Raw genomic sequence first — 55,236 nt, forward strand, 5'->3', positions numbered from 1 at the left:
TGTTCACCTCGATGAAGGTGGCTGTCGCCGCCAGCCTGGTCGGCGCCATTGTCGGCGAGCTGCCGACCGGCGCCGTCGCCGGCATCGGCGCCAAATTGCTCGCCGGCGCCTACTACAGCCAGACGATCGACATCTGGTCGGCGCTGGTCGCCGGCTCGGTGGTGGCGGCCTTGCTGGTTATGCTGGTCGGCATTGCTGGGCGCCTTGTCGACCGCGCCATGGGCGGGAGGCCGGCATGAGCTCGCTCCTGAGCCTTTCCTCAATCACCCCCCGATCCTGGCAAGGATATGCCGCGCTTATCCTTCTTGTCGGCGCGCTGCTTCTTTGGCCGCTCGTCAGTGCTACGCCCGGTTACGGCATGGCGACTACGGTTTTGATTTTCATTTTGCTGCTCATGGCAATCGAGGCCGACAACTTTCCACCGATGATCGGGGTGGTGTTGCTGTTCCTTGGCGCGCACGGCGCGGCGTGGATGTTGCTCGCCGGCATAACCGGCAATGAGGGCAGCGCTCGTGGCTCCTTCTATCTGCTGCTCGTCGCGGCGTGGTTTTTGGCCTGGCGCTGCGTAACGGTCTTGTCGTCGGTTCGCCCGACGTCGCGCTGGGCGTCAACCGCCTTGCGCCTGATCATTCCAGCCATCTTCGGCGCTTGGATCCTGATCATCTGGGAGGCGGTGACGCGTGGCGCCGGCATTCCCTTCATCCTGTTGCCGCCGCCAAGCGCCATCGGTGCACGCATCGTCGGCTCGCTGCCGGTGCTGGGGGCCGATGTCAGGCAGACCATCTTCAAGGCGGTGATCTTCGGCTATGTCGTGGGCAGCAGCGCCGGCTTCCTCGTTGCCATCGCCGCCGACCGTGTGCCGTTCCTGCGGCGCGGGCTTTTGCCGATCGGCAATATGGTGTCGGCGCTGCCGATCATCGGCGTCGCGCCGATCATGGTCATGTGGTTCGGCTTCGACTGGCAATCCAAGGCAGCCGTGGTCATAATCATGACCTTCTTCCCGATGCTGGTGAACACCGTCGCCGGGCTTACCGCCTCCGGCCATATGGAGCGCGACCTGATGCGCACCTATGCCTCGAGCTACTGGCAGACGCTGTTCAAGCTGCGGCTGCCGGCAGCGGCACCCTTCATCTTCAATGCGTTGAAGATCAATTCGACGCTGGCGCTGATCGGCGCCATCGTCGCCGAGTTCTTCGGCACCCCGGTGGTCGGCATGGGGTTCCGCATTTCGACGGAAGTCGGGCGGATGAACATCGACATGGTGTGGGCGGAAATCGCAGTTGCAGCACTTGCGGGTTCGGTCTTTTATGGCGTGGTCGCTCTTTTCGAGAGAGCAATCACGTTTTGGCATCCCTCTGTCCGTGGTGGATAGGGGCGGTGGGTTTAGGGCGCTAACTTCAGAGGGTAAAACATGAAAAGACTTGTTGTTTCGATGCTGGCCGGCGCGATGTCGCTTGCCGCGTTCCAGGCGATGGCCGCGGACAAGGTGACGCTGCAGCTGAAATGGGTCACCCAGGCACAGTTCGCCGGCTATTATGTCGCCAAGGCCAAGGGCTTCTATGACGCCGAGGGCCTCGACGTCGACATCAAGCCCGGCGGCCCGGACATTGCACCCGAGCAGGTCATTGCCGGCGGCGGCGCCGACGTCATCGTCGACTGGATGGGCGGCGCGCTGGCTGCGCGCGAAAAGGGCGTGCCGCTGGTCAACATCGCCCAGCCGTTCAAGAAGGCCGGAATGGAGCTGGTCTGCCCGAAGGACGGCCCGATCAAGACGGAAGCCGACTTCAAGGGCCATACGCTGGGCGTCTGGTTCTTCGGCAACGAGTATCCGTTCTATGCCTGGATGAACAAGCTTGGCCTCAAGACCGATGGCGGGCCGGACGGCGTCACCGTGCTCAAGCAGAGCTTTGACGTGCAGCCGCTGATCCAGAAGCAGGCGGATTGCATTTCGGTCATGACCTATAACGAATACTGGCAGCTCATCGACGCCGGCTACAAGCCGGAAGAGCTGACCGTCTTCAACTATTCCGCCATGGGCAACGATCTGCTCGAAGACGGGCTCTATGCATTGGAGGACAAGCTCAAGGATCCGGCCTTCGAGGACAAGATGGTGCGTTTCGTGCGCGCTTCGATGAAGGGTTGGAAATACGCCGTCGACAATTCCGACGAGGCGGCCGGCATCGTCATGGACAATGGCGGCCAGGACGAGAACCACCAGAAGCGGATGATGGGCGAAGTCGCCAAGCTGATCGACAATGCCGACGGCAAGCTCGATCCGGCGACCTACGAGCGCACCGCCAAGGCGCTGCTCGACCAGAAGATCATCACCAAGGAGCCGACCGGCGCCTACACGACCGCGATCACCGACAAGGCGATCAAATAGAGCTATCAAGCAGGCTCTGTTGGAAGACGAAAAGGGGCGGGCGACCGCCCCTTTTTGGTGGGATGTAAAATGAACGTTACCCGCGGAAACATCCGCTCGCAAAATCGTTGTGCCGATGCATCCAACTCAAGGGTGCCACAACGGAGGTTTCCATGCGCATCCAGTCCTTCACGCCGATGCTTTCGGCGCTGGCCATTTCTGCCGCCATCTTCTCGGTGTCACCGGCTCTGGCCGAAACCGTAAAGATGACCGCGACGCTCGATGGTGCTCAGCAGAGCCCGCCCGTCACCACGAAGGGCAAGGGTACCGCCACGCTCAGATTCAACACCGCCACCAAGAAACTCAGCTGGACGGTGAGATATTCCGGCCTCAGCGGGCCGGCGAAGGCCGGGCACATTCACGGCCCGGCGGCAGAGGGTCAAAACGCCGATCCAGTGGTGCCGTTCGAAGGCAAGCTGAAGAGCCCGATCAAGGGTTCGGCGACATTGACCGATGCCCAGGCGACCGATCTTGAGGCGGGCAAATATTACGTCAACATCCACACCGCGGCCCACGCCGACGGCGAGATCCGCGGCCAGATCGAAAAGGTCAAATAGGCAGATCAAGACGACAAAACAGGGCAACCACCCTGTTTGTCAGGCCTTGTCGCGAATCTGGGTCATCGTGCGGGTCGGCGTGATGGCTTCGGGGTCGAGCCTGATCTCGACGATCGACGGCTTGCCGCTAGCACGCGCGCGCTCGAAGGCCGCCGCGAAGTCGGCGGTCTTTTCCACCGTCTCGCCATGGCCGCCATAGGCACGGGCCAAAGCAGCAAAGTCGGGGTTTTTCAGATCGGTGGCGACGACACGGCCGGGATATTCGCGCTCCTGATGCATGCGGATGGTGCCATAAATGCCGTTGTTGACTACGATGACGATGATCGGCAATCCGTATTGTACGGCGGTGGCGAATTCCTGCCCGTTCATCAGGAAACAGCCGTCGCCGGCGAAGGCGATCACGTCGCGGTCGGGGAAAAGCTGTTTGGCGGCGACCGCCGCCGGCGTGCCGTAGCCCATCGAGCCGGATGTGGGTGCTGCCTGCGTGCCGAAACGCCGGAAGCGATGGTAGCGATGCACCCAGGTGGCGTAGTTGCCGGCGCCATTGGTGAGGATGGCGTCGTCCGGCAGCATCGTTTCGAGATAATTCATGATCGGCCCCATCTGCACGGCGCCGGGGCCGCTCTCCGGAGGCGTCGACCAGTCGAGATAGGCGGTGTGCAGCTTCGCTGCCTCCGCCGCCCACACCGGCGTTGCGGCCGGCTTGCGTTTGGCAAAGGCTTCGACGAAAGCGGCAGGCGAGGTATTGATCGCCAGCGCCGGCCGGTAGACGCGGCCGAGCTCGCCGGCGTCGGCATGGATATGGACCAGCGTCTGGTCGGGGTAGGGGCTCTTCAGCAGCGTGTAGTCGGATGACGGCATCTCGCCCATGCGGCCGCCGATCAGCAGCACAAGGTCGGCCTGCTTGATGGCGGTTGCCACTTTGGGATTGATGCCGATGCCGACATCGCCGGCATAGTTCGCGTGGAGATGGTCGAACAGCATCTGGCGGCGGAAAGAGCAGCCGACCGGCAGCGACCAGGCTTCGGCTATCGTCCGCATCCGTGCAACGGCCTGCGCATCCCAGCGCGTACCGCCAAGGATGACGAACGGCCGCTTTGCCTTGTTGAGCAGCTCGTCCAGCGCGTCGAGCTCGGCTTCGCCAGGCCGCGTCTCGACAGGGGTGTAATGCCGGGCTTCCGGTGCCTCGGCAAGGCTGGTCAGCATGTCCTCGGGCAGCGAGATGACGACCGGGCCCGGGCGGCCGGACGTCGCCACTGCAAATGCCCGTGTGACGAATTCGGGGATGCGCGCGGCGTCGTCGATCTCGACCACCCATTTGGCGATATCGCCGAAGAACCTGACATAGTCGACCTCCTGGAAGGCCTCGCGCCCCTTGGCGTGGCTGGCGACCTGGCCGATGAACAGGATGAGGGGGACCGAATCCTGCATGGCGATGTGGATGCCGGCCGAGGCATTGGTGGCGCCTGGGCCGCGGGTGACGAAGCAGATGCCGGGCCTGCCGGTCAGGCGGCCATGGCAGTCGGCCATCATTGCGGCACCGCCCTCCTGGCGGCAGACGATGGTGCGGATTGGCGAATCATGCAGCGCGTCGAGCACCGCCAGATAGGATTCGCCGGGCACGCAATAGATACGGTCCGTTCCGTTGGCTTCGAGCGCATCGACGATGAGTTGTCCGCCGGTCTTCATTTTCCTGACCTCTCCAGTTCGGCAAGGATTTCTTCGGTGTGTTCGCCGAGACGCGGCGACGGCCGTTCATAGACCAGCGGCGTGCCGGACATGACCATCGGCGCGCGCACCGAGGGCAAGAGATTGCCATGGCCGTCATCGAGGTCGAGCCGCATGCCGCGCGCGATGGTCTGCGGGTCGGCAAACATCTGGCCGATATTGTTGATCGGGCTGGCCGGCACGCCGGCTGTCTCCAGCCTGGCCAGCAGCGGGTCGCGATCGAAGACCTTCAGCGCCTCGACCATGTGCTCGCGCAGCTTTGCCCGGTTGGCGACGCGGGCGGGATTGGTGGCGAAGTCAGGGTTCGAAGCCAGCTCATCGAGGCCGACGGCAGCGCAAAACTTTGCGAATTGGCCGTCATTGCCGACCGCCAGGATGATGTGGCCATCTTTCACCGGCACCACCTCGTAGGGCGCGATGTTCATATGCGCATTGCCCATCTGCACCGGCGATTGTCCGGAGACGAGATAGTTGAGGTTCTGGTTGCCGAGCGTTGAGATCTGGGTGTCGTAGAGCGCCATGTCGATATGCTGGCCTTCGCCGGTCTTCTCGGCGTGGCGAAGTGCCGCCTGGATGGCAACGACCGAATAAAGCCCGGTGAAGACATCTGAAATAGCCACGCCCGCCTTCTGCGGTTCGCGGCCGGCTTCGCCGGTGATCGACATCATGCCGGCCATGCCCTGGATGATGAAATCATAACCGGCGCGCGGCGCATACGGTCCCGACTGGCCAAAACCGGTGATCGAGCAATAGATCAGCCGTGGGTTGATTTTCCTCAGGCTGTCATAGTCGAGGCCGTATTTCTTAAGTCCGCCGACCTTGAAGTTTTCGATCAGCACTTCCGAGGTCGCGACCAGCCGGCGCACCGTCTCGGCGCCCTCGGGCGTCGAGAAGTCGATGGCGATGGAGCGCTTGCCGCGGTTGCAGGAATGGTAATAAGCGGCCGAAAGGTTCTCGCCATCATGGCCGATGACGAAGGGCGGTCCCCATTTGCGGGTGTCGTCGCCGCCGTCCGGGCTCTCGACCTTGATCACGTCGGCGCCGAGGTCAGCAAGCAGCTGCCCGGCCCATGGCCCGGCGAGGATGCGTGCGAGTTCGATGACGCGGATGCCTTTGAGCGGAGGCTCAGTCATGGATCACCGTGGTTGGCCGAAAGCGCAGGCTTAGATGTTTTTTGTGCATGTCGTTATCCCAAAACCGCTGCGCACCCTCGGGTCGAGCCCAAGGGCATGCTTTGGGCGACATCCACTATCAATCCCGGGTGCCGCTGTCACGGCCCTTGCAATGGGCCAAGTATCAAGGCGCCCTCAGCACGCGATCGGCCCAAGCGGCAAAATCCTCCATGATGATGTCTCGATTGACCTCGTTCAGGCTCTCGTGGCGGGTTTCGGCGTAAACCTTTGAAACGAGATTCGAAAAGCCCAGCATGTGCATCCGGCCGGCGAGATGGCTGACCGCCTTGCCGCCGTCCGAGGCCGGATCCTGCTCGCCTCCGACCAGATTGACGAACAGGTCGCGCCGCACGCCGGAAAAATTGCGGTCGCGGCCGCAATGCAGCGTCATCTTGACGATGTCCTGCCACATCGACACCGATGCGTCCCAGCCGCAGAGCGGGTCGGCGATGTATTTCTCGACTTCGGCGGCATCGCGCGACAGCCAGTCGAAGGGCGTCCGGCGATCGGGCACTGCCTTGCCCCAAGCCCGGAACGTCAGCCGGGGCAGCATGCGCGACGGCACGTCTGAGCCAAGCCGGAACTTTTCCCAGGCAAGCATGCCCAGCGCGATTTGGCCGAGCAGTCCGGCAGAGAAATTGCCGTTCCAGATCGCGGCGGCATGGATGCGCGCCGAGTTGCGGAGGACAAAGTTCAGAGCGACCGACGCGCCCAAGGAGTGACCGAAGGCGATGACCGGCAGGCCGGGCTGTTCCCTGGCGATCAGATCATGGACGGCAGCGACATCGGCGATGACCTTGGCACCTCCATCCGCATCGGCGAACCTGCCAGGTGGCGCGTCGGGCGCCTTGGTGACGCCGTGGCCACGGTGGTCGTGCGCGTAGACCTGGTAGCCGCGCGCGCCGAGGAAATCGGCGAAGCGGGCATAGCGCGCCGCGTGCTCGGCCAACCCGTGATTGATCTGGACAATGGCGCGCGGCTGGCCTGTGGCGTGTTTCACATAAAGGTTGAGCTCGGCGCCGGTCGGCGATGCCAGCATCCTCTGCTTGTCAAATGGCATGTCTCGCTCCCGTCGGCGACTGTTGGGCGACGCAGCGATCGACGTCAAGAGACGTAGGGTACCCATTCGACGCTAGTTGACAGTATGCTGTCAATATGTTACATGACAGCATACTGTCAATTGGCCAGCAGATTGGGGGTATGACTATGAAAACCACCGGGGCCATTTCGCGGCGTGCAATCTTGCTGGCGGGCTTCGCCTTCACGACGGCCACCCTGTTGCCAGGGATTGCTGCGTTCAGTCAGGAAACCAGGGAGATGACCCATGATGACGTCCACCGTTCCAGGCCCGCAAGGCCAGCTTGCCACTTATAGGATCAACGCCGGCAATGGCCTGCCGATCCTGTTCCTGCATGGAGATTGCAGCCGCGCTTCCCACTGGGACCGGGTGATGCAGCTCTCCGTCGAAGGCCGCGAGGCGGTAGCCTTCGATTTTCGCGGCCATGGCGCCTCCGCGCCGGCGCAGGACGGTGACTATGGCTATGACGGCCGTGCAATGGATGTCGGTGCCGTGGCCGACGCGTTTGGCCTGAAGCGGTTTCTCATTGTCGCGCACAGCGGCGGCGGTGGTGTGGCGCTCGCTTATGCCGCCAGCCATGCCGACCGGGTCGCAGGTGTCTTGCTCGTCGACCCGGCGACCAATCCTCGTGCGCTGCCGCAGGCGATTCGCGACGGCTTTGTCCGCGATCTGGCCGGTCCGCAAGGCCGCGATGTCCTGAACGCCTATTACACGTCGATTGCCGGCCCTAACGCGGCTGTTCGCCAGCGTGTTCTGGCCGATGTGGCAGTGGTCGATCCGGCGGCGAGGGCAGGTGTCGGCAAGGCACTGGCCGAATGGAACCCGGAGCCGGCACTCAATGCGTATCGCGGGCCTATGTTCGTATTGGCTACCGAGGCCAGTGACACTCCAGCCGCGCTCTACCGGCTGCGCACGGACATTCCGCGCCAGATCGTGGCGGGCAGCGGCCATTGGGTGATGCTTGACAAGCCCGAGGTCGTAGCCGAAGCCGTTAATAATTTCGTCGCGACCATCGAGGCCGGCCAGAAATGACGACCAGGACCGAAGCGGCAAATGTGTTCACGGAACTCGTGCTTGCCGTGTTCAGGATGAACGGCAGTTTTCTGGATGCGGCCGACCGGCTGGCCGCTCCAACCGGGCTGACGGCAGCGCGCTGGCAGGTTTTGGGTGCGGTTTTGAAGGAGCCGAAATCCGTGGCCGACGTCGCCCGCGACATGGGTCTCGCCCGTCAGAGCGTACAGCGGCTGGCCGACATACTGGCTGCGGAGGGGCTTGCCGCCTATGCCGACAACCCAGCGCATCGCCGCGCCAAGCTGTTGTCGATAACCGATGCCGGCCGGGCAGCGGTCAAGAATATCGGCACACGCCAGCATGTTTGGGCGAACCGCGTCTCGGAGGGTATGGACGCCGACGCGCTAAAATCCTCGCTTGATCTGCTGCGCACCTTGACAGAACGGGTGGAGGCGGGCGGAGCCTGATCGACCACACGGGAACCGTCTCAATGCGCTGGCGATTGTTTTTACGGCCGACGAAAGAAATCGTAATTCTGACATGTCGCAAGTTTCTAGCTTGCGGCGTGAATCACGAGCAGTGCCGGAATGCGGATTTGGGCGATATGGGGGGCGGTGTTTCTTGCGTTTGCTGGCGCAAGCGCGGCGCGGGCCGATGTGAAGATGACCGGCTCTTTCGTCGCCGATGCCGCCTGTCCGGCAACGCAGGCGATCAAGAGCGGCAAGAATCCCGGCAACGTCTCGACCGCGGCTGGCCAGAGTTACGATCTGCTGGCCGGCAACAAGGACGCGCCCACGCACTATCTCATCCGCGTTCCGGGCGCCGATCCGGAGCGCCGCTGGGTTAAGATCAGCTGCGGTCACGTTTCGGGCGGCAGCGCGTCGACGATACCGGCTGCACCGGCGCCTGCCGAGCCGAACAAGCCATCGGCGTCCGGAAAGCCGGAATATGTCTTCGCGCTGAGCTGGCAGCCGGCTTTCTGTGAGACCAAATCCAGCAAGACCGAATGCCGGGCGCAGACCGCCGCCGGTTTCGATGCGACCCACTTCACCTTGCATGGGTTGTGGCCGCAACCGAATGGAAATTTCTATTGCCAGGTCGCGGCAAGCGACAAGGCGAACGACGATCCGGCACATTGGCGGGATTTGCCGCCGGTCACGCTGGACCCGAATACGCGATCGGAACTCGACCAGGTGATGCCGGGCACCGCATCCGCCCTCGAAAGGCATGAATGGATCAAGCACGGCACCTGCTACGGCAAGAGTCAGCAGGAGTATTTCTCCGACGCTTTGAACCTGATGCAAGCGGTGAACGCGTCGCCGGTGCGCGATCTCTTCACCAGGAACGTCGGCAAGCAGCTGACGTCCGATCAGATCCGCAGCACCTTCGACAGCGCCTTCGGCAAAGGCGCGGGCGAGCGGGTCCGCGTATCCTGCGTGGTCGATCCTTCGAGCGGCAGGCGGCTGATCGACGAGCTGACGCTCGGCCTGGCCGGCCCGATCGCTTCGAACTCTTCGCTCGGTGCGCTGCTGCTTGCCTCGGCACCGACAGCCAAGGTGGGTTGTCCGAAGGGTACCGTCGACGCCGTCGGGTTCCAGTAAACAGGCCGAACGCGACTGTCGCCTTGCGCCGGGGGTGGTATGGTCTTGAAGGCACACATTCGTAGGGGGTGGCGATGAGTGGCATGACGAACGGGGCGCTGGCGCGGCTGGCGTTCTGGGCCAGGGGCATGACGGCGATCCGAGACGGCCATATGGAATGGCCGGGCTTTTCCTACACCGAAGTGGAGTGGGCGCGCATGACCACGCTGGCCAAACCGATCGGCGGCGGCACCTACCAATTGTTCACGCTGGTCAACGCGGCGATCTTCATCGCCATCGCCGCGCTCGGGATCTTCTGTGTCTTCCTGCCGCTGGCGACGCTGCTGTTCCCGGTACCACCCGAAACCAGTGCGCTCAAGTTTTCGCTGCTCCTGGCGGCATGCGCCTTGCTGATCATCGGCATCGGCTTGCCGATTTCGCTGCGTCTCTCGACCGCGCTGGTGGCGCCGAAGGCAATGCGGGCCGCGCTTGTCGCCGTGCCCGGCGACCAGATGCTTGCGGCAAAAGTGTCGTGGCAGATCAACCGGATCACGCTCGTGCTTTGCGGCCTGCTGGTGCCGGGCATTCTTCTGTTCATCGCCTACGACATCGATGCCGGCCCGGTCATCGCGGCAATGAAATGGCTGGCGATCGCGCTGATGGCGGTTTCGGTTGCGATCGGCGCATGGCAGCGGCGCAAACAATCCTGATTGCGCCAATCCGAGACCAGAGTGAGCGTTACGCGCCGGCGCTGCGCTCCGGCCTGGTCCATGTGTTGCGCCCGTCTGCTTCGTTGCCACCCGGTTCGCCGACAACACGATCGCGTCCGGTCGATTTGGCCTTGTAGAGACGCTGGTCGGCCAGCGCAAAGAGATCGGCAAGGCAACGCGTCGTCTCGCTGACCGTCGAGATGCCGGCGCTGACGGTGATGTCGAACCGGCTGGTGCTCGCAGACGTCTTGACCGCTTGCCTGACGGTTTCGCCCAGCAGTCTGGCGAGCGGCTGTGGACGCCAGCAGAGGATGGCGAATTCCTCACCGCCGATCCTGAACAATTGATCTTCGGTCCCGACAAGTTCGCCAAGCAAAATCGCCAGGGCTTTCAGCACCTTGTCGCCCTCGGCGTGGCCGAAGCGGTCATTGATCGATTTGAAGTGGTCGACATCGATGATCAGCAGGCTGAGCGGCTTGGCGGTCCGTAGGCTGGTTGCCACGGAGGCCTCGCCATCGCTGTCGAAGCGACCCCTGTGCAGTAGGCCGGTGAGGCCGTCGCGACCGACGTGCTCGACCAGGGCCTCATAGCGCTCGCGATAGGTCAGCGTGTCGAAAATGTCGGAAAGCCCGCGCGGCGCCGGCACCTGCCGCGCCTCGAACCATCTGATGTAGGCGACCAGCATGGTGCTGTAGACCAAGGCCGCTGCCACCTTGGCGAACCAGCCGCCGAAGAACACCGCGACCGGCGCCCCGGTGACGAAATGCAGCGCCGTGAAAAAGCCTGCCTGGTCGAAGGTGAGCACGCACGCGACGGAGACCAGGATGCGGGTGAAAAGCGCTTTGCGCAGATATTTGCCGAGCTTTTCATAGAGCAGGATGATCAGGATGGCGTCGACGAACAGCAGCGTCGTGCCCCACACCATCAGCCAGCCCATCTCGTCGATGAAGCCGATGTCCGGAAGCTTGCCGTCGGGCAGCGGTGCGATGTCGTGCAGGCGCAGGATCAGCACGAGCCCGATCATCAGGGCATTGCCGAGTAGCAGGCCGTAGATGGGCTGGCGGACGGTTGCCGCGTCCTCCTTGATGTAGAGCAGGAGAAGCATGACCAGCTTGCCGGAAAACAGCACAGCCGAACCCGGCGACACCATGCCGAACGGCAGCGCGACGTAGAAGACGCTGGCGAGGTAGGTTTCCAGGAAATGCATAACGCCAAGGGCGCAGACAAAGACGCCGAGGCCGATGCGGCCTCTGAACCGGAAAAGCGTGACCATGATGCCGAAATAGAGAACCGCTTCGGCAAAAAGCAGGAAACTGTTCAGCACGGCCCGATCTCTCTCCCCGAAATCGCGGCTGCCAGCGATTTCCCATCCAAACACTGTTTTGACGCGGAATGGTTAACCGGAGCTTTCGCCCGGGCGCCGGCACGAAATGAAGTGGCTAAGCGTTCGCGGTGCGACCAATTCCGCCTGGGACCAAAACTGTTTGCCGTTCGGGGCCGCATCGCTTACATAGCCCCCAACTTCCATTCAATCCGACATCAGTCGACTTTTCAGGGAAAGCGCGCGTGGCACGCCAGTTCATCTATCACATGGCCGGCCTCAACAAGGCCTACGGCACCAAGAAGGTGCTCGAGAACATTCATCTGTCCTTCTACCCGGACGCCAAGATCGGCATCCTCGGCCCCAACGGCGCCGGCAAGTCGACGATTCTCAAGATCATGGCCGGCATCGACAAGGAGTGGAGCGGCGAGGCCTGGCTGGCCGAAGGCGCGACCGTCGGTTACCTGGCGCAGGAGCCGGCGCTCGATCCGAACAAGAATGTGTTCGAAAACGTCATGGAAGGCGTTGCCGCCAAGACCGCGATCATCGAGCGCTACAACGAATTGATGATGAACTATTCCGACGAGACGGCGGACGAGTCGGCTAAGCTGCAAGACGAGATGGACCGGCTCAATCTGTGGGATCTCGAGCAGCAGGTCGAGATGGCGATGGAGGCACTCGGCTGCCCGCCCAAGGAGGCCGATGTCACCAAGCTGTCGGGCGGCGAACGCCGTCGCGTCGCGCTCTGCCAGCTCTTGCTGCGCCAGCCCGACCTTCTGCTGCTCGACGAGCCGACCAACCATCTCGACGCCGAGACGACGGCGTGGCTGGAAAAGCATCTGCGCGCCTATCCGGGCGCGGTGATGATCATCACCCACGACCGCTACTTCCTCGACAATGTCACCGGCTGGATCCTCGAGCTCGATCGCGGCCGCGGTATCCCGTACGAAGGCAACTACACCAAATATCTCGAAGCCAAGGCCAAGCGGCTCAAGCAGGAAGGCCGTGAGGACGATGCGCGCCAGCGGGCGATCGGCCGCGAGCGCGAGTGGATCCAGTCCAGCCCGAAAGCCCGGCAGACCAAGTCGAAGGCCCGTATCCAGGCGTTCCAGGATCTGCTGGATGCGGCCGACAAGCGGCGTCCGAGCGATACGCAGATCGTCATTCCGCATGGCGAGCGGCTCGGCAATGTGGTGATCGAGGTCGAGGACCTGTCGAAGGGCTTTGGCGACACGCTTTTGATTGACGATCTCGAATTCAAGCTGCCGCCCGGCGGCATCGTCGGCGTCATCGGCCCGAACGGCGCCGGCAAGACGACGCTGTTCCGCATGATCACCGGCCAGGAGAAGCCCGATGCCGGCACCATCCGCGTCGGCGAGACGGTCAAGCTCGGTTATGTCGACCAGAGCCGCGACGCACTCGACCCGACCAAGACCGTCTGGGAAGAGATCTCGGGCGGCGCCGAAGTGGTCAAGCTCGGCAAGTTCGAAGCCAACACCCGCGCCTATTGCGCGTCGTTCAATTTCCGCGGCGGCGATCAGCAGCAGAAGGTCGGCAACCTGTCCGGCGGACAGCGCAACCGCGTGCATCTGGCAAAGATGCTGAAGACCGGCGGCAATGTGCTGCTGCTCGACGAGCCGACCAACGATCTCGATACCGAAACACTTGCGGCACTTGAAGACGCGCTCGAGAGCTTCGCCGGCTGCGCCGTCATCATCTCGCACGATCGCATGTTCCTCGATCGCCTGGCGACGCACATCCTCGCCTTCGAAGGTGACAGCCATGTCGAATGGTTCGAAGGCAATTTCGAGGATTACGAGCAGGACAAGATCCGCCGGCTTGGGCCCGATGCGGTCAATCCGCACAGGATGACGTATAAGCGGCTGACGAGGTAGAGTCTCGATCCGTTGCGGGCGATCGTCGTTTGGCCTAAATTGATCGGATGGAGTTGCCCATGATCACGGTCAAATTACCGCAAAAAGCCGAGAAGCTGCTGGCCGATATTGCCAAGGCCAGCGGCCGTACGATCGATCAGGTCGCAGTTGAAGCGATCCTCGAAACCATTGAGGATTGGCAGGATGCCAGGATTGCGGAGGAACGCGGATGACGACGGCGTACGCATTCCGTTGGAAGAGGTGATCCGGAAGCTTGAACTTCGCGAAGTCGAGGAGCGGCACAAGAAACCTGCCGCTGAATGAGTTGGTAGGTCGAGTTTACGCGGCGAGCCGAAAAAGACATTGAAGGGCTTTCACCGAAGGACCAGCGCCGTGTGCTAGAATTCCTGTATCAAAGAGTTTCTGCGCACCCCAATCCAAGAGCACTCGCCAAACGGCTGACTGGGACCAAGGAAGCTTGGCGGTTTCGCGTCGGCGACTACAGAATCATTGCCCAGTTTCAGGACAGCCGGCTCGTCGTGCTGATCGTGGAGATAGGCAACCGTCGCGAGATCTATCGATGAATAACAGCATAGCGGCAAAGGCAAAACCCGACTGGTCCGCCGCACTCTACCTGAAATTCGAGGATGAGCGCACGCGGCCGGCGCGCGACCTCCTAGCGCAGGTGCCAGTGCCGGAACCGCGCCGGGTGGTGGACATTGGCTGTGGGCCGGGCAATTCGACCGAATTGCTGGTCGAGCGCTGGCCGCAGGCACAGATCAGCGGCTTCGATACCTCGCCCGACATGATCGAGAAGGCGAAGGCGCGCCTGCCCGGCGTCACCTTTGCCTTGGCGGACGCGGCGACGTGGCAGCCGGCCGAACCGGTCGACGTGATCTTCGCCAATGCAGTGTTTCAGTGGCTACCGGAGCATCGGGCTGTCTTCCAGCGGCTGATAGGATTTTTGGCGCCCGGCGGCGCGCTTGCCGTGCAGATGCCGGACAATATGGGCGAGCCTTCGCACCGGCTGATGCGGGAGACCGCGGCCGAGATGCCGTTCACTGAAAAGTTCGAGCGTGCGGCCCGCGCGCCGCTGCCGCCTGTCGCGTTCTATTACGACCTTTTGTCGCCATTCTCGGATCGGCTCGATATCTGGCACACGATCTACAACCATCCGCTGGCCGATGCCGAGGCGATCGTCGAATGGGTGAAGTCGACGGGGCTGAAGCCGTTCCTCGATCCGCTCGACGAAGACGAGCGGCAGCTTTTCCTGAAGCGCTACACGGCCAGGATCGCCGAAGCCTATCCGAAAACGGCAAGCGGCAAGGTGTTGCTGCGCTTTCCCCGTGTCTTCATCGTGGCGCGGCGTTCTAATTAGAAACTCTTAGCTACACCCAAAAACAGTGCATGGCGGATGCTTGACCGGCTTTCGCCGTCATGCGCATCTCGCTGGGGCAGGGATAACGGCCCTCATGGGCCATGGGGGGTGGATGATGACACTGAAAACGCTCATTTTTGGCGGCAGCATTTGTGCGGCCGCGGTGCTCGCCTTCTCGATATCGGCGCAGGCCAAGCGAGCGCGCTGCTTCACCAGCGACGACGGCTATTTCTCCTGCAGCTATCGGGCGCTGGACGATGCCGGCAGCTTTCGCATCTCGGCGCCGGGCTATCCGACTTACGTCCTGGAGATCGACGGACCGGGTTTTGCCTACGGCTATGTCAATCTCGGCCGCCGCAACGTGCCGCTGCCCGGGCAATTCGTGCGCAGCAATGATGACGGTGCCTGCTGGAACAACCCGCAGACCAATACCAAGCTCTGCGCCTGGTAAAGACCCGTTCCAGGGACTTGATTTAAGCCGGCATAAACTGGCTAGGTGCAAAAAGAGGTTGCGCCGAGCTTTTGCGGCGTCGACATGAAGCCGCAACGCCTGCGCACGGGACGAACTGGAAATGCATCGCGTCATCATCAGCGGCATCGGCGTTGAAATCCCCGAAGCGTCGATCACCAATGAGGAGCTCGTCGCCAGCTTCAACACTTGGGTGGACATGGAGAACGTCCGGCGCGAGGTCTCGGGCGAGCCGCTGCTGCAGAAATCGGACAGTGCCTTCATCGTCCACGCCTCGGGCGTCCAGACCCGCCATGTCATCGAACGGGAAGGCATCCTCGACCCGACCCGCATGGCGCCGCGCTTCCCGGCGCGGCCCGACGATGCGCTGTCGCTGGAGGCCGAGTTCGGCATCGCCTCGGCCAGCAAGGCGCTCGATCATGCCGGGCTGAAGCCTGGGGACATCGACCTGGTGATCTGCTCGGCCTCGCACCATCAGCGGCCCTATCCGGCTATCGCCATCGAAATGCAGCAGGCGCTGGGCACGAGAGGCGCCGGCTTCGACATGGGGCTTGGCTGCTCTTCGGCGGCGGCCGCATTGCACATTGCGGTCAATCTGGTGCGGGCAGGGGCGCATAAACGCGTACTGGTGACGACGCCGGAGATCATCACGGGCCACCTCAATTTTCGCGACCGGCAGACGCATTTCATCTTCGGCGACGCGTCCGTGTCGATGATCGTCGAAGGGCTCGCCCAGGGCGAGAAGCGGTCGGGGCGTTTCGAGGTGCTCGACACGCGTGCCTGGACGCAGATGTCGAACAGCATCCGCACCAATCTCGGTTACTATACCCGCGCCACCCAGGACGATCCGTACATGATCGATCTGGAAGGCAATCTGATCAAGCAGATCGGCAACAAGGTGTTCAAGGAAGTCACCGTCGCCGGCCACAAGTTCATCGTCGAATTCCTGGCCGAACACGGGCTGACACCGCAAGCGATCCGGCGCTTTTGGCTGCATCAGGCGAATGCGCGGATGAATGCCATGATCCTGAAATTGTCGTTCGGCCATGACGTCGACCATGACCGCGCGCCGATGGTGCTGGAGCGCCTCGGTAATACTGCCGCCGCCGGTGCCATCATCGCCTTGTCGGAGAACCATGCCGATATGAAGGCCGGCGACTACGGCCTGCTCTGCGCCTTCGGCGCCGGCTACTCGATCGGCGGCGCGCTATTGCGCATGCTCTGACCATTTCGGCGCGAACGGAACCAGCATCGGGACCCCGCCGGGCATAGTCACATCAGTCCGCTTGATCGGAGCATCAGCGCTTTCGACTGGACCCGATGAGCTACCAAGGCTAATTGCGCGTATCACGCGAGGAACGAACCCATGCCGGATCTTTTCCCCGAGGCCGAAAATCCGGTCGAGATCGTGCCGGCGCGAAAGCTCACCGCCAAGGTGGCCGCGCTTTATCTCGCGCCGTTCGATCATTTCGAGACACGAGCCATCGACACCTTGCAGCTTGGCTTCGACGGCATTGAAGGCGATTTCCACGCTGGCACGACGCGGCGCTCCGGCGGACGGGAACCCTGGTATCCGCGTGGCACCGAGATGCGCAACGAGCGGCAATTGTCGATCGTGGCGGCGGACGAACTGACCACCGTCGCCGAACGGATGGGCATCGCCGAGATCAAGCCGGAATGGATCGGCGCCAATCTCCTAATCGAAGGCCTGCCGCACCTCTCGATGCTGCCGTCCGGCGCGCTGCTGTTCTTCAAAGGCGGCGCGACTGTCAAGATCGACGCGCAGAACGGGCCTTGCCGCATCGCCGGGCGATCGGTCGCCGAAAATGCCGGGATGGCCGATCACGAGGCCGGCGCGCTGCTGTTCGCGAAAGCGGCGAAGCGTTTGCGCGGCCTCGTCGCCTGGGTCGAGAAGCCCGGCACGATCACGGCCGGCGAGGAGATTTCGGTGCGCGTGCCGGAACAGTGGATTTACCGGGCCTGAAGACTAAAATCTTAGAGGATCAGGGATTGTCTGTTTGTAGTTGGCTGCTGAAACAGCTGCCAATCCATCGCCTTGATTGGCCGTTTTCTTTGTTCGCCGCAATTTCGTCACCGCAATTCTTGCAACGATAGATGCCGGAATTCGGTGGCTTGCTGCCTGGCGACCATTCGTTGTCGTAAGCAACGCTGTCTTCTTGTGCCGCAAGCTCGGTGTTATCATAACAGTTTCAGGCGTGGCCGCGTTTCATCCGCGCCTGCTTCAGGATGGCGCGCCAGCGGATCATGGCGAAGGGAATAGGCTCGTTGTTGTTGGCAATGTGGAAGATCTCGTTGTTGAGGTTCTTCAGCGAGCGCCAGAAATCATAGTCGGTGATGCGTGGGTCAGCCGCCAGCCTGTCCGCCTCGACCTTGATGTCGGTTTTCATGCACGTTCCCCGAACCGCTGCTGCTCCGCCGCCCGTATCGCAATTCGATGCGGATGGTTTTCCAACGCCGCGCTGAGTCGTTCAACGTCTCAATTCGGCTTGTTCACGTTAAAACCTCGGTAAGGTTAACGGCGGTTGGGTTGCGGTTCAAGCCGGCTTACGACGAATACCGATCGAGCGGCCGGCGCGCTCCGGCATCGGCAGGGCGGCATGGGCGGCGCGCATCGCTTCCACTCTGGCAAGGACGTCGGCGGGGAAGGGCGCCACCTTCGGGCCAGCCATGTCGACATGCAGCGACAGCGTTTCAGACGTGGCGGCAAGCCAGCCGTCGACATGGCGGATTTCCTGATAGGCCCTCAGCCGCTTGTCGTCATGGTCGAGGAGTTGGAACGAGACCGTGACCTTGTGGTCGAGATGCAGCTCCTGGACGTAGCAGACATGGACTTCCGCGGTGTAGATGGTCAGCCGCCGTTCCCTTACATAGTCCATCCCCATCCCCATCATCTCGAAGGCTTCGTCGGAGCAACGATCGAAAAGCACGTTGTAATAGGCCATGTTGAGATGGCCGTTGTAATCGATCCAGGCCTTCTCGATCTCCATGGCGCGAGAGAGGAAAGGGGCGGGGATGGGCATCGGAAACTTCCTTCTCGTCATGCCGGGATGAGCGTGGACTGGACAGAGCGTGGTTGGTGAGACTACGCATCCCTAGATGCAGAACAAGGGTGGACGCTGGTCCATTCGCGGAGGAATCGATGGCCCTAAGCGACCTCAACCCGGTCGAACGCAACGAGGAAGGCATTGCCGCCGTGCTCGGCATCCTCAAGCAGCGGCTCGGCGAGCGATTCCAGATCGGCCAGGCGATCCGCGCCCAGCACGCGCACACCACGACCTATATCCCGACGCAGGCGCCGGACGGTGTCGCCTTTGCCGAGACGACGGAGGAGGTGCAGGAGATCGTGCGTGCGTGCGCTGCACATCGCGTGCCGGTGATCGCCTTTGGCGTCGGCTCTTCGCTGGAAGGCCATACCAATGCGCCGGGCGGCGGCATCTCGCTCGATACGTCACGCATGAACCGTATCGTTGCAGTCAATCCGCAGGACCTCGATTGCACCGTCGAGCCCGGCGTGACGCGCGAGGACCTCAACCGGCATCTGCGCGACACCGGCCTGTTCTTTCCGATCGACCCGGGCGCCAACGCTTCGCTCGGCGGCATGGCGGCGACACGGGCGTCGGGCACCAACGCCGTGCGCTACGGCACGATGCGCGACAACGTCCTGTCACTGACGGCGGTGATGGCCGACGGCGAAGCGGTTACGACCGGAAAGCGCGCCAAGAAAAGCTCGGCCGGCTATGATCTGACGCGGCTGCTGATCGGCTCGGAAGGTACGCTCGGCATCATCACCCAGCTGACGTTGAAGCTGCAGGGCATTCCGCAGGCGATTTCGGGCGGCGTCTGCCCGTTTCCCAGCGTCGAGGCGGCCTGCAACGCGGTGATCGCGACCATCCAGATGGGCATTCCGGTGGCGCGCATCGAATTGGTCAATGCGCTGCAGATGCGAGCGATGAAGACCTATTCGAAGCTCGACTATCCGGAGAGCCCCTGCCTGTTCGTCGAGTTCCACGGCAGCGATGCCAGCGTCGCCGAACAGGCCGAGACTTTCGGCATGATCGCCGAGGAAAATGGCGGCGGCCCGTTCCTGTGGACCAGCATCGCCGAAGAGCGGACAAAATTGTGGAAAGCCAGGCACGATGCCTACTGGTCATCGCTGACGCTGCGGCCGGGCGCCAAGGGCCTGTCGACCGATGTCTGCGTGCCGATCTCGCGCTTTGCCGAATGTGTCACCGAGACCGAGGCGGATATCGCCGAGATGGGCCTGATCGCACCGATCGTCGGCCATGCCGGCGACGGCAATTTCCATGTATTGGTGCTGATGGACGTGGACGACCCGAAGGAGATCGCATTGGCGGAAAAATTCGTGGCGCGGCTCAATATGCGCGCCATCGCCATGGACGGCACCTGCACTGGTGAGCATGGCATAGGGCAGGGCAAGATCGGCTTCCTGCGGCATGAGCTCGGTCATGGCGTCGACATCATGCGCACGATCAAGCAGGCGCTCGACCCGCTGAATATCATGAACCCGGGCAAGATATTGCCGGCCGAATAGTGGAAGAAGATCCAGATGGTCCCTGGCTTGACCGCACCACCATTTGGATCGAGACTCCAAGGACCTGAGAGGCAGGCAGGCGTCACAGACGGAGGAATGGTGTCATGGCGATTTCACGCAAGGAAGAGGCTCGGGCGCTGAGCGCCGACGAACATGCTCTCGTCGAGAAGTCGCACCATCCAGCAGTGCAGCATCTTGCCGACGCCGAACTCGCCAGCCTGGTCAAGCTCCTAAGGGAGCGGCGCGACAAGGCCCAGACCGAGGCGCATCGCCGCCGCCGCGAAATGCGCGGCAAGGGTGCGCCAAAGGGCGCCGGCGCCTCGAAGGCCGATGAAGGTTCGCAGTTGAAGCTGGCGGTTCTGGCGATGACCATGCGGCGGCTCAATGGCGAGGCCGAACGCCGCCGCCAGTTGGCAGCGCGTGTTTCGCTGGTCGAGAATGCACGCAAGGCGCTGTCCATGAAGCAGGGCGCTGCGGCAGACGGTCCCGAGTTCAACACGCGCACCGCGCACAAAGGCATGCGCGCGATCGTGAGCCGGCGGCCCGAGAATCTGATCCGGCCGATGGAACTCGGCCGGCAGCGGCAGGCGGCAAAGGTGGCGCAGGCAAAGCGCGACGCGCGCTGAGTTTTCTTGGCCGCCTTCTTTTGCTCTGGAAACCTGTCTGGCGGAATTGCCTCTTTATCGACACGCTGATGCGGGTAGAGTGCGGCTGATTTTCAATCAACCGCTTCGGAGTTCATGCTCGCACGCCTGTTCGTGATCTTCGGTGGGCTTCTCGTGCTGGTGCTGTGTGCGGCGCTGGTGGTGCCTTACTTTGTCGATTGGACGGGTTACCGTGCCGATTTCGAGCGCGAGGCGAGCGCCGTCCTAGGCCGCAAGGTGACCGTGCGAGGCGATGCAACGGCAAGGCTGCTGCCATTCCCCTCGGTGACCTTTTCCAACGTCGCCGTTGCCGGCGGCCCCAACGGCCAGCCGGCGATGACCGTCGAAACCTTTTCGATGGATGCAGAACTCGCGCCATTCCTGCGCGGCGAGGTGCTGATCTTCGACATGCGTCTGGTGCGGCCGAAGGCGATGATCGACATCGCCGCCGACGGCACGGTCGACTGGACGATACGACCGTCCTCGCCCTTCGATCCTGGCCAGATCTCCATCGAGAAGCTGACGGTGACGGAAGGACAGATCGCGCTCAGCCACGCCGCAGGCGGGCGCAGCCATCTTATTTCCGAGATCAACTCGACGATCTCGGCCAAGTCGCTGGGCGGCCCCTGGCGGATGGACGGCTCCCTGTTGCTGGACGGGTTGCGGACCACGATCGCCGCTTCCACCGGCAAGGCTGAAGCGGACGGGCAAATGCGGCTCAGGCTCAAAGCCGATCCGGATGACTATCCGCTGGTCATCGAGACCGACGGCAATGTGGGCCTCGTCGAGGGCGCCGCGGTCTATTCGGGCCAGTTCAAGATATCGGGCGCAGACCAGACTGTAGCGCAGTTGCGCGGCACCGACGGCGAGGCAGTGAAAGTCAGCGCCGGCAAGCCGGATCCGGGGTTCAGGCTGAACGGCAAGTTTTCGCTCGACCACCAGGAGCTCGGCGTCGACGAGTTCCGCTTCGAGACCGGACCGCTCGGCAATCCTTACACCGCCGACGGCAAGGCTGCGGTCGACCTTGGGCTGAAGCCGCATTTCTCGATCGAGGCCAATGGCGCACAGGTGCAGTTCGACGAGGCCGTGGGGGCGGCGGCCGGTGCCGGATTGACGCTGTCCGAGCGGGTGGCGGCGCTGGAGCAGGCGCTGCTCGATCTGCCGAAGCCGACCATACCGGGCACGGTCGAGGTGAGACTGCCGGCGGTGGTGGCAGGCGACACGACGGTTCGCGACGTGCATCTATCCGCCGAACCGGCCGAGGGCGGCTGGGCGGTGAAATCGCTGGCCGCCACGCTGCCCGGCCGCGCCAAGCTGGAAGCCAATGGCATGGTCAGCGTCGAGGATCATTTTGGATTCACCGGATCGCTGCTTCTGGCTGTGGCGCAGCCCTCCGGCTTTGCCGCCTGGCTGTCGAAGGACGTCGACGAGGCGATCCGCCGCTTGCCGGCCGCCGGCTTCAAGGCAAAAGTAGATTTGAGTGAAAAGCACCAGGCCTTCAGCGATCTCGAACTCATCCTCGGCAAGGCGAAGTTCTCCGGCCGCATCGATTCCACCCAGCCCGAAGACACAAGGCCATCGGTGCTGATGCAACTGGAAGGTGGCGAACTCGACGTCGATGGACTCGCCGCCTTCGCCTCGATCTTCGTCAGCGACAAGGGAGCCAACCGCTTTTCCGACCGCGACCTCGATTTCCAGATCAAGGCCGGGCCGGTCAGCGCAGGTGGGTTGACCGCCGATAGCGTCGACACCGCGCTTAGATTGCGCGACGGGCTGCTTGAGATCGACCGCCTGTCGGTCGGCGGACTTGCCGGCGCCTCTATCAGCGCCACCGGCCGGATCAAGGACTTCCCGGCGAGCCCGACCGGCAAGCTCGACGCCTCGGTGGTCGCCGTCGACCTCAAGCCGCTGATCGACGTCGCCGTCCGGCATTATCCGGACAATGCGGTGCTGAACGGGCTGGCGGCGCGCGCCGCTGCCTATCCGGAGCTGTTCCAGGATGCGCGTATCGACGCCGTCACGAGTGCCGCAGACAATGGCGACGGTACGACTGGACTGGCAATGAGCGCACAGGGCAGGGCCGGTGGTTCGGCCTTTTCGGCGTCGCTGTCCGGCAAAGGGGCGCTCGACCGGCCCCTCGAAGCGCCGGTGACGTTGACCTTCAATGCCCGGAACGCCGACGCCACCGCACTTCTGGCGCTTTACGGGTTGCCGGCGCTGCCACTCGGCATGCTCGGCGAGGCGACCACCGACGTCTCGGCCAAAGGCACACTTGGCGGCGGCCTGGCGACACGCTTCAGCCTGGCCGGCAACGACTTCAAAGCTGGTTTCGACGGGACAGTTGCCGACACGCCTCAGGGCGCGGCCGCCAAGGGCAAGGTCAGCCTGGAAACGGCCGACATCGAGCCATGGCTGATGACGACCGGCGTCGGCCTGCCTGGCATGGGGACCGGCATGTCGACGTCGCTTGCTGCCGATGCCGACTACGGCAATGGTCTTTTGGTGCTGAGCGGCCTCAACGGCGCCGTCAACGAAGCGGCGGTTTCCGGTGACGTAAATATCGACGTCAAGGAGGGGCTGCCGCATCTTGCCGGCGCGCTGTCGCTGGACGAGCTGGACCTCGATCCGATGGCGATGATGCTGTTCGGCGACCAGGCCTTCCTCGTCAATGACGGGGCCTGGCCGACGGCACCGTTCAGCCAGAAATCCAGTTTGCCATTTACCGCCGATCTCGATCTGACGGCGGCGTCGCTTGCCGCCGGCCCGCTTGCCACCGCCTATGACGCTGCGCTTTCGCTGCAGCTCGACCAGGAGGGCATTCGTGTTTCCGACCTCAAGGCAAAATTCCTCGGCGGCGAGTTGAGTGGCCTGTTCGAGCTCAAGAACAATGACGGCACCGGGCTTTTCTCCGGTCAGATGAAACTCGCCGGCTCCGATCTGGCAGCCGTGCTGCCGGAGGCCGGTTTCAGCGGAAGCGGCGATTTCTCGACGGCGCTTTCGACCAGCGGCAAATCGGTCGACGCGATGGTCGCGGCGCTGTCCGGTTCCGGCACGGCGACGCTGAAGGGCATGACTATTGCCGGCTTCAATCCCGATGCCTTTGGCGCATTCATCGCCAAGGCCGACGCGATAGGGCGCGATATCGACGCGTCGAAGACTGCCGGCTTCGTGCCGCAGATCGCCGCGGCGGGAAGTTTTCCGGCGCAGGACACCGATATTGCCTTCACCATCGCCGGCGGCACGCTGAGGGCGCCACCGGTCAAATTCGAAAGCCCGGGCGCGACGCTGTCCGCCGACATCACCGCCGATCTGAATACCAGCACCGTCGATGCCAAGGGCGAGATCGCCTACCGACCCGGCGACGAGGCGCTGGTCGGCTCCGAACCAATTTTGAATTTCAGCGTCGACGGTCCGTTCGGCGCCATCAAACGGCAGTTCGACAGCGAGCCACTGGCACAGTTCCTGACCCAGCGTGCGCTGGAAAAGGAGCAGCAGCGGGTCGAAGCCATGCAAGCCGCGCTGCTCGAGAAACAAAGGCTGCGGCGTGAGGTGCGCTACTACGCTGCCCTGCAAACCGAGCGTGAAAGAGCGGCGGAGGAACTGCGCAGGCAACAGGAAGCAGCGCGGCTGAAGGCCGAGGCCGACGCCAAGGCAAAGGCCGAAGCTGAGGCGCAGGCCCAAGCCGAAGCGGAGGCGAGGGCGCAGGCTGAAGCCAAGGCGAAGGCTGAAGCGGACGCTAAGGCACAGGCCGAAGCCGAGGCTCAGGCCCAAGCCGAAGCGGAGGCGAGGGCGCAGGCTGAAGCCAAGGCGAAGGCTGAAGCGGACGCCAAGGCAAAGGCCGAAGCTGAGGCGCAGGCCCAAGCCGAAGCGGAGGCCAGGGCGCAGGCTGTAGCCAAGGCGAAAGCGGATGCAGCGGCGAAGGCCGAAGCCGAGGCCAGGGCGAAAGCCGAGGCGGCTGCAAAGGCCAAAGCGGATGCCGAAGCCAAAGCCGAGGCGGCGCAACAGGCTGCCGAGGAAGCAGCGCAGGCCGAAGAACAGCAACGCCAGAGGGCGGAAGAGGCGTTGCGGATCGCCTCGGAAGAGAAGGCAAAGCTCGACGCCGAACGCAAGGCCGCGGCGGAGCAAGCGCAGAAAGCAGAACGTGCGCCACCGGCCGCAAATAACGTGCCACCCTCAGTGCCGCCCCCGCCAAAGCTCAAGTTCGATCCCTCGTCGATCGACGATCTGCTAAAATCGCTGAATGGCGGGTGACGGCGCATCCCTTATGCGCCGCGTCCAGCAAGCAAGCGCTTCAGCATCGGCTCGATCCGCCCGAGTTCGTCGAGATGAGCGGCTGACAGATCGGCGAGACTGTCGTCGGCGCGGTCGGTCAGCCGCAGCAGCACGCGGCGGTGGTCCTCCTCGTCGTGGTCCCTCGCGACGAGCCCGGCTTCGCAAAGACGGTTGCCTATCCGGATGAGTATCTCGAGGGCCCCTCCGACAAGCTGCTGATGGCGAACGTGTCCCATTTGCCCGTCGTCACGCGAGAAAATGCGCGGCTGGTGGGCTATGTCGGCTGGAAGGACCTGATGCGTGTCAGATCGAAGAAGCAGGCCGAAGAACGCGACCGCTCGGCTTTGCTGGGCTTCCGTATCCGGCGCAGGAAACAAGATAGCGTTGCCTGAAGGCTACAACTTGCGGCGCTTGGCCCAGTCCAGCACATAGAGCCTGAGCGCCGAGGAGAGGTTCGCATCGCGCGGGCGGCTCTCGTCGATTTCGGCGACAAGCGCGGCGAGCGTCAATTTTCGCGCGGCTGCGATGGCGATCAGGTCGTCGTAAAAAGGCTTTTCGAGCGAATAGCTGGTGCGGTGGCCGCGAATGGTGACCGAGCGCTTTTCGACCGGGCTCACGCGACCGCCCTCACACTTCAAGCATCGGATTTGTCCGAATCGCCCGATTTTTCCCGGCGATGGCCGGCGACGAATTTGTCGGCCTTGTCGGCGATCAGGCGGTCGCGATCCCGGCTGGTTTTGGAACGGCCATGCAGCGCCCGGTTCTGTTCGGCCAGGCGCTCCTTCTCGGCTCGCGCCTTCTGCTTGCGTGCCTGACGGAGATTGACGATCTCGGCCATGTCACGCCGCCCGTCGGGTCACTTCTTGCGGAAGGCGTCGAGCGACACCACGTCGGCCCCCTTGGCGCCGGCGTCGGCCGCGGCAGGCTTCTTTTCCGCCTCAGCGGTTTTCTTCTTCGTCTCAGGCTTTTTCTCGGCGACGATGGCCAGCGGCTCGGGAGCAGGCTTGGCCTTTGTCTCCTGTTCAGCCGGGGTATCCGTCTTGACGTCGAATTCGAGCTCGAAGTTGACGGACGGATCGTAAAAGCCGCGTACGGCCGAGAACGGGATTTCCAGTTTCTCCGGCACGTCCGAAAACGACAGCCCGACCTCGAAGCCGGTGTCGCTCACCTTCAGGTCCCAATATTGGAACTGAATAACGATGGTCATCTGTTCGGGATAGCGTTCGCGCAGCCGCGAAGATACGCGCACGCCCGGCGCGCCGGTGAGAAATGTGATGAAGAAGTGATGGTTGCCTGGGAGACCGGTGCGCGCGACCTCGGCCAGGACCTTGCGCATGACGCCGCGCAACGCCTCCTGGGCCAGAATGTCGTAGCGGATGTGGTCGTCGGCCATGTGGCTGTCGGCTTCCGTTGAATCGTCCTGATAGCTGTAATCAAGCTTGAGCGCGGCGTAAACCGGATATAGATCGCCGGGGTGCGGAAGCGAAGCCTGTTGGCGACGATTTGATCGCCAAACGGCTTTGATCGTCAAGCGCTGGCGAGCACGCCCTGTTTGCTTGCCCGGACCACATGCTGCCGCTTGCCGAAGGCGCGCAGGAAGGTGCGCACGCCATTTGTCGCCGATTGCACCACCTCGTCCTCGGTCGGTGTACCGCCGAGCATGAACGTCGTCTGCAACTCGGCATTGGCAAGCGCCATGAACTGGCGCGCTGCGACATCGGGATCGTCGATATCAAGGAAGCCGGCATGAGCGAGGCGGGCGAAACGGGCGGCGATCGCCGGCCATGTCCTGCCCGGTCCTTCTTCGCGCCATTCGGCGAAGAGCTCGGGGTAGCGCTCGCCCTCGCTCTGGATCAGCTTGCGCAGGAATTTTCCGTCGCGGTTGCAGATGCAGTTGTGGTTCATCCGGACGGCAAAGGCGATGAGGTCGGCCTCGAGATCCTTCGGTCGATCGGGAAAAGTGGAGATCGTGGCAAAGATGCCGGCATTGCAACGTTCGGTGAGGTCGCGAACGATAGCAACGAAGAGTTTTTCCTTGTCGCCATGATGATTGTAGATGGTCTGGCGGGAGACGCCGGCTTCGGCGGCAATCATGTCGATATTGGCACCGGCGAAGCTTTCGCGGCAGAAGACCGAGGCGGCGGCGTCGACAATTGACATCCGCTTGGCCTCATGGCCCCGCGGCGGGAAAATGTCAGGAGAAACGTTGGCCTTCATGCAAAACTATATAGAGGTGGTTGACGAATTAGACAAGCCTGTCTAAATTTGTGGACTAACACGAGGGGGTTTCGTTCCGCAGAAGAGTCGGAACTCCACGGGATGGAACGTCCTAGGGTTACACGCCGGCCCGCGGCGGCAACCAGAATTCGAAAGAGCCTGCTATCATGAACGCCAAATTCCTCCGCATTGCGGTCGTGCTCGGCCTATTGTCCGCCATCGGCCCGTTTGCCATCGATATGTATCTTCCGGCCTTGCCGTCGATCGGCGAGGATCTGCATGCCGGCACCGCCGCGGTGCAGATGAGCCTGCTGATCTTCTTTCTTTCCATGGGCTTCGGTCAGATCGTCGTCGGACCGATCTCCGATATGGTCGGCCGCAAGCTGCCGCTCTATGGCGGCCTGGCGCTGTTCATGGTCGGCGGCGTCGGCTCGGCGCTGGCCCCGTCGATCGAATGGCTGATCGCCTTCCGCTTCCTGCAAGGGCTCGGCGCCAGCGCCGGTATGGCGGTGCCGCGCGCGATCGTGCGCGATCTGCACACCGGCACTGAAGCCGCCAAGCTGATGTCGCTGTTGATGCTGGTTTTTTCGGTGTCGCCGATCCTGGCGCCGCTGACCGGTAGCCAAATCATCGAGAATTTCGGCTGGCGCGCCGTGTTCTGGACGGTGACGGGCGCGGCTGTGCTCGCCACCATCCTGCTGGCGACCTCGCTCAAGGAGACGCGGCCGGTCGAGGAGCGCGCCGGGTCGTCCTTCGGGACGGCACTTTCCGGCTACCGCTTCCTGATGGGCGACCGCAACTTCCTTGGCCTGACGGCCATCGCCGGCTTCGGCATTGCGAGCTTCTTCGTCTATCTGTCGAGCTCGTCCTTCATCCTGATCGACCATTACGGGCTGTCGCCTTCGGTCTACAGCGTGTTCTTCTCGATCAATGCGGTTGCCTTCATCGGCATGTCGCAGCTGACCGGGTTGCTGTCGGAGCGGTTCGGGCTGCAGCGCGTGGTACGCGTCGCGGTGACCGGCTATGCGACGACGATGGTGGTGTTGTTCGCGGTGATGGCCTCGGGTGTCGACCGGCTCGACGTGATGGCGGCCCTGCTGTTCGTCGGCTACGGTTTCCTCGGCCTGGTTATCCCGACCACGTCGGTGCTGGCCATGGAAGAGCATGGTGAGATCGCCGGCACGGCGTCGGCGCTGATGGGCACGCTGCACTTCGCCATCGGCGCGGTCGCCATGGGTGTCGCCGGCGTGTTCTTTGACGGCACGCCGCTGCCAATGGTGGCGGGCATCACGCTCTGCGCGGCGATCTCCTTCACGCTGGCCAAGGTAACGCTCGGCCGCAGCCGCGAAGCTGCGGAAGCGCCGGCGGAGTAAGCTTCTCCTAGCGAGACAAAAAAGGCCGGGCGATGTTCCCGGCCTTTTCACGTTTGCGATCCCGGTTCAAAGCAGCCTATGCCTATATGACGGGTTCAGGACATGCAGCTTCGACATCTCAAGACATTCGTGGCGGTCGCCACCACCTTGAACATCACACGCGCCTCCGAGCGGGTTCATCTTGCCCAATCGAGCGTGACGGAACAGATCCAGGCGCTGGAAGCCGATCTGGGCACGTCGCTGTTCGACAGGTCACGGCGTGCCTTGAAGCTGACGGCGGCGGGACAGCGCCTGCTGGACTACGCAAACGATCTCCTCGACCTCGCGGACGAAGCCCGTTCCGCTGTCGCCGACGCGAGCGGCACGGTTGCCGGTCGCCTGACTGTCGGCGGCCTGGAGACGCTTTGCGTTACGCGCTTGCCAGCCTTGCTGAGCGAATTCCACCGGCGCTATCCAGACGTGGAACTGAACCTCCAGGCGGACGATAGCGGCCGGTTGCGTGCCGGCGTGGCCAGCGGGGCGCTGGACGTGTCTTTGCATTTCGGGGCCGCCCCGGTGGCGGCGCCGGAGCTGCGAAGCGAGCAGGTGGCAGAAGAAGAGCTCGTCATCATAATGCCGGCAAATCACCGGTTGGCCGGATATTCTGCCATAACGCCCGACGATCTGGCTGACGAGGCCTTCCTCGTCACCCAGCCCGGTTGCGTCTACAGGCGGATGTTCGACGAAACGTTTGCCGCAACGTTGCCTGACCGTCCAAAACTGGTCGGCGAGTTCGCCAGCATGGGCGCGATACGGGGCCTTGTTGCAGCCGGTCTTGGATGCGCGCTGGTCCCGCGTCTCGTGGGTTCTGCGGCTGACGCCAATATCGTCGTGCTGCCTTGGGTCGGAAGCAGCCCGGTGACGCCGGTCACCATGGTATGGCGCCACCGGCGCATTCAAGCGCCGGTCTTGCAACTGTTCCTCGCAATGGTTCGCGAGGTCTGGCCATCACTAGACCAATCGCTGGCCACCATCGACATGAAGCACGGTTCCGGTGATGAAGCCGTTATGCATCAGGGACGTGATAGCTTGGGCAACGTCGGCTGCCCGGCCGATCCGGCCGACGAGCAGACGCTTTGCCATGGCGTCCAGCGCAGCCGTCTTTCCGCTGCCGACGACGGCATCCCAAATCGGCGTGTCGACCCAGCCCGGCGAGACGACATTGACGCGGATCGGCGCCAGTTCGACGGCAAGCGCGTAGGCGAGTGAGCCAAGGGCCCCATTAACGGCTGCCACCACCGAGCCTTTCGCCGCCGGACGATAGGCGGCGATGCCCGAGGTCAGCGTGATCGACCCCTTGGGCGTCAGACGAGGCGCGCCGTGTTTGGCGAGAAGAAGCGGCCCGACGACTTTGGAATCCATCACTTTCCGCGCTATCGAGACGTCCATCTCGGGAAGCAACACATAGACGCCGATGATGTCGGCGGCGGTCGAGACGATGTGGTCGAGCGTACCGACGTCCTCGAAGAGGCGCTGGACCTCGTCCTCGCTTGTGACGTCGGCTGCGATCGTCCTCAGCCTTTCCGGGTGAGGCAAGTGCTGCCGTGCGGCCGACAACCGGTCCTCGGAGCGGCCGACGATCGTAACCTCGGCGCCGGCAGCAAGCTGCTGTTCGGCAAGCGACAGCCCCATGCCGGAACTGCCGCCAACGATCAGGATGCGTTCGGGTTTTGGCGTGGTTTCCTGGTTCATCTTATCTCCATCAGGTAGCTCGCGGGGCGTGACCGACACGCGGCGAGAAACTGAAGCCTTGTTCGACAAAGGCAGGGGAGAAGGGAAACGGGAAGATACGAATGCTGCCATCGGAGGTTCCGATGATGGAAAGCCCTTGGGTTTTCGCCTCAGCCTGAGACGCCTCAGCCTGAGACGTTGACGATGCGCGATTTTCTGTGTAGCAGCGATCATCATGAAGATCGCAATGGTTCTTGCAGTGGTAGGAAAGCGCACGGGCAGGATGGTGTAACCATCCGGCGACAGCCACCCGTGCGCGACAAACAGGCTCCCGACGGGGCCTTTTTTTATGCCCGAAATTCTTCTTACGCCCGATTTCGGCGATGCCCCGTCAACCCATCCTCATCATGCTACGGGACAGAACCATGACAAGCGATAATTCCATTCAGGATACGAGCAACCGCATGACAGGAGCGGAGATCGTTCTCCGCGCACTCAAAGACAATGGTGTGGAGCATATTTTCGGCTATCCCGGCGCGGCTATTTTGCCGATCTATGACGAGATATTCCAGCAGGACGACATCAAGCATATCCTCGTGCGCCATGAACAGGGCGCCGGCCATGCCGCCGAGGGTTACGCCCGGTCCACGGGCAAGGTCGGCGTGATGCTGGTCACGTCAGGCCCAGGCACGACGAATGCCGTGACGCCCCTGCAGGACGCGCTGATGGATTCAGTGCCGATTGTCTGTCTGTCCGGACAAGTGCCGACAACATTGATCGGCTCCGATGCCTTTCAGGAATGTGACACGATTGGCATCACGCGATCCTGCACCAAGCACAACTCTTTGGTCAAAGACGTCAATGACCTGGCGTCAGCGATCCATAGGGCGTTCCACATCGCCCAGTCAGGGCGACCGGGGCCGGTTCTCGTCGACATGCCAAAGGACGTTCTGTTTGCGTCCGGCATGTACACGCCGCCTTCGGACGTTGCTGCGCTGAAAAATTATCAACCGAAGCTGCAGGGCGACATCAACAAGATCGGCCAGGCGATAGCGCTGATGGCCAATGCCAGCCGTCCCGTTATTTATGCCGGCGGCGGCATCGTCAATTCCGGCCCGGAAGCATCGACATTGCTCCGGGAGCTGGTTCAACTGACCGACTTTCCGGTCACCTCGACGCTTATGGGCCTTGGAGCTTACCCCGCCTCCGGCAAGAACTGGCTCAAGATGGTCGGTCTGCATGGTTCCTATGAGGCGAACATGGCGATGCACGATTGCGACGTCATGATCTGTATCGGCGCGCGCTTCGATGACCGCGTGACCTCGCGTGTGGATGCTTTTTCGCCCAACTCCAGGAAGATACATATCGATATAGATCCGTCCTCGATCAACAAGAACGTCCACGCCGATATCGGCATACAAGGCGATGTCGGCAATGTTCTGGGTGACATGGTTCGTCTATGGCGCGCATTATCTCAGAAACCGGATGGAAGCCGCCTTCAGGACTGGTGGAGAAAGATCGCCGGCTGGCGCGCACGCAATTCGTTCTCCTATGAGATGAACAACGACGTGATCATGCCGCAATATGCGGTGCAGCGCCTTTACGAGCTGACGAAGGATCGCGACACATACATCACCACTGAAGTCGGCCAGCATCAGATGTGGGCGGCCCAATTCTACGGCTTCGAAAAGCCGAACCGCTGGATGAGTTCGGGCGGCCTGGGGACGATGGGTTACGGCCTGCCGGCGGCGCTCGGCGTGCAGATCGCTCATCCGGACAGCCTCGTCATCGATATCGCCGGCGACGCGTCGGTTCAGATGACCATGAAAGAGCTGTCGACGGCAGTCCAGTACGACGCGCCGATCAAGATATTCATCCTGAACAACGGATATATGGGCATGGTTCGCCAGTGGCAGCAAATCCTTCATGGCAACCGCCTCGCGCATTCCTATTCCGAGGCCTTGCCCGATTTTGTCAAATTGGCCGAGGCGTTCGGAGCGGTCGGCCTGCGCTGTGACAAACCAGCCGACCTTGACGATGCGATACAGGAAATGATCGACGTGGACCGGCCGGTGCTCCTCGACTGTCGTGTTGCCAAGCTCGCCAATTGTTTTCCGATGGTCCGGACGGGCAGAGGGCACAATGAGATGCTGTTGCCCGATGAGGCTGCTGGTGAAACATTCGCCGGTGCGATCGACGCGGTCAGCCAGGGGCTGGTATAAACGCCGCGGCGTCTTGAGCGTATCAGGGCGCATAAAAAGCCCAGCCGGCGAGGCCTGCAGCTGCACATATCAAAAGGGAAGAAATGGAGGTTTCTGTTGCCAGGTACCTCCGAACCCCGCCTAGAAGTGCGAACCACTAGGGCTTGAATTGAAGCTATCGCACCGCTTACGCGGCGAGACGTGCTTCCGCATAGTTGTCGTTGGCAACTATAAGTTTAGCCCGATAACGGTGGTACAATGCCGGGCAAAAGTACGATCTTTACACCTTCGTCGATCCTATTTCGCCCCCAGCAAAAGCCGCTCTTGAGCAGCGGTTTTTGGTGGAGGCGCCGGGTACCGCCCCCGGGTCCGAACGGCTTATTTCATCGCCTGTTTATCACCATAGTCGGTCGAGCCGACGAGGCGAATATAGGGACTGGCGGTGGAAAATGAAAGGCCGGAATGCCACTTTCGTCCGTGTCAAAGTGGATCATCAAGGGGTTGACTTGCAGCCGGTCTCAACCGAAGCTTTGTGGCGGTGAGGAGACCCAGCGCACAGTTGCGGCAGCGCGCCACAATCCTCATCGACCGGATCCCGTGGCGCCGACGAGGGGAAATTCGATGGCCGATTATCTCGCAGACGTAAAAAAATATGATGCGGCGGCGGATGCCGACGCGGTCGCCAAGATCGTCAAGCATCTGGGCATCGCGCTCAGGAACCGCGATTCCTCGCTGGTGTCCTGCACCGACCCGGAGGAACTGAAGCGCGTCAGGAACAGCTGGGTCGCTGGCAAGCTCGGTGTCACCGACGGCGCCAAGGCGGATGCGGCTATCGAAAAGACCTGCAAGGCGATGGCGGCCGACAACAGCAAGAGCCGGGTGACGTTCTATTATCTTGTCGCCAAGGATCTGGGCATGCTCGGCTCGCTCTGAACAAACTCGCCGCTGATGCTGGCGAGGCTTCTGCTGGAATTGTCTCGCTTTGCTGTGTTCGGCCGACGGTCATTCGGCTATGATGGCTGACAACCCGAATCGGACCGGAGCCGATGCGCCAGTATCTCGACCTTCTGAAGCATGTGCTGGAAAACGGCGCAGATCGCGGCGACCGTACCGGTACCGGAACACGCTCGATATTCGGCTACCAGATGCGCTTCGACCTGGCCCGCGGCTTTCCGGTCACCACCACCAAGAAGCTGCACCTCAAGTCGATCATCCATGAGCTTTTGTGGTTCCTGGCCGGCGACACCAACATCAAATATCTCAACGATCACGGCGTCTCGATCTGGGATGAGTGGGCCGACGAGAATGGCGCTCTCGGCCCGGTCTATGGCAAGCAATGGCGTTCGTGGCCGGACGGCCATGGCGGCGCCATCGACCAGATTGCGAATCTTCTGAAGGAGATACGCAAAAATCCTAACTCGCGGCGGCTGATCGTTTCGGCGTGGAACCCTGCCGAGGTAGAGGCCATGGCGTTGCCGCCCTGCCACTGCCTGTTCCAGTTCTATGTTTCGGAAGGCAAGCTTTCCTGCCAGCTCTATCAGCGCTCCGCCGACATCTTTCTCGGTGTGCCCTTCAACATCGCTTCCTATGCGTTGCTGACGCTGATGGTGGCGCAGGTGACCGGATTGAAACCCGGCGATTTCATCCACACGCTCGGCGACGCGCATCTTTACTCGAACCATTTCGAGCAGGCGCGCGAACAATTGCGGCGTACGCCCAAGGCGTTGCCGACGCTATGGATCAATCCCGAGGTGAAGGATCTCTTTGCCTTCGGCTTCGAGGATTTCCGGCTCGACAACTATTTCGCCGACGCGACGATCAAGGCGCCGATCGCGGTTTAGCACCCTACCTGACTGTGCATATCGAAATTGCCTACTGCGGCTACGCCCTCGGACGTTGTCAGCATCCATCTTGATCGACCGACGTCTGTGGTGCGCGCAACAGATTCCATGCGATATTTTCTTCGACCTCAATATCGCTGTATCTAACGGAGGTTATCGCAGGCCGAGAAAACCGCAGCTCGGAATGCAGCCGCCCGGTAAAGAGCCTTTCCTTGTTATGTTCATATGGATATATCGATGGACGGCTTCGGGCGATCCGAGACGAGGAGAGTTCATGCTGGCGCGCAAAGGTTCGACGACGATTGCCATCGCGGGTCTCGCCACCATGCTGATGGCCGCGGTGCCGGCGGCCCATGCCGATGACAAGGTGGTCGTGTTTGCCGCGGCGAGCCTGAAGGACGGGCTCGATGCCGTCAACAAGGCCTGCGAGGCCAGTGTCGGCGAGGCGGCAACCATTTCCTACGCGGCGAGCTCGGCGCTGGCCAAGCAGATTGAAAGCGGCGCGCCGGCGGACGTGTTCATCTCGGCCGATCTCGACTGGATGAAATATCTTTCCGACAAGGAGCTCACCAAGCCCGACACCGAAGTGAAATTGCTCGGCAACCAGATCGTGCTGATCGCGCCGCAGGATTCCAAGGTTGAAACCAGGATTGAAAAGGGTTTCGATCTTGCCGGGCTCGTGGGTGACGGCAAACTTGCCATGGGCGATTTCAAGGCGGTGCCGGCCGGCAAATACGGCAAGGCGGCGCTCGAATCGCTCGGTGTCTGGTCTTCCGTCGAAGGCAAGGTGGCGCAGGCCGAGAATGTGCGCGCCGCCCTAAAGCTGGTGTCGACCGGCGAGGCAGCACTCGGCATCGTCTATGCCACCGACGCGCATGCCGAGCCTGGCGTGAAGGTGCTCGGCACTTTCCCCGACAATACACATCCGCCGATCATCTATCCGGTTGCCCAGCTTGCGGATTCGAAGGGCAAGGATACCCCGGCATTCCTGAAATGCCTGCAATCCGCCAAGGCTGGCGAACTCTTCAAGGCGCAAGGTTTTACCGTGCTTGCGCCGAGCAACTGACGAACGGCCCTGAGCATGAGCTGGCTGCTGGATCTCGCTCCCGACGAATGGAATGCGGTCCGACTGTCCATCAAGGTGGCGACCGTGGCGATGATTGCCAGCCTGCCGCCGGGCGTAGCGATCGCTCTTGTGCTCGCCCGCGGCCAGTTCTGGGGCAAGACGCTGCTCAACGGGCTGGTGCATCTGCCGCTGATCCTCCCGCCGGTGGTGACCGGCTATTTGCTGCTTTTGACTTTCGGCAAGCGCGGTCCGGCCGGAGCTTTCCTGGCCGAACATTTCGGCATCGTTTTTTCCTTTCGCTGGACCGGCGCCGCGCTCGCCTGCGGCGTGATGGGTTTTCCGCTGATGGTGCGGGCGATCCGGCTGTCGATCGAAGCGGTCGACCGCAAAATCGAGGCGGCCGCCGGCACGCTCGGCGCCAATCCATTATGGGTGTTCGGCACGATCACGCTGCCGCTGATCCTGCCCGGCCTGATCGCCGGTGCGATCCTCTCCTTCGCCAAGGCGATGGGCGAATTCGGCGCGACGATCACCTTCGTCTCCAACATTCCGAACGAGACGCAGACGCTGCCGTCGGCGATCTACACTTTCACGCAGGTTCCCGGCGGCGACGCCGGCGCGCTCAGGCTGACGCTGATCTCGATCGTCATCTCGATGGCGGCACTGGTCGCCTCGGAAGTGCTGGCGCGACGCGTCGGCCGGCGGATGGACATCGAATGACGGTTCAGGTCGACATCAGCCACCGGCTTGGCGATTTCGCCGTCAATGCCCGCTTCGAAAGCGCCGGGCGGCTGACTGCGCTGTTCGGGCCTTCCGGCTCCGGAAAGACGACGCTGATCAACCTGATTGCCGGGCTGATCCGCCCCGACAAAGGCCGTATCGCGGCCGACGGCCGTGTGCTGGTCGATAGCGATGCCGGCTTGTTCATGCCGAAGCACAAGCGGCGGATCGGCATGGTGTTCCAGGACGCGCGGCTGTTTCCGCATATGAGCGTGGCGAGCAATCTGCGCTATGGCCGCTGGTTCACGCCGGCTGCTGAGCGCTACGCGGATATCAATGGCGTGGTCGAACTGCTCGGGATCGGCCATTTGCTCGACCGGCGGCCGGCAAAACTCTCCGGTGGCGAGAAGCAGCGCGTGGCAATCGGCAGGGCGCTGCTTGCCAGTCCGAAATTGCTGCTGATGGACGAGCCGCTGGCGTCGCTCGACGAGGCGCGCAAGGCCGAGATCTTGCCTTATATCGAGCGGCTGCGCGACGAGACGAAAATCCCGATCGTCTATGTCAGCCACTCGATCGCCGAAGTGGCGCGGTTGGCGAGCGACGTCGTGGTACTGATGCAGGGCAAGGTCGCTGCTTCCGGTCCAACCGGAGTGATCATGCAGCGTCTGGATCTATTGCCGGCCGAAGAGCGCGGCGAGGGCGGTGCCGTGCTGGATACCGCGGTTCTGCGCCACGACGAGGCGTTTGGCATGACCGTGCTTGGCTCGGCGGCGGGCGAGATCCGTGTGCCGCTTCTGGCAACGCCGGTCGGTGCGCCGGTGCGCGTCCGCATCCGCGCCCGCGACGTGATGATCGCCACCGAGCAGCCGGTTGGCCTCAGCGCGCTCAACATATTCCCGGGCGCGATCATGGCGATAAAGCCGGGCGAAGGGCCTACGGTCGAGATCGGCATCGACTGCAATGGCGCAACCGTGCTTGCCCGCATCACTGAACAGTCGCGGCAGACGCTAGGGCTCCAGCTTGGTCGAAAGGTCTTCGCGGTGGTCAAGACGGTGAGCTTCGACCGGGCAAATACCGGCGCCGGCCTCCCCGCCGAGGCGGATGGGTGAACGGCCGATGATTCGCTATATCGTTTTGGAATAGCGGTATCGCTGGAGAACTTGTAGAATGGCGTGACCGCGGAGGAGCAAATGCCGTCGCTGAGCTTGCGGATAAATCTCGATCCAGATGGCCGCATCGGGCCGGGCAAGATCGAGCTTCTGGAACAGATCGCTGCCTTCGGCTCGATTTCGGCCGCGGCGCGCGGCATGGAGATGTCCTACAAGCACGCTTGGGATCTGGTCGAGGACATGAACCGCGTGTTCGGCAAGCCGCTGGTTGCGGCACAGACGGGCGGCAAGAAAGGCGGTGGCGCCCAATTGACCTCGGTCGGGCTTGCGGTGGTCAGCCGCTTCCGCGCCATCGAGCGGGCTGCGTCTTCAGCAGCGGCGTCGCATATGGAGGCGCTGCAGGCCGAGATCGACGCCGCGTAACGCCGGCGGAATTCATGCCGCGCTTGATCCCTGTTACTCCTTAGGCTCGCCCGGCTTGCGCAGCAGATAGGTGTCCATGATCCAGCCTTTTTTCCGGCGTGCCGCCTCACGGATGCTGACGATCTCGTCGCCGACGTCGCCAATCCGGCCCGAGACGACGATCTCGTCGGGTGTGCCGAGATAGGCGCCCCAGTGGACACTAACGTCCTTGTCGGCCAGCGTGTTGAAGGCGCATTTGCCGTCCAGCATGACGATGGTGCTGCCGGCGTTTTCGGGCAGACCTTCCTCGACGAGCCGGCGGCCGGTGGTGATCAAAATGGCGTCGCCGATGCGGTTCAATGCCATTTTGTGGCTGGCTGCGAGTGCCTGGATGGCGGTGATGCCAGGGATGACCTCCAGCTCGAATGCGACATTGCCTCTGAGGCGCACGCGCTCCAGGATGCGCAGCGCGCTGTCGTAGAGCGAAGGATCGCCCCAGATCAGGAAGGCGCCGCAGCCATCTTCGGGGAGTTCGCCGCGGATCAGGCCTTCATAGATCGCGGCGATCGCCTCGTGCCAGTCGTCGACGGTCGAGCGGTAGGAAGGCGCCGGCTCGGCGCGCACCGGCACATCGAATTCAACGCGGCGCGAGTTCGGATTGATGACGAAGCGGTCGCAGATCTGGCGGCGCAATTCGGCGAGATCGTTCTTCTTCGCGCCCTTGTCGGGGATGAACAGCACGTCGGCCCGATTGAGGCCGTTGATGGCCTGGACCGTCATGTGCTCCGGATTGCCGGCGCCGATGCCGATGACAAGAAGCTTGCGCATGAGCGAACTCCTGCCCGATCGAGACCGGCGTGTCTAGACCGACACGACAAGCCGGCACGCGCCGGCGCGTTTGCCGAAAGGCTTTGAAACGCCACATTGAACGGCTAGAGTTATGTTGGCATTTTCGCCGGGGGAGTTTCCATGTTCCGTTACGTCCTGACCGCAGCCTTGGCGCTCTCGGCTACGCCCGCACTCGCCAATGATTCGGTCGCCGAACTCGGCACCGGTGGGCTGATCCTGTCGCGCAGCGATGCGGTGGCGATGGAAAGCGAGGATCTCTACATCTCGCCGGAAAAGGTGACGGTCGATTACGTCTTCCGCAACAACACCGACAAGGATGTCGATGCGATCGTCGCCTTTCCGATGCCCGACATCGAAGGCGACCCCGAAGAAATACCGGCGATTCCCGAGGCGCAGAGCGACAATTTCCTCGGCTTCGAAGTGACGATCGACGGGGTGCCGGCAAAGCCGCAGCTCGAGCAGAAGGTGTTCGCGCTCGGCATCGACATCGGCGCCGACCTGGAGGCGCAGGGCGTGCCTTTCTATCCATTCGGCGATGCGGCCAAGGCAGCGCTGGCAAAGCTGCCGCAAGCGGTCACCGACGACTGGGTCAACCGCGGCATCATCATCGAAGACACTGCCGATGACGGTTCGGGCATGAAGACCGTCTATACGCCGTTCTGGCAATTGCGCTCGACCTATTGGTGGCGCTCGACCTTTCCGGCCAACAAGGCGGTGCATGTCTCGCATCGCTACAAGCCGAGCGTCGGCGGCACCTCCTCGGTCAGTTTCTTCTATGACGGCCAGTTCCAGGGCCAGTATGCCGCCTACAAGACCCGCTACTGCATGGATGACACGTTCGAGAACGCCGTGCGCAAGGCAGCCAAGGACGATCCCGACGGCTACCCCAAATATTTCGAGAACCGCATCGCCTATATCCTGACCACGGGCGGCAACTGGGCGTCGGGAAACATCGGCACGTTCAAGCTGACCGTCGATAAGGGCGATCCGAAGAACCTGGTCTCGTTTTGCGGCGAAAACGTCAGGAAGATCGGACCGACGACGTTCGAGATGAAGGCGCAGAACTTCTACCCCGAGCACGACATTGACATATTGCTGCTGGAGCCATCCGATGGCGGGAACGGCGGCTGATGGACCTCGCGATCTACGTCGCGATCGCCGAGAACGGCGTGATCGGGCGCGAGGGTGGGTTGCCGTGGCGGCTTTCCACCGATCTCAAGCGGTTCAAGGCCGATACGATGGGCAAGCCTATCATCATGGGCCGCAAGACCTATGAAGGCATCGGCCGGCCGTTGCCGGGCAGGCTCAACATCGTGGTGACGCGAGACAGGGCATGGCGCGCCGAGGGCGTAGAAGTGGCGCATTCGATCGAGGACGCAATCGCGCTGGCGACGGTGCGCGGGCGCTGCATGGCCGGCGCCGACGAAATCTGCGTCATCGGCGGCGGTGAGATCTATGCTCAGGCGCTGCCGCTGGCCGATCGGCTGCACGTCACCCATGTGCTGGCCGCGGTCGACGGCGACGCTCATTTCCCGCCGATCGACCCGGCACTATGGCGGATAGTCCACTCACAGGAGGTTGAGGCCGGTGAGAAGGACAGCCATGCGACACGCTATTCGGTTTACGAGCGGCGCCGCGACGTGAATTGAAGACGACAAAGCGTCGCGACAGGTCTAAATGGACCCAAAGGCGGACGGTGACGGCAGCCGATCGCGTTGAAAGCGTGCCGTTGCATCCCTATAGAAGAATAATATTGGATTTTGCGCCGGTGAGCCGGCGCTTGAGGGAATTCCAAGCGAAAGGATATTCATGCCCTGGAACGACAAGAGCGGCGGCGGCGGCCCGTGGGGCGGCGGCAACAATCAGGGACCTTGGGGACAGGGACCCAAGGGACCCAGCGGCCCGCAGGGCTCACCTCCCGATCTCGAGGATATCATCCGGCGTGGGCAGGACAGGTTGCGGCGCGCACTGCCGGGCGGCGGTGGCGCGAGCCCGGCCGTGTTCGGGCTGATTGCTGCGGCGCTGGTTGTGCTGTGGGCGTTCAAGGCGGTCTACACCGTGCAGCCCGACGAAGTTGCGGTGGAGCTCAGGTTCGGCAAGCCGAAGGCGGAACTCTCGCAGCCTGGCCTGCATTTCCATTGGTGGCCCATTGAAACGGTCGAGACCGCCAACATCGCCGAGCAGCTTGTCAGCATCGGTGGCGGCAGCACCAGCGGCAATGGTCTGATGCTTTCCGGCGATCAGAACATCGTCAACGTGCAATTCTCTGTGGCCTATCAGGTTTCCGACCCGAAGGCCTATCTGTTCGACGTGTCCGACCCCGGCGGCATGCTGCAGCAGGTCGCCGAAAGCGCGATGCGTGAAGCGGTCGGCCGGCGCCCGGCGCAGGACATTTTCCGCGACGACCGGCAAGGAATTGCGGCGTCGGTGCGTGAGATCATCCAGACGACGCTGGACGGCTACAAGGCCGGCCTCAACGTCAACGCCATTTCGATCGAGGATGCCGCGCCGCCGCGCGAGGTGGCGGACGCGTTCGACGAGGTGCAGCGGGCCGAACAGGACGAGGACAAGTTCGTCGAGCAGGCCAATCAGTATTCCAACCAGAAGCTCGGCCAGGCGCGCGGCGCTGCCGCGCAGATCCGCGAAGACGCGGCCGCCTACAAGAACCGGGTCGTGCAGGAGGCCGAAGGCGAGGCGCAGCGCTTCATCTCGGTCTATGACGAATATGCAAAGGCGCCGGAGGTGACGCGCAAGCGGCTTTACCTGGAAACAATGGAGAGGGTGCTGAAGGATTCGAGCAAGGTCATCGTCGAGCAAGGCAATGGGCAAGGAGTCGTTCCCTACCTGCCGCTGCCCGCATTGCAGCAGAAGGCGCCGGCACCGGCCGCCGGAGGAAACCAGTGATGGCCAACCGTCTTCCCGTCATTGCGGTCATCGCCGCGGTCATCCTGTTCCTGCTCTATTCGTCTGTCTTCGTCGTCAATGCGCGCCAGCAGGCGCTGGTGCTCAGGTTCGGCGAAATCGTCGACGTCAAGAACCAGCCAGGCATCTATTTCAAGGCGCCGTTCTCCTTCTTCGATGCCGACACCGTGCAGCTGATCGAAAACAGGGTCCTGCGCTTCGACCTCGACAACATCCGCGTCCAGGTTTCGGGCGGCAAGTTCTATGAGGTCGATGCCTTTATCGCCTATCGTATCTCGGATCCGCGCGTGTTTCGCGCCGCGGTCTCCGGCCAGATCGAACTGGCCGAGGCCCGGCTGAGGACGCGTCTCGACGCCGCCTTGCGCCGCGTCTACGGCCTGCGCGACTTCGAGGCGGCACTCTCGGAAGAGCGCGCCGTGATGATGCGCGAGGTACGCGATCAACTGAGGCCCGACGCCACCTCGCTTGGCCTGCAGATCGAGGATGTCCGCATCCGCCGCACCGATCTCACGGCTGAGGTCTCGCAGCAGACCTTCGACCGCATGAAGGCCGAACGTCTCGCCGAAGCCGAGCGGCTGAGGGCGCGAGGCAATGAGGCAGCGCAGCGGATCAGGGCCCGCGCCGACCGCGAAGTGGTGGAAATCGTCGCCGAAGCGCAAAAAGAGTCTGAAATCCTGCGTGGTGAAGGTGAAGCCCAGCGCAGCGCGACGTTTGCCGGGGCCTATCAGCGCGATCCGGCCTTCTTCGATTTCTATCGATCGATGAATGCCTATGGCACGGCGCTGAACAGCACCGGAACGACGATGGTGCTGTCGCCGAATTCCGAGTTCTTCCGCTTTTTCCGCGACCCGAACAGCAAGGAAACGCTCGCGGCACCGGCGGCACCACCGCCAGCGCCGCCCGCTCCCGCCGCGCCAGCGGCACAGCCAGGCACCGGCCAGTAGGGCCGGTGCAGGGGAAGCCGGCGTAACGGAGGATTTATCCTCTGGCGGTAGCCGTAGCCGCAAACGTGCCTTATTTCTTGCCAACATGACGCGACGCGGCGTTTTTGCCGAAGCGCTTTTTTAGAACACCCGGAGGCCTTTCGATGACATCCACTACCCTTCTGCGTGCAGCGAGGCGGACGTTCATCGCCGGGGCCGCTGCGCTTCTGGTCGGCGCAGTTGCCGTTCCGTCGTTCGTGACGCCGACAGTGGCAGCCGACGGGCCACCCTCGGTTGCCGATCTCGCCGCCGGCCTGCTCGGCGCGGTGGTCAACATCTCGACTTCGCAGACGGTGAAGGGCACGGAGGGTCCGGGCGCCGTGCCGATGCCGCAGCTCCCGGAAGGCTCACCCTTCCAGGACTTCTTCGACGATTTCTTCAAGAACCGTGGCGGCGACAAGGGCGGCGGCGGGCAAAAGGTGCAGTCGCTGGGCTCCGGCTTTGTGGTCGACGCCGAGCAGGGCATCGTGGTGACCAACAACCACGTCATTGCCGATGCCGACGACATCGAGGTGAATTTCTCCGACGGGGTGACGCTCAAGGCGACGCTGGTCGGCACCGACACCAAGACCGACGTCGCGGTGCTGAAGGTCGATCCGAAAGGGCACAAGTTGACAGCGGTGAAGTTCGGCGATTCCAACACGATGCGTGTCGGCGACTGGGTGATGGCGATCGGCAATCCGTTCGGTCTCGGCGGCACGGTGACGGTCGGCATCGTCTCGGCGCGCAATCGCGACATCAATTCCGGCCCGTATGACGACTTCATCCAGACCGATGCCGCGATCAACCGCGGCAATTCCGGTGGACCGCTGTTCAACAGCAGCGGCGAGGTCATCGGCATCAACACGGCAATCATCTCGCCGTCGGGAGGCTCGATCGGCATCGGCTTCTCCATTCCGTCGCAGCTCGCCTCGGGCGTAGTCGACCAGCTTCGCCAGTTCGGCGAGACGCGGCGCGGCTGGCTCGGTGTGCGCATCCAGCCGGTGACCGACGACATTGCCGAAAGCCTGGGCATGGCGACCGCCAAGGGCGCGCTGGTTGCCGGCGTCATCAAGGGCGGACCGGTCGACAACGGCACCATCCAGGCCGGCGACGTCATCATCAAGTTCGACGGCAAGGACATCCATGAAATGCGCGACCTGCCGCGCGTCGTGGCGGAAAGCCCGGTCGGCAAGGCGGTCGACGTGATCATCGTGCGCAAGGGGGTCGAGCAGACCGTGAAGGTGACGCTCGGCCGACTCGAGGACGGCGAAAAGCTTGCCAGCGGCGGTGAAAACGGCAACACCGACCAGGACGATGCCGACAAGGCGCCTGCCGTTTCGACGGCTGCCGTGCTTGGCATGACGATCGGCGAGCTCAACGACGAGACGCGCACGAAATTCGGCATCGCCGCCGACGTCTCCGGCGTCGTCGTGACCGACGTCACCAAGGATTCAGCCGCTGCCGAACGCGGCATCCAGCCGGGCGAGGTGATCACCGAGATCGCGCAGGAATCGGTCGCCACGCCCAAGGACGTCATGGACCGGATCGGCGCGCTGAAGGAGCAAGGGCGCAAGAACGCGCTTTTGATGCTGGCGTCGAAGACCGGCGAGCTGAGGTTTGTGACAATCCGGATGGATTGAGTCCGGAAGAGCCTGTAACACTCTGATCTTGAAAAGAAAAAGGGCGGCTAGCGGGCCGCCCTTTTTCTTGCTTGCCAGTCTGTGCGTGACAGCCTGTAGAAGACATGTCGCCTGAGTGCGGTGTGGCTGTCCGGGACACCGGGATGGTCGAAGTCGGAGGCCGGGTCGGCGATCATGTTCAGGCGCTCCATGACGGCAGTGGACCGGCTGTTATCCTTGACGGCGAAGGACACGATTTCGTGGAGGCCAAGTCTTTCAAAGCCATAGGTGAGCCAGGCTTCGGCTGCTTCGGTGACATAGCCGCGGCCCCAGAATTCGGGTGCCAGCCGCCAGCCGATCTCGATCGTGCCGGGCGGCAGGAAGGGCAAATGATCGGTTCGGGTTATGCCGACGAAGCCGATGCATTCACCTGTGGCTGTGATCTCAGCGGCCGCGAAGCCGAAGCCGTTGCGATCGATAGCGGCGCGCAACTCCTCCATCTTGGCGTCAGCCTGGGCGCGGTCGCGGCGAAACGGAAAGAATTCCATGACGCGCTCGTCGGAATTGATGCGATGGAAGAGCTCGCGGTCACGATCTTCCCAGTTGCGCAGGATCAGGCGCTCGGTGCGGATCGGCGTCATTCGACAAATTCTTTCCGGCGATAACCCTGCAGATAAAGCAAGGCGGTGAGGTCGCCGTGGTCGATGCGGATCTTTGCCTCGGCTGCCACGGCCGGCTTGGCGTGCAAGGCGACGCCGATGCCGGCAAGACGGATCATGTCGAGATCGTTGGCGCCATCACCCACGGCAATGGCATCGGCAGGCGTCAGGCCGAGGCGGGCGGAAATCTCGATAAGGGCTTCGGCCTTGGCGGCGCGGCCGAGGATCGGCTCGGCGACCAAGCCTGTGAAGCGGCGATCCTGCTCGATCAGCCGGTTGGCGCGATTTTCGTGAAAACCGAGCAATGCTGCGATGCGGGTGGTGAAGATGTCGAAACCACCGGAAATCAGCGCCGTCCAGGCGCCGTTGGCCGCCATTGTTTGGACGAGCGTGCGACCGCCGGAGGCAAGCGTCAGGCGATTGTCGATGATGCGGTCGATGATTGCGGCATCGAGACCCTTAAGCAGCGCCACGCGCTCGCGCAAGGCCGGCTCGAATGCGATCTCACCGTTCATCGATCGCGCCGTGATGGCGGCGACGCGATCCTTGACGCCGATCTCGTCGGCAAGCTCGTCGATGCATTCCTGCTCGATCATCGTCGAATCCATGTCGGCGATCAGGACCTTCTTGCGCCTGTTCTCAGCCGGTTGGACGGCCACGTCGATGGGTTCGGAAGCAAGCGCGGCATGCAGGCGGGCCGTTATTTCGGAAGCTTCGGCGGTCTCTGGCAAATCGAGCTCGCAGGCGATGCCTTCGGCCAGCCAGCGAACAGCGCTTGCGCCGACCAACCGCGAGGCCATATTCGCTAGCGTCGGCGTCAATGCGCGGCGGGCGGGATGGGATAGAAGCGTGGCGATCAGCGGCATCGAAAATTCCAGCAGACAGGCGGGCGAAGGTCGCGTGAAGAACGCGATCCTGATAGCCGGGCCGACCGCCAGCGGCAAGTCGGCACTCGCACTCGACCTCGCCGAGCGCAATGGCGGTGTCATCGTCAACACCGATTCCATGCAAGGCTATTCGGTGCTCGACGTGCTGACGGCGCGGCCTGGTCCTGCCGAACTCGCCCGCGTCCCCCACTTTCTTTATGGACACGTCGATCCGTCCACCGCCTATTCCACCGGCGCCTGGTTGCGTGATGTCATGAAGCTGATCGACGACGGCACGCTTTCGGCGCGGCAAGTGATTTTCGTCGGCGGCACCGGGCTTTATTTCCGGGCACTCACGGAAGGTATTTCGGAGATGCCCGACATTCCGCAGTCGATCCGCGAGCGCTGGCGCTACGAGCTCCAGGAACAGGGCGCGGTGAGATTGCACCGCATCCTGTTGCGCGAGGATTCTGCGGCCGGCATGGTGCTGAAGCCGACGGATGGCCAGCGCATCGTGCGGGCGCTGGAGGTGCTCGACGCGTCGGGCCGTTCCATCCTGGACTGGCAGGCCGCGCGTGGCCAGCCGTTGATCGACAGAAGCAGCGCGCGCTTTTTCGTCATCGAGCCGGAGCGGGCGGCGCTGGTGGAGCGGATCGATGCCCGCTTCGACCGCATGCTGGACAAGGGGGCATTGGACGAGGTGAAGCAGCTTTCAGTGCTCGGCCTCGATCCCGACCTGCCGGCGATGAAGGCAATCGGTGTTCGCGAGCTTCAGGCCGCGCTGGCCGGCGCCATCAGTTTTCCCGAGGCTATCGAGCGTGCGAAGATCGCGACGCGGCAATATGCAAAGCGGCAGGCGACCTGGTTCAGGCACCAATTGGGTCCGGAATGGCACAGGTTGCGTCCCGGTGAGGGGATCAACTGGGTGATCTCACCCCCTCCTTCGAGCGCAACCTGAAAAGTCGACATCGAAGGGACATTTCGCGTTGAAGTTGTCCAGGTTAACTGTCCGTAAGCTCCCGCATGCCATAAGATCGATAGGAACTTTTCAACGGGGAGCAGATGCGTTTCCACAAGGCGGAATCAGCGTTTTTCGTCTTTATTTTTGTGATCCTGGCCGCCGGCCTGGTGACGCTTTACGCCTATGGACTCCTGCAAACCCTGGCGGCCGACATTAGCAATACGCCTTCGGAACTCGATGAAATCGTCTATCTCAACAAGCTGCTGTTTGCGATCGGCGTGCTGCTGGCGACTGCGCTGTTCTTCGGCATTTTCTTCATCTATCCGCTGATCCGAAAGCAGGCGACGGAAGAAGGCAAGCTGCGCGCGATGACAGTTTCACTCAGTGCGCGCTCGGAGACGCTGGAGCACGCGGCGCTGACCGACAGCCTCACCGGCATGCAGAATCGGCGCTATTTCGACGATGCGCTGAAAGAATATCTCGAGGAGTTTCGCCGCATCGAAAAACCAGTCGGGCTGATGATCCTCGATCTCGATCACTTCAAGCAGGTCAACGACAGCCACGGCCACGATGTCGGCGACGAGGTGTTGCGGGCCGTCGCCAACTGTCTCAAGGACATGACACGCTATCACGACGTGGTGGCGCGCCTGGGCGGCGAGGAGTTCGCGGTGGTCACGCCCAATATGGACGCCGAGCTGCTATCCAAATTCGCCGAGCGCATCCGCAAGGCGATCGCCAGCATGTCGGTGCTGACAGGCAATGTCCGACTGAAAATCACCACCAGCGTCGGGCTTGCCGTCTGGGACCGCAAGGAAACCGCCGAGGAGTTCTATCGCCGCGCCGACCGCCAGCTCTATGAGGCAAAGAGGCAAGGCCGCAACCGCGTCTGCGCCTGAATCCCGTCATTAAATTCGTGATGCTGGCCGTCTAGTGCCGTTTTCTGTGCTTCCGGTGCTTGCAGACCGACGTCGCCAAATAAGCTGAGACGGCGCCTTGCAGGGCTTGTGGGAGATAGAGGTGTTGCCGTGATCAAATCCGACCTCTCCGATCTTTACCGAGGCTATATTGCATGTCTGAACAAGCAGGATTGGCCAAATCTGGGGCAGTTTGTTCATGATGAAGCGATCCACAACGGTCGGCCGCTCGGATTATCCGGGTACCTCGAAATGTTGGAGAGAGACTTCGATGAAATTCCGGACCTTTACTTCGACATTCGGCTATTGGTTGCCGATCCGCCTTATATAGCGAGCCGGCTAAGCTTCAACTGCACCCCAAGGGGAATGTTCCTTGGGCTCGATGTAAGCGGGAAGAGAATTTGGTTTACCGAGAACGTATTCTATGAGTTTCAGAGAGGGAAAATTCGCCAGGTATGGTCCGTTATAGACAAGGCAGCCATCGAAGTTCAGCTTTGATGGTTGCCGACGCACCGATGAGGTCTGCCTAAACGTCGCTCGGCTCAATCGTTCTGGGGACGCAGGCCGAAGGTCGCCGGCTTGAGGCCGTAGCGCAAGTCGAAATCCTCGTCCCGCTGGGTACGTACGGCCGGCGGTTTGCGATAGTCGGAATCGCCGGCCTGCCGGCCCGGATCAATGACTTCCGCGAACGCCATTGCCTGTTGTGGTCTAGGCACGTTGCGCAGCCGTTCGACGATCGCAACGAGGTCGACATCGTTGCCGGTTTCGGAGGGCAAGGCGTCCTCGCGCTTGGCCGTGCCGGGGATCAAATCCTCGGAGAGTTTTTCGAATTTCATCCGCATCGTCGTCGCCACGCCTTCTCCGAAGGCAATGGCCTCGCGCTGCCCCATGGAAGACAGGAACGCCAGCGTCGAAGCCGAGGAATCGGCGATCGCCGAGCGGATGATCGCCTGGTCCTGCTCATTGGCGAGCCGCATGGCGAAGAACGTCGAGCACTGCGACAGGATGGTCGGATCAAGCTCGCCCGGGCGCTGGGTGACGACGCCGAGATAACAGCCATATTTGCGGCCTTCCTTGGCGATGCGCGACAGCGCGTGCCGGGTCGGCGCGAAACCGAGGCGCGGATCGGCCGGCATATAGCGATGCGCTTCCTCGCACAGGAAGAGCAGCCGCAAGCGGCCTTCGCTCCACAACGCCAGGTCGAACGCCAGCCGCGCCAGCACCGAGCATACGGAATTGACCACCTCGGACGGCATACCGGCCATTTCGAAGCAGGTCACCGGGCGGCCGTGATGCGGCACGCGGAAAATGTTGCCGATCGTCTCGTGAATGGTGTCCTCGATCAGGCGCGAGTTGAACATGAAACGGTAGCGCGGATCGGATGCCGCCGATTCGATACGTGTCTTCAGTGACCTGAGGGTTGGACGATCGTTCTTGCTTTCCAGCAATCCCATGCGTTCGTCGACCAGTTTGATGAGGTCGGCAATGCGATAGGGTACCGGCGCGTCGGCGGTCAGCGCGTCGGTGCTGCGCCGCAGGTAGTTGCCGGTGTTCGGATTGCGATAGAGGTTCTTGGCCGCGGGAATGAGATCGCGCAAGGCGTCGACCTCTTCCGGCACCGTCTCGCGGCCGCGAAACAGCACCTCGGCGAATTCCTCGAGTTTGAACATCCAGAAAGGCAGGTCGAGCGTCGTCGAATCGACCCTAAAGCAATATTCGGGCAAGGACGCGGCGAACTCGTTGTGTGGATCCAGGATGAGCACGCGCAGGTCGGGCCGGGCGGCGATCGACTTGCGCAAGAGCAGCGAGACGGCGGTCGATTTGCCGACCCCGGTCGTGCCGACAATGGCGAAATGGCGCGCCAGCGTATCGTCGATGGCAATATTGGCGTCGATGGCCTCGTCCTGCGACAGCGTGCCGATGGTAATCGAATGACGCCCGGCGAGATCGTAGACGGCCTGTAGGTCGCGGCTGCGGATACGATGGGCAATGGCGCCGATATGCGGATAGGTCGTGATGCCGCGGTCGAATACCGGCTTGGCGCCGGGTTCGGCGCCGTCGCGCACCTCGCCAATCAATTCGATGCTGACCTCGATCGGATTCTGGCCCTCGCTGCTCCAGGCACGATCCGACTTGCCGATTTCGTAGACCAGTCCGACGGTTCGTGATGTACCGAGATTGATCGAGATCATCTTGCCGACGCTCCATAGGCCGGTGACCGTGCCTTCGATATCGTCGGCATAGGCGCTGATGGTGGCGCGCGCGCCATCGCATTGCACGACATTGCCCAGAATCCGCTTGTCGTTCTGCTCCGCCCTGCGGCGCTCCAGCAAAGTCGGTTCTCCAATGGAGGTTTCGCGTTCGACGAGCATGGACAGGCCGATCCCCTTTTCCCAAACAATGAGCCTAGGCGGATGGGGTTAAGGTGGGGTGAGGCCGGATGGTTTAGCGGACGTTAAGGGGTTTGCGAAAACTGGACGAAACGGCCGTTGCCCGAGCGCGGGATTTCGCTATAGTGGATGAATGGATAATATAGCGAACGATATCTCATCGACTATCGGCAGAAGGATACACGCCGAAAGGGTGGCTCGCAGCTGGTCCCTGGCGGATTTGGCGGAGCAGTCCGATGTCTCGAAAGCCATGCTGAGCACGATCGAGCGCGGCATGACGAGCCCGACGGCGGCACTCCTCGTGCGCATTGCGGCCGCGTTCGGCATGACGCTTTCCACTTTGATCGCAAGGGCGGAGTTGCAAGGCGGTGGCCTGCTTCGCGAACGTGACCAGCCGGTCTGGCGCGATCCGGCTACGGGTTATGTGCGGCGGCACCTTTCGCCGGTTTCGGACATGCCGCTCGAACTGATCCGGGTCAAACTGCCGGCGGGCGCCAAGGTGAGCTTCCCGGCGGCCTCCTATGCCTTCATCAGACAACAGATCTGGCTGATCTCCGGGCAGCTGGAATTCGTCGAGGGCGACATCGTTCACAGGCTCGAGCCCGGCGACTGCCTGGCGCTCGGCGCGCCATCCGATTGCGTCTTCCACGCTCCGGGGCCGGACGCCGCCGACTATCTGGTTGCGTTGGCCAGGAGCTGAGACGATGGCGCGCCGTCCGAAACGTTCCGACAATGGCGGTCCGCCGCTCGACGACTACGACGGTCCGCCTTGGGGCAAGGGAGACCCCTATATCTTTCTTGCCTGGCGGACCGCCCATGCCCAGGCATGGAAAGTGCCGAGCCGCGAGATCATGCTGATGCGGCTGGACAAGGCCGAGCGGCTAGGCCTGACCTATGAGGAATACACGCTCGAACTGCTGGAACGCGGGCGACATCTGCAAGAGGAAGACGCCGAGCGCATCGGAGAAATCCGCCGAGCCAGGAAGCGGAAGCGGACCAGTCATTTCGGCTGACGGTGCAGGCCATGCTGCCGCTCGATGCACTGCCGTTCCCGTTGCACACAGAGGAGACCACATGGATTCAATAGAAATCAACCTGCTCAGCAATACTGCCGGAACGAAAAAAATGCTGGTCGATTTGCTGATCGGCACGGTTGCCGCCGGCGGCTCGGTCAGCTTCATGCGTCCCTTGGCGCCGGAGATGGCTGCAGCCTTCTGGAACAAGTCGCTTCAGGCGGTCGCCAGAGGCGAAAGGGCGGTGCTCGGGGCCTGGAACGGCGAGGCTCTGATCGGCACCGTCACCGTGCTGCTCGACTGCCCTCCCAACCAGCCGCACCGGGCCGAGATCGCCAAGCTGATGACCCGCCTCAATTATCGCGGCAAGGGCGTCGCAACCCGCCTGATGGAGGCGGCGGAAGCCGTTGCCATGGAGAAAGGCCGCACGCTGTTGGTGCTGGACACGGCAAAAGAGGAGGGGGCTTCCGGCCTCTATGAAAAGCTCGGCTTCACGCTGGGCGGCGAAATACCAGATTATGCGCTGAAGCCGCATGGCGGGCTGACGGGCACCCTCATCTACTGGAAGCGCATTGGTACAGTCTGATATCCGGCCCGCGCACATTCGCCGTTGACAGCACCATCAAACCAATTCTATTGTCCGCGACCATGAAAACGGCACTCATTCTCGTAGGAAAGCGCGTGGGCAAGGCGGTGTAACCGCCAGGCGGTGACCTCCCATGCGCAAGACACAGGCTCCCTCGGGGGCCTTTTTTATTGCCCGAAACACGACTAAACGACCAGCAATCGCCCGATGGCGAACAGTACGGGACCAGACCGATGAGCAGTGGACAGAATGAGCGGCGCGAAACGCCAAGAACCGAGATGACTGGCGCCGAAATGGTGGTGCAGGCGCTGAAGGACAATGGCGTCAAGCATGTTTTCGGCTATCCGGGAGGCGCGGTTCTGCCAATCTACGATGAAATCTTCCAGCAGGACGAGGTCGAGCACATCCTCGTTCGCCACGAACAGGGCGCTGGCCACGCGGCGGAAGGCTATGCGCGCTCGACCGGCAAGGCCGGCGTCATGCTGGTGACCTCCGGGCCGGGCGCGACAAATGCGGTGACGCCATTGCAGGATGCGCTGATGGATTCGGTCCCGCTGGTCTGCCTGACCGGCCAGGTGCCGACCTCGCTGATCGGCTCGGATGCGTTCCAGGAGTGCGACACGGTCGGCATCACGCGGCCCTGCACCAAGCACAACTGGCTGGTGAAGGACGTCAACCAGCTCGCGGCAACGATTCACGAGGCCTTCCATGTGGCAACGACAGGGCGCCCCGGTCCGGTCGTCGTCGACATCCCTAAGGACGTTCAGTTCGCCAAGGGCATCTATGTTCCGCCGCAGACGGCGCCGCGCACCAGCTACCAGCCGAAGGTCCAGGGCGACCTGGAGAAGATCAAGGCGGCGGTCGAGCTGATGGCCGGCGCCAGGAAGCCGATCATCTATTCGGGCGGCGGCGTCATCAATTCCGGCCCGGAGGCGAGCCATCTGCTGCGCGAGCTGGTCGACCTGACCGGCTTCCCGATCACCTCGACGCTGATGGGCCTTGGCGCCTATCCGGCGTCGGGCAAGAACTGGATGGGCATGCTCGGCATGCACGGCACCTACGAAGCGAACATGGCGATGCACGATTGCGACGTCATGCTCTGCATCGGCGCGCGCTTCGACGACCGCATCACCGGGCGGCTGACAGCGTTTTCGCCGAATTCGAAGAAGATCCACATCGACATCGACCCGTCTTCGATCAACAAGAACGTCCATACCGACGTGCCGATCATCGGCGATGTCGGCCGTGTGCTGGAGGATCTTGTGCGACTGTGGCGGGCAACCGCCAAGGCCGACAAGAAGGCGCTTCACCCGTGGTGGGAGCAGATCGCCAAATGGCGCGCGCGCGATTCACTCGCCTACAAGATGAACCATGAGGTGATCATGCCGCAATATGCCGTCCAGCGGCTTTATGCGCTGACCAAAGACCTCGACACCTACATCACCACCGAGGTCGGCCAGCACCAGATGTGGGCGGCGCAGCACTATCATTTCGAGAAGCCGAACCGCTGGATGACCTCCGGCGGGCTGGGCACGATGGGCTACGGCCTGCCGGCCGCGCTCGGCGTGCAGATCGCGCACCCGGATGCGCTGGTCATCGATATCGCCGGCGACGCTTCGGTGCAGATGACGATGCAGGAGATGAGCGCGGCGGTACAGCACGAGGCGCCGATCAAGATCTTCATCCTCAACAACCAGTACATGGGCATGGTGCGGCAATGGCAGCAGCTGCTGCACGGCAACCGGCTGTCGCATTCCTATACCGAGGCGATGCCGGATTTCGTCAAGCTCGCCGAAGCCTATGGCGGCCACGGTATTCGCTGCGACAAGCCGGACGAGCTCGATGACGCCATCAAGGAGATGATCGCGGTCAAGAAGCCCGTCCTGTTCGATTGCCGCGTGGCGACGCTCGCCAACTGCTTCCCGATGATCCCGTCCGGCAAGGCGCATAACGAGATGCTGTTGCCTGACGAGGCGACCGACGAAGCTGTCGCCAACGCGATCGACGCCAAGGGCAGGGAACTGGTGTAGCCTGGTTCGAGAAAGCTGTGCGAAAACAGCAGATTAGCGTAAAAGTTTGAAATCGAGATTTATGTCATGAACGCACAGTTGCAACCGACCGGCTCCGCCTATTTCATCGCCAAGGAGACGGAAAAACCAGAGAACCACACGCTTTCGGTCCTGGTCGACAACGAGCCGGGCGTGCTTGCCCGGGTCATCGGCCTGTTCTCCGGACGTGGCTACAACATCGAGAGCCTGACGGTCTCGGAAACCGAGCACGAAAAGCACCTGTCGCGCATCACCATCGTGACGCGCGGCACGCCGCACGTGCTGGAGCAGATCAAGCACCAGCTTGAGCGCATCGTACCGGTGCACCGCGTCGTCGATCTCACCGTGCGGTCGCAGGAATTCGGACAGGAGCGGCCATTGGAGCGGGAACTCGCGCTCGTCAAGGTCGCCGGCACCGGCGAAGCCCGCGTCGAGGCGCTCAGGCTCGCCGATGCATTCCGCGCCAGCGTCATCGATGCCAACACCGAGCATTTCATCTTCGAGATTACCGGCAAGGGCTCCAAGCTTGATCAGTTCATCGCCATCATGAAGCCGCTCGGCCTGGTCGAAATCTGCCGTACCGGAGTGGCGGCGATGAACCGCGGCCCGCAAGGGATGTAGTCATCCAGCTTGGCTCTATCTCGTCGCTTTGCCACCGATCGCATTGAATAGGGGAACGGCATGACATTCGACGCATTCTTCGCCTTGCTGGTCTATGCCTTCGTGACCTCGATCACGCCGGGTCCGAACAATTTCATGCTTTTGGCCTCGGGTGTGAATTTCGGCTTGGTCAAGACCGTGCCACACATGCTCGGTATCGGCTTCGGCTTCCTCGTGCTGTTGCTTGCCGTAGGCTTCGGGCTTGGGGCCGTGTTGACGGCCTTTCCGGTGCTGCATACCGGGTTGAAGATCGCCGGCGGCCTCTACCTGCTTTATCTGGCCTGGAAGATCGCCATGTCGCGCTCGCTCGGCGGCGAAGGCGAGGCGAAGGGCCAGCCGATGCGCTTCATCGAGGCTGCGGCTTTCCAGTGGGTCAATCCTAAGGCCTGGGTGATGGCGATTACGGCCATGGCCGTCTATACCAATCCGGAACGCCCGTTTGTGTCCGTGGTGCTGATCGCGGCCGCTTTCGCCGTCGTCATGCTGCCGAGCATTTCGACTTGGGCCGGTTTCGGCATGGCGCTGCGCGGTTTTCTGGCTGATGCGGTGCGGCTCAAATGGTTCAACATCGCCATGGGCGTGATGCTTGCGGCGACGCTGTGGCCGATGCTGCTTTAGCTGCCGTTTTATTGTGCACTGCACATTAAATCTTCGTAATGACGACTTTTGGCCCTTTTTCGCCTTCGGCATCCTCTATTATCTGGCAAAAGCGCGGCAAGAGGCTGCGAGTTGAGCTAGACTGCGGCCACCGGATAGCGGCGTGTCGGATCGAGAGGCCTTTTGTCGATGCGCGGAAAGATCGTATTTGCGGTGATTGCTGCAGCCTGCGTTGCCGCGGCGGCGTGGCTTTATCATTCGCCCACCGCAATGAGCGGTCTTCAGCAGATGCTGTCGGCGAAGCAGACGACGGCGGCGGCGGACAAGCCCGCTGCAGCGGCAAATGCCGCGCGTTCGACTTCGGTGGTTGCCGCCACCGCCTCGACGGCCGATTTCCCGGTCCGGCGCTATGCCATCGGCTTTGTGTCCTCTCCCGCCGTGGTCAGCATCAACGCACGGGTCTCGAGCCAGATCGTCGCAATCGCGGTCAAGGACGGACAGATGGTGAAGGCCGGCGACCTTCTGTTCTCGCTGGACGATCGCTCGTTGAAGGCGCAACTGGCACGCGATCAGGCGACGCTCGCAAAAGACCAGGCGCTGCTTGCCAGCGCCACGGCCGATCTTCAGCGTGCCAAAAATCTCGTCGCCAGGCAGGCCGGAACACAGCAGACCTATGATCAGGCCGTCGCGGCGCAGAAATCCGCCGCGGCCACCGTCGACGCCGACAAGGCGACGATTGATGCGGACGAGGTCCAGCTT

The 55,236-nt window shown here is 62.5% G+C and carries 57 protein-coding genes, 1 other RNA gene and 2 pseudogenes (2 of these 60 running past the window's edge); 43 read left to right on the plus strand and 17 right to left on the minus strand.

The window, feature by feature from the left end:
• The 4 genes from NKH91_RS09955 to NKH91_RS09970 all read left to right on the plus strand — a co-directional run.
• On the plus strand, window positions 1-239 hold the end of the coding sequence (locus NKH91_RS09955; protein ID WP_352884629.1) for an ABC transporter permease. Its footprint begins 640 nt before the window's first position; 239 of the gene's 879 nt are visible here — the last part of the coding sequence; its start codon lies beyond the left edge, outside the window; it ends in the stop codon at window positions 237-239.
• Entirely contained in the window at window positions 236-1,372 is a 1,137-nt protein-coding gene (locus NKH91_RS09960) for an ABC transporter permease (RefSeq protein ID WP_031194513.1), read from the plus strand. Before NKH91_RS09955 ends, NKH91_RS09960 begins: the two co-directional genes overlap by 4 nt.
• Before the next feature lie 39 nt (window positions 1,373-1,411).
• On the plus strand, window positions 1,412-2,383 hold the full coding sequence (locus NKH91_RS09965) for an ABC transporter substrate-binding protein (protein ID WP_352482954.1): 972 nt from the start codon (window positions 1,412-1,414) through the stop codon (window positions 2,381-2,383).
• Between the two features lie 152 nt (window positions 2,384-2,535).
• Complete coding sequence (locus NKH91_RS09970; protein WP_023720844.1) at window positions 2,536-2,979, plus strand: CHRD domain-containing protein; 444 nt, start codon at window positions 2,536-2,538, stop codon at window positions 2,977-2,979.
• A gap of 39 nt (window positions 2,980-3,018) precedes the next feature.
• Here the strand turns inward: NKH91_RS09970 and NKH91_RS09975 are convergent, their stop codons facing one another.
• From NKH91_RS09975 to NKH91_RS09985, 3 genes are all read right to left on the minus strand, one after another.
• A complete protein-coding gene (locus tag NKH91_RS09975) occupies window positions 3,019-4,668 on the minus strand; it encodes a thiamine pyrophosphate-binding protein (RefSeq protein WP_023720843.1) in 1,650 nt (549 codons plus the stop codon).
• Entirely contained in the window at window positions 4,665-5,840 is a 1,176-nt protein-coding gene (locus NKH91_RS09980; protein WP_352844486.1) for a CaiB/BaiF CoA transferase family protein, read from the minus strand. Before NKH91_RS09980 ends, NKH91_RS09975 begins: the two co-directional genes overlap by 4 nt.
• Before the next feature lie 163 nt (window positions 5,841-6,003).
• Window positions 6,004-6,939, minus strand: a complete 936-nt coding sequence (locus NKH91_RS09985) for an alpha/beta fold hydrolase (protein ID WP_352590000.1) — start codon at window positions 6,937-6,939, stop codon at window positions 6,004-6,006.
• A 264-nt stretch (window positions 6,940-7,203) separates the two neighbouring features.
• Between NKH91_RS09985 and NKH91_RS09990 the strand changes: the two genes are divergently transcribed.
• The 4 genes from NKH91_RS09990 to NKH91_RS10005 all read left to right on the plus strand — a co-directional run bounded on the left by NKH91_RS09990 (window position 7,204) and on the right by NKH91_RS10005 (window position 10,258).
• A complete protein-coding gene (locus NKH91_RS09990; protein ID WP_023720840.1) occupies window positions 7,204-7,989 on the plus strand; it encodes an alpha/beta fold hydrolase in 786 nt (261 codons plus the stop codon).
• Window positions 7,986-8,435 (plus strand): MarR family winged helix-turn-helix transcriptional regulator, encoded by a 450-nt coding sequence (locus NKH91_RS09995; protein ID WP_352844485.1) that lies wholly within the window; start codon window positions 7,986-7,988, stop codon window positions 8,433-8,435. Before NKH91_RS09990 ends, NKH91_RS09995 begins: the two co-directional genes overlap by 4 nt.
• Before the next feature lie 120 nt (window positions 8,436-8,555).
• On the plus strand, window positions 8,556-9,569 hold the full coding sequence (locus tag NKH91_RS10000) for a ribonuclease T2 family protein (RefSeq protein ID WP_352844484.1): 1,014 nt from the start codon (window positions 8,556-8,558) through the stop codon (window positions 9,567-9,569).
• 74 nt (window positions 9,570-9,643) lie between these two features.
• Entirely contained in the window at window positions 9,644-10,258 is a 615-nt protein-coding gene (locus NKH91_RS10005) for a hypothetical protein (RefSeq protein WP_352844483.1), read from the plus strand.
• Window positions 10,259-10,286: 28 nt separating this feature from the next.
• Here NKH91_RS10005 and NKH91_RS10010 read toward each other — a convergent pair whose 3' ends face one another.
• Complete coding sequence (locus NKH91_RS10010) at window positions 10,287-11,582, minus strand: GGDEF domain-containing protein (protein ID WP_352844482.1); 1,296 nt, start codon at window positions 11,580-11,582, stop codon at window positions 10,287-10,289.
• 242 nt (window positions 11,583-11,824) lie between these two features.
• Here NKH91_RS10010 and ettA point away from each other — a divergent pair, with 242 nt between their 5' ends.
• The 7 genes and pseudogenes from ettA to NKH91_RS10045 all read left to right on the plus strand — a co-directional run bounded on the left by ettA (window position 11,825) and on the right by NKH91_RS10045 (window position 17,284).
• On the plus strand, window positions 11,825-13,474 hold the full coding sequence (ettA, locus tag NKH91_RS10015; RefSeq protein ID WP_023720834.1) for an energy-dependent translational throttle protein EttA: 1,650 nt from the start codon (window positions 11,825-11,827) through the stop codon (window positions 13,472-13,474).
• Between the two features lie 59 nt (window positions 13,475-13,533).
• Window positions 13,534-13,686, plus strand: a complete 153-nt coding sequence (locus NKH91_RS10020; protein ID WP_352884625.1) for a DUF6290 family protein — start codon at window positions 13,534-13,536, stop codon at window positions 13,684-13,686.
• 111 nt (window positions 13,687-13,797) lie between these two features.
• Window positions 13,798-14,037: pseudogene (locus tag NKH91_RS10025) on the plus strand (type II toxin-antitoxin system RelE family toxin); the annotation flags it as partial.
• Window positions 14,034-14,831, plus strand: coding sequence for a trans-aconitate 2-methyltransferase (tam, locus tag NKH91_RS10030; RefSeq protein WP_352844481.1), 798 nt, complete (start codon window positions 14,034-14,036; stop codon window positions 14,829-14,831). The pseudogene NKH91_RS10025 and the gene tam, both read left to right, overlap by 4 nt.
• 112 nt (window positions 14,832-14,943) lie before the next feature.
• A complete protein-coding gene (locus tag NKH91_RS10035; protein WP_245278656.1) occupies window positions 14,944-15,282 on the plus strand; it encodes a hypothetical protein in 339 nt (112 codons plus the stop codon).
• Between the two features lie 121 nt (window positions 15,283-15,403).
• The gene (locus NKH91_RS10040; RefSeq protein WP_352844480.1) at window positions 15,404-16,525 is read left to right on the plus strand and encodes a beta-ketoacyl-ACP synthase III; all 1,122 of its coding nucleotides are present in this window, start codon (window positions 15,404-15,406) and stop codon (window positions 16,523-16,525) included.
• A gap of 141 nt (window positions 16,526-16,666) precedes the next feature.
• Window positions 16,667-17,284 (plus strand): MOSC domain-containing protein, encoded by a 618-nt coding sequence (locus NKH91_RS10045; protein WP_023720829.1) that lies wholly within the window; start codon window positions 16,667-16,669, stop codon window positions 17,282-17,284.
• 226 nt (window positions 17,285-17,510) lie between these two features.
• Here NKH91_RS10045 and NKH91_RS10050 read toward each other — a convergent pair whose 3' ends face one another.
• Both NKH91_RS10050 and NKH91_RS10055 read right to left on the minus strand, forming a co-directional pair.
• Window positions 17,511-17,708: a hypothetical protein gene (locus tag NKH91_RS10050; protein ID WP_023676715.1), complete on the minus strand. Its 198-nt coding sequence runs from the start codon at window positions 17,706-17,708 to the stop codon at window positions 17,511-17,513.
• A gap of 147 nt (window positions 17,709-17,855) precedes the next feature.
• On the minus strand, window positions 17,856-18,341 hold the full coding sequence (locus tag NKH91_RS10055; protein ID WP_352844479.1) for a thioesterase family protein: 486 nt from the start codon (window positions 18,339-18,341) through the stop codon (window positions 17,856-17,858).
• 119 nt (window positions 18,342-18,460) lie between these two features.
• Here NKH91_RS10055 and NKH91_RS10060 point away from each other — a divergent pair, with 119 nt between their 5' ends.
• The 3 genes from NKH91_RS10060 to NKH91_RS10070 all read left to right on the plus strand — a co-directional run bounded on the left by NKH91_RS10060 (window position 18,461) and on the right by NKH91_RS10070 (window position 24,768).
• Window positions 18,461-19,873 carry an FAD-binding oxidoreductase gene (locus NKH91_RS10060; RefSeq protein WP_352844478.1) on the plus strand — a complete coding sequence of 471 codons (1,413 nt, stop codon included), beginning with the start codon at window positions 18,461-18,463 and terminating at the stop codon, window positions 19,871-19,873.
• A gap of 104 nt (window positions 19,874-19,977) precedes the next feature.
• Window positions 19,978-20,499 carry a hypothetical protein gene (locus NKH91_RS10065; protein WP_352482975.1) on the plus strand — a complete coding sequence of 174 codons (522 nt, stop codon included), beginning with the start codon at window positions 19,978-19,980 and terminating at the stop codon, window positions 20,497-20,499.
• A gap of 114 nt (window positions 20,500-20,613) precedes the next feature.
• Window positions 20,614-24,768 carry an AsmA family protein gene (locus NKH91_RS10070; protein WP_352844477.1) on the plus strand — a complete coding sequence of 1,385 codons (4,155 nt, stop codon included), beginning with the start codon at window positions 20,614-20,616 and terminating at the stop codon, window positions 24,766-24,768.
• Window positions 24,769-24,779: 11 nt separating this feature from the next.
• Here the strand turns inward: NKH91_RS10070 and NKH91_RS10075 are convergent, their stop codons facing one another.
• The gene (locus tag NKH91_RS10075; RefSeq protein WP_352844476.1) at window positions 24,780-25,025 is read right to left on the minus strand and encodes a winged helix DNA-binding protein; all 246 of its coding nucleotides are present in this window, start codon (window positions 25,023-25,025) and stop codon (window positions 24,780-24,782) included.
• Between NKH91_RS10075 and NKH91_RS10080 the strand changes: the two genes are divergently transcribed.
• Window positions 24,909-25,181, plus strand: a complete 273-nt coding sequence (locus NKH91_RS10080; protein ID WP_352814692.1) for a CBS domain-containing protein — start codon at window positions 24,909-24,911, stop codon at window positions 25,179-25,181. The genes NKH91_RS10075 and NKH91_RS10080 overlap by 117 nt on opposite strands.
• 3 nt (window positions 25,182-25,184) lie before the next feature.
• Here the strand turns inward: NKH91_RS10080 and NKH91_RS10085 are convergent, their stop codons facing one another.
• From NKH91_RS10085 to NKH91_RS10100, 4 genes are all read right to left on the minus strand, one after another.
• Window positions 25,185-25,406: a ribbon-helix-helix domain-containing protein gene (locus tag NKH91_RS10085; RefSeq protein WP_352844475.1), complete on the minus strand. Its 222-nt coding sequence runs from the start codon at window positions 25,404-25,406 to the stop codon at window positions 25,185-25,187.
• 17 nt (window positions 25,407-25,423) lie between these two features.
• The gene (locus tag NKH91_RS10090) at window positions 25,424-25,627 is read right to left on the minus strand and encodes a DUF4169 family protein (RefSeq protein WP_352844474.1); all 204 of its coding nucleotides are present in this window, start codon (window positions 25,625-25,627) and stop codon (window positions 25,424-25,426) included.
• Between the two features lie 18 nt (window positions 25,628-25,645).
• Window positions 25,646-26,182 (minus strand): SspB family protein, encoded by a 537-nt coding sequence (locus NKH91_RS10095; RefSeq protein ID WP_023676707.1) that lies wholly within the window; start codon window positions 26,180-26,182, stop codon window positions 25,646-25,648.
• A gap of 134 nt (window positions 26,183-26,316) precedes the next feature.
• The gene (locus NKH91_RS10100; protein WP_352844473.1) at window positions 26,317-27,006 is read right to left on the minus strand and encodes a TetR/AcrR family transcriptional regulator; all 690 of its coding nucleotides are present in this window, start codon (window positions 27,004-27,006) and stop codon (window positions 26,317-26,319) included.
• 167 nt (window positions 27,007-27,173) lie between these two features.
• Between NKH91_RS10100 and NKH91_RS10105 the strand changes: the two genes are divergently transcribed.
• Both NKH91_RS10105 and NKH91_RS10110 read left to right on the plus strand, forming a co-directional pair.
• On the plus strand, window positions 27,174-28,379 hold the full coding sequence (locus tag NKH91_RS10105) for a multidrug effflux MFS transporter (RefSeq protein ID WP_023720819.1): 1,206 nt from the start codon (window positions 27,174-27,176) through the stop codon (window positions 28,377-28,379).
• Between the two features lie 102 nt (window positions 28,380-28,481).
• Window positions 28,482-29,303: pseudogene (locus NKH91_RS10110) on the plus strand (LysR family transcriptional regulator); the annotation flags it as partial.
• Window positions 29,304-29,369: 66 nt separating this feature from the next.
• Here NKH91_RS10110 and NKH91_RS10115 read toward each other — a convergent pair.
• Complete coding sequence (locus NKH91_RS10115) at window positions 29,370-30,110, minus strand: SDR family oxidoreductase (protein ID WP_352844472.1); 741 nt, start codon at window positions 30,108-30,110, stop codon at window positions 29,370-29,372.
• 404 nt (window positions 30,111-30,514) lie between these two features.
• Between NKH91_RS10115 and NKH91_RS10120 the strand changes: the two genes are divergently transcribed.
• Window positions 30,515-32,311 carry an acetolactate synthase 3 large subunit gene (locus NKH91_RS10120; RefSeq protein WP_352844471.1) on the plus strand — a complete coding sequence of 599 codons (1,797 nt, stop codon included), beginning with the start codon at window positions 30,515-30,517 and terminating at the stop codon, window positions 32,309-32,311.
• Window positions 32,312-32,393: 82 nt separating this feature from the next.
• Here NKH91_RS10120 and ssrA read toward each other — a convergent pair.
• Window positions 32,394-32,749: a transfer-messenger RNA gene (gene ssrA / locus NKH91_RS10125) on the minus strand.
• Between the two features lie 162 nt (window positions 32,750-32,911).
• On the opposite strand from ssrA, the gene NKH91_RS10130 reads away from it, so the two are divergent.
• The 6 genes from NKH91_RS10130 to NKH91_RS10155 all read left to right on the plus strand — a co-directional run bounded on the left by NKH91_RS10130 (window position 32,912) and on the right by NKH91_RS10155 (window position 37,449).
• Window positions 32,912-33,223 carry a DUF2853 family protein gene (locus NKH91_RS10130; protein ID WP_023676702.1) on the plus strand — a complete coding sequence of 104 codons (312 nt, stop codon included), beginning with the start codon at window positions 32,912-32,914 and terminating at the stop codon, window positions 33,221-33,223.
• A 113-nt stretch (window positions 33,224-33,336) separates the two neighbouring features.
• On the plus strand, window positions 33,337-34,131 hold the full coding sequence (locus NKH91_RS10135) for a thymidylate synthase (RefSeq protein WP_352844470.1): 795 nt from the start codon (window positions 33,337-33,339) through the stop codon (window positions 34,129-34,131).
• A 274-nt stretch (window positions 34,132-34,405) separates the two neighbouring features.
• The gene (modA, locus tag NKH91_RS10140; protein WP_352844469.1) at window positions 34,406-35,197 is read left to right on the plus strand and encodes a molybdate ABC transporter substrate-binding protein; all 792 of its coding nucleotides are present in this window, start codon (window positions 34,406-34,408) and stop codon (window positions 35,195-35,197) included.
• A 15-nt stretch (window positions 35,198-35,212) separates the two neighbouring features.
• On the plus strand, window positions 35,213-35,917 hold the full coding sequence (gene modB, locus NKH91_RS10145) for a molybdate ABC transporter permease subunit (protein WP_352495174.1): 705 nt from the start codon (window positions 35,213-35,215) through the stop codon (window positions 35,915-35,917).
• Window positions 35,914-37,026, plus strand: coding sequence for a molybdenum ABC transporter ATP-binding protein (modC, locus tag NKH91_RS10150; protein WP_023720813.1), 1,113 nt, complete (start codon window positions 35,914-35,916; stop codon window positions 37,024-37,026). The genes modB and modC overlap by 4 nt, the downstream gene beginning before the upstream one ends.
• 81 nt (window positions 37,027-37,107) lie before the next feature.
• Complete coding sequence (locus tag NKH91_RS10155; protein ID WP_352844468.1) at window positions 37,108-37,449, plus strand: winged helix-turn-helix domain-containing protein; 342 nt, start codon at window positions 37,108-37,110, stop codon at window positions 37,447-37,449.
• A gap of 33 nt (window positions 37,450-37,482) precedes the next feature.
• On the opposite strand, the gene cobF is transcribed toward NKH91_RS10155, so the two are convergent.
• On the minus strand, window positions 37,483-38,256 hold the full coding sequence (cobF, locus tag NKH91_RS10160) for a precorrin-6A synthase (deacetylating) (RefSeq protein ID WP_352844467.1): 774 nt from the start codon (window positions 38,254-38,256) through the stop codon (window positions 37,483-37,485).
• A gap of 141 nt (window positions 38,257-38,397) precedes the next feature.
• Here cobF and NKH91_RS10165 point away from each other — a divergent pair, with 141 nt between their 5' ends.
• The 5 genes from NKH91_RS10165 (at window position 38,398) to NKH91_RS10185 (ending at window position 43,804) form a co-directional block, all read left to right on the plus strand.
• Window positions 38,398-39,408 (plus strand): DUF4424 domain-containing protein, encoded by a 1,011-nt coding sequence (locus NKH91_RS10165; protein ID WP_352844466.1) that lies wholly within the window; start codon window positions 38,398-38,400, stop codon window positions 39,406-39,408.
• Window positions 39,408-39,926, plus strand: a complete 519-nt coding sequence (locus NKH91_RS10170) for a dihydrofolate reductase (protein ID WP_292664361.1) — start codon at window positions 39,408-39,410, stop codon at window positions 39,924-39,926. The genes NKH91_RS10165 and NKH91_RS10170 overlap by 1 nt, the downstream gene beginning before the upstream one ends.
• Before the next feature lie 160 nt (window positions 39,927-40,086).
• Window positions 40,087-41,181, plus strand: coding sequence for an FtsH protease activity modulator HflK (gene hflK, locus NKH91_RS10175; RefSeq protein WP_023720809.1), 1,095 nt, complete (start codon window positions 40,087-40,089; stop codon window positions 41,179-41,181).
• Window positions 41,181-42,143, plus strand: a complete 963-nt coding sequence (hflC, locus tag NKH91_RS10180) for a protease modulator HflC (protein WP_023720808.1) — start codon at window positions 41,181-41,183, stop codon at window positions 42,141-42,143. The genes hflK and hflC overlap by 1 nt, the downstream gene beginning before the upstream one ends.
• A gap of 143 nt (window positions 42,144-42,286) precedes the next feature.
• Window positions 42,287-43,804: a DegQ family serine endoprotease gene (locus tag NKH91_RS10185; RefSeq protein ID WP_023720807.1), complete on the plus strand. Its 1,518-nt coding sequence runs from the start codon at window positions 42,287-42,289 to the stop codon at window positions 43,802-43,804.
• A gap of 47 nt (window positions 43,805-43,851) precedes the next feature.
• On the opposite strand, the gene NKH91_RS10190 is transcribed toward NKH91_RS10185, so the two are convergent.
• Both NKH91_RS10190 and serB read right to left on the minus strand, forming a co-directional pair.
• Entirely contained in the window at window positions 43,852-44,424 is a 573-nt protein-coding gene (locus NKH91_RS10190) for a GNAT family N-acetyltransferase (RefSeq protein ID WP_023720806.1), read from the minus strand.
• Entirely contained in the window at window positions 44,421-45,308 is an 888-nt protein-coding gene (gene serB / locus NKH91_RS10195) for a phosphoserine phosphatase SerB (RefSeq protein ID WP_352844465.1), read from the minus strand. The genes NKH91_RS10190 and serB overlap by 4 nt, the downstream gene beginning before the upstream one ends.
• Here serB and miaA point away from each other — a divergent pair.
• The 3 genes from miaA (at window position 45,298) to NKH91_RS10210 (ending at window position 47,681) form a co-directional block, all read left to right on the plus strand.
• The gene (gene miaA, locus NKH91_RS10200) at window positions 45,298-46,266 is read left to right on the plus strand and encodes a tRNA (adenosine(37)-N6)-dimethylallyltransferase MiaA (RefSeq protein ID WP_023720805.1); all 969 of its coding nucleotides are present in this window, start codon (window positions 45,298-45,300) and stop codon (window positions 46,264-46,266) included. The two genes, serB and miaA, sit on opposite strands and share 11 nt — an antisense overlap.
• Window positions 46,267-46,370: 104 nt before the next feature.
• Window positions 46,371-47,165, plus strand: a complete 795-nt coding sequence (locus tag NKH91_RS10205; protein WP_352844464.1) for a GGDEF domain-containing protein — start codon at window positions 46,371-46,373, stop codon at window positions 47,163-47,165.
• Between the two features lie 129 nt (window positions 47,166-47,294).
• Complete coding sequence (locus NKH91_RS10210) at window positions 47,295-47,681, plus strand: ester cyclase (protein WP_352844463.1); 387 nt, start codon at window positions 47,295-47,297, stop codon at window positions 47,679-47,681.
• Window positions 47,682-47,725: 44 nt separating this feature from the next.
• Here the strand turns inward: NKH91_RS10210 and NKH91_RS10215 are convergent, their stop codons facing one another.
• The gene (locus tag NKH91_RS10215; RefSeq protein ID WP_352844462.1) at window positions 47,726-49,555 is read right to left on the minus strand and encodes an ATP-binding protein; all 1,830 of its coding nucleotides are present in this window, start codon (window positions 49,553-49,555) and stop codon (window positions 47,726-47,728) included.
• A 151-nt stretch (window positions 49,556-49,706) separates the two neighbouring features.
• Between NKH91_RS10215 and NKH91_RS10220 the strand changes: the two genes are divergently transcribed.
• From NKH91_RS10220 to NKH91_RS10250, 7 genes are all read left to right on the plus strand, one after another.
• Entirely contained in the window at window positions 49,707-50,273 is a 567-nt protein-coding gene (locus NKH91_RS10220) for a helix-turn-helix domain-containing protein (RefSeq protein ID WP_352788450.1), read from the plus strand.
• A gap of 4 nt (window positions 50,274-50,277) precedes the next feature.
• Entirely contained in the window at window positions 50,278-50,586 is a 309-nt protein-coding gene (locus tag NKH91_RS10225) for a hypothetical protein (protein ID WP_352547049.1), read from the plus strand.
• Window positions 50,587-50,647: 61 nt separating this feature from the next.
• Window positions 50,648-51,172 (plus strand): GNAT family N-acetyltransferase, encoded by a 525-nt coding sequence (locus NKH91_RS10230; RefSeq protein ID WP_352788447.1) that lies wholly within the window; start codon window positions 50,648-50,650, stop codon window positions 51,170-51,172.
• Between the two features lie 233 nt (window positions 51,173-51,405).
• Complete coding sequence (locus NKH91_RS10235; protein WP_352884617.1) at window positions 51,406-53,202, plus strand: acetolactate synthase 3 large subunit; 1,797 nt, start codon at window positions 51,406-51,408, stop codon at window positions 53,200-53,202.
• 66 nt (window positions 53,203-53,268) lie between these two features.
• Window positions 53,269-53,841 carry an acetolactate synthase small subunit gene (ilvN, locus tag NKH91_RS10240; RefSeq protein WP_023676680.1) on the plus strand — a complete coding sequence of 191 codons (573 nt, stop codon included), beginning with the start codon at window positions 53,269-53,271 and terminating at the stop codon, window positions 53,839-53,841.
• A gap of 60 nt (window positions 53,842-53,901) precedes the next feature.
• Window positions 53,902-54,498, plus strand: coding sequence for a LysE family translocator (locus NKH91_RS10245; RefSeq protein ID WP_352844459.1), 597 nt, complete (start codon window positions 53,902-53,904; stop codon window positions 54,496-54,498).
• A gap of 168 nt (window positions 54,499-54,666) precedes the next feature.
• Window positions 54,667-55,236: the 5' end (the start) of an efflux RND transporter periplasmic adaptor subunit gene (locus NKH91_RS10250; protein ID WP_352844458.1), read on the plus strand. It continues 684 nt past the right edge of the window; 570 of the gene's 1,254 nt are visible here — the first part of the coding sequence; its start codon is at window positions 54,667-54,669; its stop codon lies off the right edge, out of view.

It is taken from the genome of Mesorhizobium sp. M0894, assembly GCF_040319725.1.
Taxonomy (GTDB): domain Bacteria; phylum Pseudomonadota; class Alphaproteobacteria; order Rhizobiales; family Rhizobiaceae; genus Mesorhizobium.

Bases quoted from the DNA above. Each gene is read 5' to 3' on its own strand.
- serB (WP_352844465.1), bottom strand. From the start codon at position 45,308: ATGCCGCTGATCGCCACGCTTCTATCCCATCCCGCCCGCCGCGCATTG.
- NKH91_RS10005 (WP_352844483.1), top strand. From the start codon at position 9,644: ATGAGTGGCATGACGAACGGGGCGCTGGCGCGGCTGGCGTTCTGGGCC.
- modC (WP_023720813.1), top strand. From the start codon at position 35,914: ATGACGGTTCAGGTCGACATCAGCCACCGGCTTGGCGATTTCGCCGTC.
- NKH91_RS10205 (WP_352844464.1), top strand. From the start codon at position 46,371: ATGCGTTTCCACAAGGCGGAATCAGCGTTTTTCGTCTTTATTTTTGTG.
- NKH91_RS10230 (WP_352788447.1), top strand. From the start codon at position 50,648: ATGGATTCAATAGAAATCAACCTGCTCAGCAATACTGCCGGAACGAAA.
- tam (WP_352844481.1), top strand. From the start codon at position 14,034: ATGAATAACAGCATAGCGGCAAAGGCAAAACCCGACTGGTCCGCCGCA.
- NKH91_RS09985 (WP_352590000.1), bottom strand. From the start codon at position 6,939: ATGCCATTTGACAAGCAGAGGATGCTGGCATCGCCGACCGGCGCCGAG.
- NKH91_RS10190 (WP_023720806.1), bottom strand. From the start codon at position 44,424: ATGACGCCGATCCGCACCGAGCGCCTGATCCTGCGCAACTGGGAAGAT.
- NKH91_RS10045 (WP_023720829.1), top strand. From the start codon at position 16,667: ATGCCGGATCTTTTCCCCGAGGCCGAAAATCCGGTCGAGATCGTGCCG.
- NKH91_RS09965 (WP_352482954.1), top strand. From the start codon at position 1,412: ATGAAAAGACTTGTTGTTTCGATGCTGGCCGGCGCGATGTCGCTTGCC.
- NKH91_RS10235 (WP_352884617.1), top strand. From the start codon at position 51,406: ATGAGCAGTGGACAGAATGAGCGGCGCGAAACGCCAAGAACCGAGATG.
- NKH91_RS09980 (WP_352844486.1), bottom strand. From the start codon at position 5,840: ATGACTGAGCCTCCGCTCAAAGGCATCCGCGTCATCGAACTCGCACGC.
- NKH91_RS10095 (WP_023676707.1), bottom strand. From the start codon at position 26,182: ATGGCCGACGACCACATCCGCTACGACATTCTGGCCCAGGAGGCGTTG.
- NKH91_RS10075 (WP_352844476.1), bottom strand. From the start codon at position 25,025: ATGGGACACGTTCGCCATCAGCAGCTTGTCGGAGGGGCCCTCGAGATA.
- NKH91_RS10065 (WP_352482975.1), top strand. From the start codon at position 19,978: ATGGCGATTTCACGCAAGGAAGAGGCTCGGGCGCTGAGCGCCGACGAA.
- NKH91_RS09995 (WP_352844485.1), top strand. From the start codon at position 7,986: ATGACGACCAGGACCGAAGCGGCAAATGTGTTCACGGAACTCGTGCTT.
- NKH91_RS10020 (WP_352884625.1), top strand. From the start codon at position 13,534: ATGATCACGGTCAAATTACCGCAAAAAGCCGAGAAGCTGCTGGCCGAT.
- NKH91_RS10060 (WP_352844478.1), top strand. From the start codon at position 18,461: ATGGCCCTAAGCGACCTCAACCCGGTCGAACGCAACGAGGAAGGCATT.
- NKH91_RS10165 (WP_352844466.1), top strand. From the start codon at position 38,398: ATGTTCCGTTACGTCCTGACCGCAGCCTTGGCGCTCTCGGCTACGCCC.
- NKH91_RS10035 (WP_245278656.1), top strand. From the start codon at position 14,944: ATGATGACACTGAAAACGCTCATTTTTGGCGGCAGCATTTGTGCGGCC.
- NKH91_RS10185 (WP_023720807.1), top strand. From the start codon at position 42,287: ATGACATCCACTACCCTTCTGCGTGCAGCGAGGCGGACGTTCATCGCC.
- NKH91_RS09975 (WP_023720843.1), bottom strand. From the start codon at position 4,668: ATGAAGACCGGCGGACAACTCATCGTCGATGCGCTCGAAGCCAACGGA.
- NKH91_RS10120 (WP_352844471.1), top strand. From the start codon at position 30,515: ATGACAAGCGATAATTCCATTCAGGATACGAGCAACCGCATGACAGGA.
- NKH91_RS10215 (WP_352844462.1), bottom strand. From the start codon at position 49,555: ATGCTCGTCGAACGCGAAACCTCCATTGGAGAACCGACTTTGCTGGAG.
- NKH91_RS10130 (WP_023676702.1), top strand. From the start codon at position 32,912: ATGGCCGATTATCTCGCAGACGTAAAAAAATATGATGCGGCGGCGGAT.
- NKH91_RS09960 (WP_031194513.1), top strand. From the start codon at position 236: ATGAGCTCGCTCCTGAGCCTTTCCTCAATCACCCCCCGATCCTGGCAA.
- cobF (WP_352844467.1), bottom strand. From the start codon at position 38,256: ATGCGCAAGCTTCTTGTCATCGGCATCGGCGCCGGCAATCCGGAGCAC.
- NKH91_RS10105 (WP_023720819.1), top strand. From the start codon at position 27,174: ATGAACGCCAAATTCCTCCGCATTGCGGTCGTGCTCGGCCTATTGTCC.
- NKH91_RS10220 (WP_352788450.1), top strand. From the start codon at position 49,707: ATGGATAATATAGCGAACGATATCTCATCGACTATCGGCAGAAGGATA.
- NKH91_RS10040 (WP_352844480.1), top strand. From the start codon at position 15,404: ATGCATCGCGTCATCATCAGCGGCATCGGCGTTGAAATCCCCGAAGCG.
- modA (WP_352844469.1), top strand. From the start codon at position 34,406: ATGCTGGCGCGCAAAGGTTCGACGACGATTGCCATCGCGGGTCTCGCC.
- NKH91_RS10135 (WP_352844470.1), top strand. From the start codon at position 33,337: ATGCGCCAGTATCTCGACCTTCTGAAGCATGTGCTGGAAAACGGCGCA.
- modB (WP_352495174.1), top strand. From the start codon at position 35,213: ATGAGCTGGCTGCTGGATCTCGCTCCCGACGAATGGAATGCGGTCCGA.
- NKH91_RS10055 (WP_352844479.1), bottom strand. From the start codon at position 18,341: ATGCCCATCCCCGCCCCTTTCCTCTCTCGCGCCATGGAGATCGAGAAG.
- NKH91_RS10170 (WP_292664361.1), top strand. From the start codon at position 39,408: ATGGACCTCGCGATCTACGTCGCGATCGCCGAGAACGGCGTGATCGGG.
- hflC (WP_023720808.1), top strand. From the start codon at position 41,181: ATGGCCAACCGTCTTCCCGTCATTGCGGTCATCGCCGCGGTCATCCTG.
- NKH91_RS10100 (WP_352844473.1), bottom strand. From the start codon at position 27,006: ATGAAGGCCAACGTTTCTCCTGACATTTTCCCGCCGCGGGGCCATGAG.
- NKH91_RS10050 (WP_023676715.1), bottom strand. From the start codon at position 17,708: ATGAAAACCGACATCAAGGTCGAGGCGGACAGGCTGGCGGCTGACCCA.
- NKH91_RS10225 (WP_352547049.1), top strand. From the start codon at position 50,278: ATGGCGCGCCGTCCGAAACGTTCCGACAATGGCGGTCCGCCGCTCGAC.
- NKH91_RS10000 (WP_352844484.1), top strand. From the start codon at position 8,556: ATGCGGATTTGGGCGATATGGGGGGCGGTGTTTCTTGCGTTTGCTGGC.
- NKH91_RS09990 (WP_023720840.1), top strand. From the start codon at position 7,204: ATGATGACGTCCACCGTTCCAGGCCCGCAAGGCCAGCTTGCCACTTAT.
- NKH91_RS09970 (WP_023720844.1), top strand. From the start codon at position 2,536: ATGCGCATCCAGTCCTTCACGCCGATGCTTTCGGCGCTGGCCATTTCT.
- NKH91_RS10245 (WP_352844459.1), top strand. From the start codon at position 53,902: ATGACATTCGACGCATTCTTCGCCTTGCTGGTCTATGCCTTCGTGACC.
- NKH91_RS10070 (WP_352844477.1), top strand. From the start codon at position 20,614: ATGCTCGCACGCCTGTTCGTGATCTTCGGTGGGCTTCTCGTGCTGGTG.
- NKH91_RS10115 (WP_352844472.1), bottom strand. From the start codon at position 30,110: ATGAACCAGGAAACCACGCCAAAACCCGAACGCATCCTGATCGTTGGC.
- NKH91_RS10155 (WP_352844468.1), top strand. From the start codon at position 37,108: ATGCCGTCGCTGAGCTTGCGGATAAATCTCGATCCAGATGGCCGCATC.
- NKH91_RS10090 (WP_352844474.1), bottom strand. From the start codon at position 25,627: ATGGCCGAGATCGTCAATCTCCGTCAGGCACGCAAGCAGAAGGCGCGA.
- hflK (WP_023720809.1), top strand. From the start codon at position 40,087: ATGCCCTGGAACGACAAGAGCGGCGGCGGCGGCCCGTGGGGCGGCGGC.
- ilvN (WP_023676680.1), top strand. From the start codon at position 53,269: ATGAACGCACAGTTGCAACCGACCGGCTCCGCCTATTTCATCGCCAAG.